Genomic DNA, 55422 nt, shown 5'->3' on the forward strand with positions numbered 1-55422 from the left:
GCCGAGGTTGCCGAGAAGAGAGCAAAGAGCATCAGCGCAGAAGTCCTGATCATGAGCATTTCCCTTCGTTCGCAATCCGGTCAAAATATATCTTAGGTTCACAGTTCTCAACAAACGTGTCTCAGTGCAGTTCAAAGTAGCGGACAGTAGCTGAGCAGAAACCGACTAATCCTGCTCTGACAGTTCGCTTTGGGTCTGCTTCGGGCTGAGGGTGTGTGAAATCTCTGGCTATCCGGCAAAACCGCCGAAAACACCCTCAATGTGCATACTCTGGCGCTTCTCGGAAAGATTTTACACAGGCACTTAAAACGAGCGCGACGAGAGAGCTCGTGGGCTGGAGTTTTCACACACTCTCGGCTCTTTGCAAACCTTAGAGCTAACGCAGCATGGGCCCTGCCCCGAATTACCACCCCACACCGGACTTTGACCGTACGATACTGTGCTGCACCGCAGCTTCCCATATCCGGGCCATTGACGAAGCCACGCAGAGGTATGGATCATCCGAAGAATGGCCTGTGGCGCTCTGGCCTTTCGAGGATGACGAGGGAGCGCCCGAAGAGGCTCTATCCGTCATTCGAGAGGTGCTTGCTGCACCGGTCTGACCGCATCAGAGCACCTACACAAATATAGGGCGGCGGGATGTTCCGCCACCCAAATTGGTGTTTTCGGCATATCATAGGCAAACCCTGGACCGGGCATATTGGTTCGGCTTGGTAAGACAAAAAGCAGCATGACACCTAAAGCTGATAAACCTTAGTGAAGCTGCAAAACCGTCCAACGCTGCGCCTGAAGTCCGCCTTCCGGACATTCATCGCGGATGCAGAACACTTAGCTTGACGACATGGAAATTCATCTCGGTTTGTTACCTCTTTGGCATCTGCGAAAGGCAACGGATTTGGTTGGTTGCTTCAAACCGGGCCAAGCTAAACTCTATTTGTTATATCTCCAGCCAGATTGGACGATGGTCGCTTGCCCTTTGGGTGCGGCTGACCCCGCTTCCTTCTAACTCACTCTCAAATTCGGAATGCGCGATACCCGCATCTTGAACATCATCATACAAACCGGGCGATACCGCAAAGTGATCCAACAATAGGGGGCGATCTTGTATCCCATCTACAAAATCGTCAAAGCGTGAGGTAAACAAGGCATTTACTGGCACCCTTTCCAATACCGGATGACGAAATATCAAGTCGGGGTAGAACGTACTTCCTAGCACGATATCTGCCACATTGTGGGTAAGATACTGTCGTTCGAAGAAGTCCGGGCCAGGACCATCGTTCCAATCGCCCGTTACAATGATACGCTCTGATGGCTCATTCTGAACCAATTGATCAAGGTACGTTCTGAGGCGGAAACCTTCAGCAGAAATACGGCGCCGTGCCTTCATCGCAGAGGCGATAAACTCGTGGCGGCGTGCAGGATTATTGAATAGGCTTTCGCCGTTATGAACATATTTTGACTTGGTATGTAGGTTGACAATCCGAATAGGATCACCAGCAACTGGATTGATGTCGACAACCATAGGTGCTCGCGTAAAATCATAGGGCTGTAAAAGCAGATCCCCGTCGACATCCGCCTGCCACACGTCTTCTAACTCATGCGTCAAGGCGTCGGTTGCATGATCAATATCAGCAACAGCTCCTCCTATTTTTTTGAGCACATAAAGCTTTTGCGAACCACCAGCTTTTCCAATCAGCGCCTCGTAAAGCGGGTCGCCGTTGACAGAAAGAAAATCAGAGATGAATAAGTTCATTTCCTGGATGGCGCTTGGTCCCTCTTGGATGCACAAGATATCCGGATCGATTGCCGTGACTATGTTGGCAACTCTTTGAGCTACGATCCGTGCATCTGGCGCATCCATTGAGTTGCCACCCCAGGCAGGATTGTGATTACCGGAAAACCAGCGGTTCATCCATTCGATATTCCAGTTCATAATTTTCACAGCGATCTCCTTAATAGAGTTTAAAAAAATACTTTTGAAACGTGCAGATGAGCCGTGCAGAAGTCTACAGTTTTTCTGAACCTCGGCCCAAAGCCGACCTTGTCCGAGGGCCGACGATGCTGCGATGTAGCCAGCCAAAGCCGCCATTCGCTGCGAACGCGGAGTTCATTGCCAACTTTTCTGAATCGGTAGGTTACCAAGATCGAGAAGGCCGACGGTTGCGCTATTACGTCTCCAATCGACTGATCTCGGGTGGCAAGGATATCTCCGGCTGGCGACTGCCCGGCCCGGCGCTGGAACACGCAGTCATTGATGTCATCGTCAGACATCTGCAAGACGCCGCCGCCGCGCACCAGGTGCTGGCGCAACCGGAGGCCGGGTCAACGGAGGCAGTTCAGACTTCAGCTGCGGATTTAGTAACTCGGCTTCGAGGCCAAGGCGCTCAGGTCGGCGCTGATATTCTGGCCAACGGCAGAATTGCACGCGGACAGATCGACCTCGAATTGAACCCTAAAAATCTGGCAAGCGCACTTGGCATCGCGGCCGATCATCTGAACCCGGATCTCACACACATCACCTCATCCTTCGATCTGCGACGACGCGGCGTTGAGGCCAAAGTCATCGCTGGAGACATGGCACCCCAACCCGATCCCCACCTCCGGTCCATGCTGATCCGCGCTCATGGCTGGGCGCGTGATCTAAAAGCCGGCGTTCAACTGATGGAAATTGCCCGCCGCGAAAACCTCCCCGGCGCCTTCATCCGTACCCGTGCTCAGCTCGCGTTTCTTTCACCGAAGATTCAGGTCGCGATTCTCGACGGCGCTCAGCCGACCGAATTCACACTCAAGCGTCTTGTCAGCGTGACCCACCCACTAGACTGGTCTGAACAGGAACGCCTGTTCGGCTTCTGACATCTCCAAGTCCTTCGTCCCTGTTACAGGGTTTGCCCTCCCTGATCCGCAGGCACAATTCCCTGTTCCCACGAGAAAATTCCCTGTTCCACCTTTTAGGGAATTTGCAACATAAACCTCTGGAAAACATGCAGTTCCGATAGGAGAAATGACGGAACTCAGACCTGTTTCACGAAAATTCCCTGTAAATTGCCGGGTATCAGGGAAATCCCGCCCAAAGCGACCCCGCCAAAATGCGCCACTGAGACTGCGGCCGGAATTGCGCTCTGAGTGTGCGATCTGCTCCGTCTCTGATTGAAAGCGCATGCGCCAACTCGCGGGAATTGCGGCACAATTCCGGGTCAGAAAACACAACTGAAGTGAGACAGGTATGAGTGGCGGGGAGACAGGGATTCGAACCCTGGGAACGCTCTCACGTTCAACGGTTTTCAAGACCGCCGCATTCGACCACTCTGCCACCTCCCCGCGTGGGGCAGGGTCTAAGGCGAGTTGTTGGCAGAGGCAAGCCATAAAGCGGGAAATCTTGCCGAAGCGAAAGCAGCAGTCTTTCCATGGCCCGGTGCCCGCGCTATGATCCGCTCAAGAAACCGCTGGAGACTGGCAAAAAGAACCAGCACGCATGCGGTGGGGCGCGGCCGATATGGCCTGTCAGGCAAGGGATGAGACAATGAAGCGAGCGACTGGCACACGCTTTGGGCCGCAGCGGCTGGCGTTTCTGGCCGTGAGTATGGTGGCCTTGGCGGGCTGCGAAGAAGGGTTCAATCTGCAGGAACCCTCGACCGAAGAAACGGCAAGTGAGGATGCGGACAACACCAACAGGTTTGAGCTGTTCCCCGAAGCCAGTGCCAGCAACCAGCGCGATGTCGAGGCACCCGAGGTGTTTCAGGTGACCGAGGCGGGTCTTTGGGACGGGCGTCCGTCGCTGGGCGGCGTCTGGGTGGCGCACCCTGATGTCTCACAACCCGAGCGGGTACTGATCAAAAATACCACCAACAACAAAACCGTCACCGGCGCGTTGTTCCGTCGCGAGCGGAACCTGCCGGGGCCCGCGCTGCAAGTGTCATCGTCGGCAGCATCGCAGCTGGGAATGCTGGCCGGTGCTCCGACCCGGATTGAGGTGGTTGCGCTGCGACGAGAAGAGATCGCGCCTGCTCCACCGCCGATTGCGGAAGAACCCGTTGAGGAAGAGACAGCCGAGACCAGCACTGAGATTGCAGCCGTAGACACGACCGAAGCAGATGCACCCGAGAAACCCGCAAAGCGGAAATGGTGGCAAAAGAAACCTGCTGACGAGACCAACGCCGCCGGTGCAGCTGTAGCTGCCGGGGCTGCCGCGGGCGCGGTTGTCGCCTCGACCGGGGATGATGTTGCTGAGACCGCCGTTCAGACGGCTGACGCAGCCACTGAGGCCGTCGAGCCTGAACAGCCTGCGAAACGCAAGTGGTGGCAAAAGAAGACACCTGAAGAGGTAGACGCCGCAGCAGCCGAAGTGGCGACCGCTCCGCTTGCCGAGACCGGGACCGAGGCCGCATTGGCCGGTGCCCAGACTGCAGCCTTGTCGGACCCAGAGATCACACCTCCGGCCGAGAAACCCGCCAAACGGAAATGGTGGCAGAAGAAAGACCCCAACGCCATCACCGAGACGCCGCTGGACCCGATCGCGGGTGCAGCCGCAGCCATTGAGGCAAGCGAGCCGACCACCGCAGCCGCAGCTGCCGCCGCCACCCCCGAGACAACTGGCGGGTTGGCAAAGCCGTTTGTTCAGGCCGGCACCTTCAGTGTCGAAGCAAACGCCAAAAGCGCCGCCGAGAAGATCCATCGCAACGGAATGTCCGCTGAGGTGGCAGAGTTGAAAGGCGACGAGAATACAGTTTGGCGCGTGCTCGTCGGCCCGGCTTCGACTCGGGCCGAGCGTCGCGCCTTGCTGAACGATGTCAAAGACCTCGGTTTTGCCGATGCCTTCACGGCCAAGAATTGAGATGAGGAAGCCCAAAATGCTGTCTGCATTCAGATCCACATGCCTGGCCATCGGCCTGACTGTGCTGGCCCTGCCCTCTTACGCCTTTGATACAACGGCGCGGGCGGCTTATGTGATGGACCAGGGAACCGGAACGGTGTTGCTATCGAAAGACGCCGATCAGCCGCTTCCTCCGGCCTCGATGTCAAAGCTCATGACTCTGTACGTGGCGTTCGAGGCGCTGCGTGACGGGCGATTGACCTTGCAGGAAACACTGCCCGTCTCGGAACACGCGATGAGCTATGGTGGCTCGACCATGTTCCTGAACACGCAGGACCGCGTGACGGTCGAGGATCTTCTGCGTGGCATTATTGTGCTGTCGGGCAATGATGCCTGTGTGGTGATCGCCGAAGCGCTCAGCCCCGATGGAACCGAAGCAGGCTTTGCTCGTTTCATGACCCAGCGCGCGCAGCAAATGGGCATGAACAACTCGAACTTCGCCAATTCCAACGGTTGGCCTGCTGCGGGGCACATGATGTCGGTGCATGATCTGGCCATTCTGGCCGATCGTCTGATCACCGATTTTCCGGAATACTACCCGCTGTTCGCCGAAGAGGTGTTCGAGTTCGATGGTCGCGCGCCATCAAACTCACGCAACCGCAATCCGCTGTTGAAGCTGGGGATTGGGGCGGATGGGCTCAAGACCGGCCACACGCAAGAGGCCGGGTATGGTCTGGTCGGATCGGCCAAACAGGGTGATCGTCGGGTCGTCTTTGTCCTCACGGGTCTCGACAGCACCCGCGCCCGTGCAGAGGAGGCTGAGGCCGTGGTTAACTGGTCGTTTCGAAATTTTGTCGAGAGGACAGTTGCCAAAGCGGAAGAACCGGTAGCCCAGGCAAAGCTTTGGATGGGGGCTGAAAAGACAGTTGGACTGGTGCCTGAAGAGGACCTGACACTGCTGTTTCCGGTCTTGGGCGGCAAGGAAATCAAAGCCGAGGTGGTCTATGACGGCCCGATCAATGCTCCGGTATCGAAGGGTCAGCAGCTTGCCGAACTGGTGATTCAGCCGGAAGGCCTGCCGGAAATTCGCCGCCCTCTCGTGGCTGACAGGGACGTCGCACAGGGCGGGTTTGTTGTGCGAATGATGACCGTTGGCGGCATCGTTCTGAAAGACGTCATCAATATCCCGCTGGAACAAATGTGACGCCGCGCGGAATGTTCCTGACTTTTGAAGGCATTGACGGATCGGGCAAATCCACGCAGGCGCGCCTGCTGGCCGAACATTTGCACAACGCAGGCCGAGATGTGGTTCTGACCCGCGAGCCCGGAGGCTCAGCCGGGGCCGAGGAAATCCGCAGTCTGGTCCTGCAGGGCGATCCGGATCGCTGGTCTGCCGAGACCGAGATTCTGTTGTTCACCGCCGCCCGTCGCGATCATCTGGAGCGTACGATTGAGCCGGCTCTGGCTGCGGGTAAGGTTGTTATCTGTGATCGGTTCGCCGACAGCACTCGCATGTATCAAGGCCTGTCGCGCGGAGATCTGCGCGGGTTGGTCGACCAGTTACATGCGCTGATGATCAAACGCGAACCGGACCTGACACTGCTGATCGATATGGACCCCGAAACGGGCCTGTCCCGCGCCAAAGGACGTCAGGGCACCGAGGAGCGATTCGAGGATTTCGGCGTCGACCTGCAACAAAAAATGCGCGCCGGGTTTCTGGCGCTCGCAGATGAGTTTCCGGACCGTTTCCGCGTCGTCGATGGCAACCGAGACATGGACAGCGTCGCGCAGGATGTGACAGATTTCGTCTCAACAGCCCTGCGATAGACGAGACATGAGCAACGATACTCCAAACCCGGATCAGGCCCCCGGCGCCCCGCACCCCCGCGAAACGGAGCGGCTGTTCGGGCAGGACAACGCCGAACAAGCCTTCCTGACCGCCTATAACTCGGACCGGCTGCATCACGGCTGGTTGCTGACCGGCCCCCGCGGGGTTGGCAAAGCAACTTTGGCATGGCGCATTGCCCGGTTTTTGCTCGCGACACCTCCGACAGATGACGGTGGGTTGTTCGGTGCCCCCCCTCCGCCCGACACATTAGACATCGACACGGATCACCCCGTCTCGCATCGCATTCTGGCAGGAGCCGAGCCCGGACTAGCCGCGATCACCCGATCCGTGAACGATCAGGGGCGTCTGCGCAATGAAATCGTGGTTGACGACATCCGCAAGCTAGGGCGCTTCTTTGGTCTGTCCTCGGCGGATGGCGGTCGGCGGGTTGTCATTGTCGACTCGGCAGATGAGATGAACACCAGCGCTGCCAACGCGCTGTTGAAAATGCTCGAGGAGCCTCCGGCGCGCACGACGCTATTGCTGATCTCACATCAACCCTCGCGCTTATTGCCCACCATCCGGTCTCGTTGCCGAACTCTGCGCCTATCGCCTTTGGGGGTCGAAGATATGCAGGCGGCACTTGCGCAAACCGGGGCGGAACTGCCTGCACAAGCGGACCATCTGGCCGCTCTGGCAGCAGGCTCGGTCGGCGATGCCGTGCGCCTGATCAATCTGGGTGGGTTGGAGCTTTACGCCGAGCTGATCGCCATTGTGGGCACCCTGCCCCGGCTCGACCGGCAACGTGCGCTGAAGTTGGCAGAAACAGCCGCACAGCGCGGTGCGGCTGAACGGTTCGACCTGCTTTTGTCCCTGATCGACATAGCCCTGTCCCGCCTCGCCCTGACCGGCGCAACAGGCGCGGCCCCGATGCCCGAAGCCGCTCCGAACGAGGCCGAAACGCTGGCGCGCCTCTCCGGTTCACCGCACAAGGCCCGCCAATGGGCCGAGGCTGCCGCCCTGATCACGTCACGCGCGCGGCATGGGCAGGCGGTGAACCTTGACCCTGCCTCGCTTGTCCTAGATACGGTGTTCAAGATACAGGAAACCGCCGGTCATTAGTGATGAGCCCCACCCCTGAAATTACCGACAGCCATTGCCATCTGGACTTCCCGGATTTCGAAGGCCAGTTGGACGAGATCGTAGCCCGTGCCGCCGAAGCAGGCGTGACGCGGATGGTGACGATTTGTACCCGCCTTCGCAACGAACCCAGCGTACGCGCCATCGCCGAAGCTCACGCTTCGGTCTTCTACGCCGCTGGCACGCACCCGATGAGCGCAGTGGACGAACCCATGGCTACGGTTGACGAACTGGTCACACTGGCGCATCATCCGAAATTTGTTGGCATCGGCGAAAGCGGTTTGGATTACCACTACACCGCCGACTCAGCTGAGATTCAAAAACAATCGCTGCGCGTTCATATCCAGGCGGCGCAGCAAACTGGCCTGCCATTGATCATCCATGCGCGTGCAGCCGATGACGACATGGCCCGCATTCTGACCGAAGAACATCGCAATGCACCCTATTCCTGCGTGATGCATTGCTTCTCGTCTTCGGCGGAGCTGGCCCGGGCCGCGCTGGATCTGGGCTTTTACCTGTCCATGTCGGGCATCGCAGCCTTCCCCAAAAGTCAGGAGTTGCGCGATATCTTCGCCGCTGCCCCTGTCGACCGCATTCTAGTGGAAACCGACGCGCCTTATCTGGCCCCACCGCCACATCGTGGCAAACGCAATGAGCCCGCCTATACCGCCCACACCGCTCGCAAGGGGGCCGAAGTATTCGGGATGGACTACGCCGAGTTCGCCGCCCAGACGCAGGAAAATTTCGACCGGCTGTTCACCAAGGCCGCGACATACAAGGCCGCCGCATGACTGAACTGCGCTGCACTATTCTGGGCTGCGGATCATCCGGCGGTGTTCCCCGGCTGGGCGGTCATTGGGGGGCTTGTGACCCCGACAATCCAAAGAACTCGCGCCGCCGATGCTCAATGCTGGTTGAACGGGACGGGCCGGATGGCACGACCTCTGTTCTGATCGACACCTCACCCGACATGCGCAGCCAGTTGCTGAGCAGCGGCACAGGCCGTCTGGATGGGGTAGTTTACACCCACTCCCATGCCGATCACACCAACGGTCTGGACGACTTGCGGATGATCTTCTTCAACATGAAGGCGCGCGTTCAGGTCTGGGCGGATGGCGATACGCAAAACGACCTTCTCAACCGCTTCGGCTATGCGTTCGTGCAGCCCGAGGACTCGCCCTATCCGCCTATTCTCGATCTGCGCACAATTGACGGACCGTTTGAAATCGACGGGCCCGGCGGTGCGATCCCGCTAGAGCCGTTTGTAGTGAATCACGGCAGAATTGACTCACTGGGCTTCAAGATGGGAAACCTCGCGTACCTTCCCGATGTTGCCGAGATTTATGACGAGGCCTGGCGGGCAATGGAAGGGCTCGATTGCCTGATCATTGACGCTCTGCGCCGCACGCCCCACCCAACCCATGCACATCTGGAAAAGACATTGGGCTGGATCAAGCAACTGGAACCGAAACGCGCCATTCTGACCAACATGCATATCGATATGGACTATGCCACGGTCGAGGCCGAAACCCCGGACCACATCACGCCCGCGTTTGACGGGATGGTGATCCGGCAAGCGCTCTGAGAGCCGGGCCGCTGCCTGCCCCCATCCCCTCCGCTATGGCCTCGCCATGTTTCAAAGCCTGATCGATGTTGTCCTACCAGTCTTTCTGGTGATCGGAGCCGGGTATCTGTCGACCCGATTGGGATATTTTCGCGAAGTTCATATCGACGGGCTGATGAAATTCACGCAGGGCTTTGCGATCCCATGCCTGCTATTTCTGGCAATTGCCAATCTGGACCTGAGCGCCAGTTTCGATCCTCGCCTGCTAGGCAGCTTCTATACTGCCGCAGGATTGTGTTTTCTGGCCGGTATGCTCGGTGCACGCCTGATCTTCGGTCGTGAGTGGGAAGATAGCGTCGCAATCGGCTTTTGCTGTTTGTTCTCAAACTCAGTTCTGCTGGGCCTGCCGATCACCGAGCGCGCTTATGGCCCCGAGAATCTGACCGGCAACTTCGCGATCATCGCCTTTCATTCCCCCTTTTGCTATTGCGTCGGCATCACGGTGATGGAGGTCTTCCGGAACCGCGGCCACGGTGGCGCAAGGATGATCAGATCGGTGCTGACCGCGATGTTCAAGAACGCATTGATCCTGGGCATTGGCCTGGGTTTCATCGTCAATCTGTCAGGTGTCGGCATCCCCACGGTGGTAGATGACGCGCTGAACCTGATCACAAGTGCTGCGCTGCCGGGGGCCCTGTTCGCTTTGGGCGGCGTCTTGGTAAAATACCGCCCCGAAGGTGACCTGCGCGCAATCATGTTTGTCTGCGGCGTTTCGCTGATCCTGCATCCCAGCCTCGTGTGGCTGTTCGGCGCATCGCTTTCTCTGCCGCAGGACCTGTTTCGTTCAGGCGTCCTGACCGCCGCGATGGCACCGGGCTTCAACGCTTATATCTTCGCTAACATGTATGGCCGGGCAAATCGGGTCGCCGCCTCGTCGGTTCTGATCGGAACCGGAGTTTCGATTTTGACGGTCTGGCTATGGCTGACCCTTCTGAGCTGACCGAAAGCATTGACTTTGCCCACCATCGAGACACCTATCGCAGGACCAAACTGGAGCCCGTATATGCCAAACGCAGTCATTGTTGCCCACGGTCAACCTTCTGACCCAGCCCCCGCCGAGGCGGCGCTGGCAACGTTGGCTGCGCAAGTCGACGCTCTGTGTGAACACGTTTCAGTTTGTTCGGCAACTCTGGCAGCTCCGGGCGCGTTGGAAGCCTGCCTTGATGGCCTGCCTACGAATACCGCTGTTTATCCACTCTTCATGGCGCGTGGCTGGTTTGTAACCAGCGCGCTCCCGAAACGGATCGGTGATCGACCGGTCAGAATTCTCGACCCTTTGGGCACTGATCCGGAACTGCCTCTGCTGGTAGCTGGGTCTCTAGGCGACGTGATGATCGACAAAGGCTGGAACCCTGAGGACATCGATCTTGTCATCGCGGCCCATGGATCTGGTCGCAGCCCCAATCCGGCCCGTGTTGCACAGGATTTTGCCTGCGCATTGGTCCAGCATATTCCGTTCAAATCCGTCCATACGGGGTTTGTAGAGCAATCGCCTTCCATTGCGGATGCGGCGACCGATCTTGAAGGGCAAGCAATCTGCCTACCATTCTTCGCCTGTACCGGCGGACACGTATTGGAAGATGTACCGCAAGAGCTGAAGCGCGCCACCTTTACCGGCCATGTCATGCCGGTGATCTCCGAATTGCCACAGGTCCAACGCCACATCGCCAGAGTTTTGAATCAGCTCTGAATCCAACCATGCAGCTTTGCGTTCAACCGGGTTACTGCGCGCCCGACAGTTCCGAATAGAAACGGTGACAAGATCTACCATCTCGCTTCGCGGCATAAAGCGCCAGATCGGCAGCATGCAGGATATCGACTGCTCTGGGCACCTCGAACTGAGTTGATAAAGCGGTTCCGATACTGCAGGAGATCCGACACTCTGTCCCGTCGAATTGCATCGGTTCGCATAAGCTCGAAATCAGTCGACCAGCGACCCTGCCAAGTTTATCGCGATCGGTCATACCTTTGAAAATCAACACAAACTCATCCCCGCCAACCCGGGCAACCGTGTCGTCACCGCGCGTTTCGGCAAGCATGATACGGGCAGCCTGCTGCAATACATAATCCCCGGCGGCGTGGCCCAAACGGTCATTGATAGATTTGAAGTAGTCCAGATCCAATTGCATCAGCGCAAAGGTCGCCTTCATCGAGATCAAATGGCCCAGCAGATGATCCATTGCTCGACGATTCTTCAATCCGGTCAGCGTATCGGTGTATGCTTGTTCTTCCGCCGCGAGCATGGCCCCCTGCAACCGCAAATTCAGCGACCTCGAAGCATCCATCGCCGCAGACTTCGCCTCGACCAGATACAAAAGCTCAATCGCAAGATCGGTGCCCGAGAAATCCGCGCTTGTCAGAGCATAGTCCCGAACCGCATCCAGAATGGATATGCCAAACGACAAGTTAACAACTGCCCCTCCGCCATTTGGCATCGGCGCGATCAGACCTTTCAACGCAGTTCGAGGCATGTCTTTGAACCTAAGATGCAACCTGGTTCCCGGCGTCGCTATCAAATCCGCGATGTTGGTAACCGATCTGGGCCGCAAGAGCTCAAAGATATCCAGAAAACTCTCGCCCGCCATTTGACGTTCAGGTCGCAACTTCTGAAGTGTTGGCCCAGCCTGAATGATCCGTCCCGCATCATCCACCAGCACGAACATCGGACAAAGGGTTTCCAGCAACGAGGTCAGAGCGCGCGTACACGTCATCCGCTCCGTGCTCCCAGATCGAAATGACGGCCCTGAGCAAACGCACTCTCTACCAAGGTGATCGAAATGACCTCGGCACCGCTTTGGTGTCCGTCATGGGTGAGAATTACCAATGCACCATAATCATCTGCCATGGCCCGCAGGACCCCTGTCATGACGCTTGAATAACCCGGAAGGCCGGAAAAGCAGTGCAAACGATATTCAGCTGGTGAGTGTTCCTGCAACTCCAGCGCGGGCAGAACAAGATCTGAGACGGCAAGCCGAACCCGATCCGACAGATCATCCAATGAATGCAGGAACTCGACATAGGTCACGCCGCCAAAGCGTAAAAGCCTGCGCAACCCTTCCATATTTGGGTGCGAAACGAGATAGGTGCCCAGATCCTCGAGAAATTCTGGCTTCGAACGCTCCAGATCTGCACACAACACATCCAGAACACGCGCCGAGACATCCGCCTCGTAAATTAACATCGCTTCGAATTCGTCGAAATCCAACCCTGCGGCCTGCATCGCGCGCAGCCAGCAGTGACGGCCATAGGTGGCGCAAACAAAGGATTGGATCGCCCTGTTGATCAGTCCATGCATGAAAAGCCCCGGATCAGAAATCCGGTCTAGATGACCCCAGAAAGCTTAACAAAAGCCCAAAATCCATGACTGGATTGAGACAATGCGTTGTAATCTCAGCTTGAAACCAAAGGGCATCAGAAGTCGGTCGGTGCGCCCCCTTCCGATTTTCGGCGGGCGACAAAATCAGCCAACTCGTCGCGGATCGCTTCGTCCAGCGCGGGGGGCTCGAAGGTGTTCACGATCTCCCTGAACATGTGATGCGCGCGTTCTGCAGTCCATACACCGCCAGCCGCTTCCCAGGCCTCGAAGTTCTTCCAGTCACTCAGGAAGGGCTGATAAAACGCGGTGGAGTAACGATCCTGCGTGTGTTGGATGCCAAAGAAATGCCCATCGTTCCCGACGGCACGTATTGCATCCAGCGCGATCTCATCCGGTCCGGTCGCGTTTATCTCTGGCTGCATATATCGCTGAATTTGCTGTAATATTTCGCAATCCATGATAAATTTCTCAGGGCTGGCAATCAATCCGCCCTCTAGCCATCCCGCTGCGTGATAGACCATGTTGGTCCCCGACTGCACTGCCGCCCAGAGCGAATTCGACGTCTCCCAGATCGCCTGACCGTCAGGCACATTGGCCGCGCATACTCCGGATGAACGCATAGGCAGCCCATAAAACCGCGCCATCTGTCCCGTCATCTGAGTCGAGCGCATATATTCCGGCGTCCCGAACGCAGGCGCGCCGGATTTCATGTCCACATTCGAGGTAAACGTCCCAATCACACAGGGAATGCCGGGCCGGACGTATTGGAACAACGCAATTGCGCAGAGCGCCTCAGCCAGAGATTGCGCCACCGCGCCCGCCATGGTCACAGGTGCCATGGCCCCGGCAAGCGTAAAAGGTGTCACCACGATCGCCTGCCCGCGCCGCGCCAACCTCAGACAGCCGTCGATCATTGGGTGGTCGTGTTTCAGCGGCGAGGTCGAATTGATGTTGGTGTACATCCGCGGCGCGGCTTCGAACTCCTCGTGGCTGAGACCGCCGGCGATACGCACCATCTCCATCACATCTTCAACGCGCTCTTTGCCCAGAGAATAGGCGTGCATGGCCTTATCGGTCAGCGTCAGTTTATCATAGAGCACATCCAGATGACGAATGCTGGCATGGATATCGACCGGCTCAACCGGGTAACCGCCCGCAAAATGAATGCAGTTAAAATATTGCGTCAGTTTTAGCAGGTCCTGACACATCCGCCTGGTACCCGGGACCTTCTTGCCGATCTCCATATCCCAATAATTCGGCGGAGATGACACGTTTCCGAACAGCAGTGTACGACCACCTACCTCGATCTTGTGATCAGGGTTGCGCGGGGTGATCGTGAATTTGCTCGGGGCCTTGCGCACCATTTCCATGACGAAATCGCGGCCCATCCGAACATTGTCGCCGTTGATGGTGCAACCAGCCTCCCGTAGGATATCAAGCGCTTCCTTGTTGTAGAACTCGATCCCGATCTCTTCGAGGATACGCATCGCACCTTCATGAATCGCCTCAACCCCGTCGGGTCCCAAAGGCTCGGTCGGTCGATCTATGTTTATCGGCGGGTTCCAAGGCATCTGATCGATAATGGCACTGCCGCGACGTGCGGCAGCGCCAGCGCGACCGCCACTGCGTCGTTTGCGAGTTCTGCTGTCGGCCATGGCTATCCTCCGGACGCTGCTTTCTTCAAGCAAGCCCCGAACACCGAGTAATGGCCGCTCTGTCTGCGACAATAGATGTCGGTTTCACCCTATATCATGGCGATTTTCAACTCAGTTGTTCAGCAATTAGCTAACCAGCCGGGGATATGCCCGATATCGGGCAGCACAACATCCGCGAACGGCTCCAGCATCTGCGCCGGGGCCATTCCCGTCAAAACACCAATCGTCACCATGCCCGCTGCACGCCCGGCCTCGAGGTCATGCAGGCTGTCACCCACCATGGCAATCCGCGACGGGTCGATGTCGATATGTTTGGCAAAGGCCAGCAACTGCCCCGGTCCCGGCTTGAACCCATGGCCACTGTCATATCCGGCGACGAAATCGAAGTGATCCCGCACACCAACCGATTCGAGATGCTGCAGCGCCGGCATCTCTCCATCATTTGTGGCAACGCCTAGCTTCAATCCAGCCTGCCTCAAACCTTCAAGAAACGGTGCCAGTGGCACAGATGGAATCTGCTGCGCCTCTGCCGAGGCTCGGTTTAAGGTGTCAATAAGTTCTGACCTAGGCGTCTCGGGCAGATGTGGCTGTAAAACCTCGGCGACTTCATCGACTGTTCCGGCGATTACGATGCTGTCAGCCTCATAGGTTTCTTCCGCATAATCAAATCCGATGGCTTTACCCATTTCGGATGCAAGCTGCGTGTCGCCTACTGACAAGCGCTCCAGTGCGACGCGCCCGAAAGCACCCCATGTGGCGGCAAAGTCAAAAAGTGTTCCGTCCTTGTCGAACAATAAGGCATCGATGGGCATTCAAAGAGGCTCCTGCAAATTAAGTCCAGTGCATTTCCGATGGTCCCAACAGCATCACACGGGCCTGACCCGGCTGATCATAAGGGACGGAATTGGCGTCACAAAAAGCGATCACCCACGAATCGTCAAGCATCAGGAAATCGAGAACCGAGGTCAGAAACTCCGTCTCACCCGCACGTGCGCGCAGGTCTTCAGCAGATGCCCCACTGGCCCCCAGAAAAACAGGCAAAAGCTCATCATTTCCAACCAGCCAGCTCAGAACTTTCAGGGCCAGGGTTTCGGCGGCATCGGCAGATATCGGCATTATCTGGTCCCGGATCGTCTCTTGGAAAGGGTTTATTAACCAGACTCATAAACACTTTGGCAATGCATGCAATCAAACGGTGAACGGCCATGTCCGAGCAAGGCACCATACTCGTCCTCGATGGCGTTTCGACCAATCGCATCATGCTCAAGGTGCAGTTGACAGCGGCTTGGTATCACGTCGTACAGGGCGAGAAAGTGGCGGGCCTGTCCGCTTTGCTGCGGCGTACGCGGCCTGATCTTGTTCTGACTGCTCAAACTCTGCCGGATGGATCAGCAGCAGATGTCAAAAGGTTGATGCAGTCGGACCCTGCTTTGGCGGACGTGCCGATCGTGGCCATCGCTCCACAAAATGACAAGGCAGCACGGCTTCGCGCGCTTTCAGACGGGTTGGACGATGTGCTTGGCTATCCTCTGAAAGATACGCTTTTGCTGGCCCGTGTCCGCAGCCTTTTGCGCGCGCGCGCTGATAGACAAGATCTCAGTGTCAAAGACGCATCGCAGTCGATCGGGTTTGCCGAACCCGCTGCCACGTTGATCGCACCTCACCCTGCGGCTCACATCGCGGTTCTGACACATACGCCCCGTACCGGAGCGCTGTGGAGTAAAGCACTGTGTGCTCAAACCCGACATCGGTTGAGCATCCATACCTTGCCGAACCTGCAGGGTGTCCTCGGCGAAGCGCCTCCGGATGCCATCGTCGTCGAACTTGGAGCGGACAGCTCTGCATCCAAGTTGCTTGCCGATTTACGCTCGCGCAGTGGCACGCGGCACACGGTATTGATCGCGGTACTGAAGGACAATGACGCAAACCTTGCCGCCGAAGCGCTTGACCGAGGTGCGGACGCCGTTTGCATTGGAGGCTTCAACGCCGACGAAATATCCCTGCGACTTGAGACGCAGATTGCCCGTAAAACCCGCGATGACAGGCTGCGCGACACATTGCGACAGGGTCTGACGGAGGCGTTGACTGACCCTCTGACGGGTCTGCACAATCGACGCTATGCCTTGCGCGCGCTCGACCAGATTGCGCATGATTCACTGCGCACCGGGCGTGGTTTTGCCGTCATGCTGGCCGACCTTGATCATTTCAAATCCATAAACGACCGTTTTGGTCATGCCGCAGGCGATTGTGTGCTGTGCGAGGCCGCGCGCAGGATTCGGACCGCAATGGGTCCTACTGGATTCGTCGCCCGCATTGGCGGAGAAGAGTTCATGATTGGCCTGCCCGAAACCTCGACCAAGCAAGCCTTGCAGCAGGCTGACAGCGTCTGCAAAAGCATTTGCAGCACACCCTTCCAATTGCCCGATCACCCCACGTTGATCCCGGTTACGATCAGCGTCGGCCTCAACTTGTGTGCCCCCAGAGATCTGAGCCTGCCCAGCGAAGCTGATCCGGTCAATCAACTTATCCGATCTGCTGACAAGGCGCTTTATGCGGCCAAAAAAGCAGGCCGGAATCAAGTACATATCCGGCAATCTGCGGCCTGACAGGTCAGTCCCGTTTTTTGTGTTTGCGTGCCCCGTGCTTGACCACTTCCTCCAGCCGATCGGCATAGGCTGTACGCTCTTCGTCATTCATGGCCGAGATCTGCGCCAGCCATTGTTGATGAAGCGCTTCTTGAAGATCCGCAGTTGCCTGCGCCTGTTGTTCCAGCAGCGCCTGAACCGCAGCGGGTTCAAACGGGACAACCCTCAGCGCTTGACTGAGCGTGCTGAAATCCTGCTGGCGCCGGTGCGAACCTTTGCCGCGCAGAGCTGACAACTCACCCCGCAGCGCTTTGCGCTCTGATTTCGGGAGTGCATGATAAAGCGACGGCCCGAAACCAGGAGGGGCAGCGACGCGGTCCTGGCCTTTGAATCTCAGGACTGTCCCAAGGGCGACCCCGGCCACCATCAGGTTCAGAGCCAGCGAAACAACCAGTAGAATCGGCATCCATCGACGTTTGGGTGCAGGCGCATCTGTCATTCCGCATCCTCCAGAAAGTTATCATCCAAGCTCAGGTCGGCGATCAGAAAAGTCGTCTCTGATGACACAAAATACTCTGCCGGGTCCGGCAGGAAAGATGGTGCAGAAAATCCAATCCAAACGCCCGCGGCGCTGGCAGCCACAAGTCCGCCCAACCCTTGCCAGCCGCCGATCGACCCCATGCGCCAACGCCATGTCGGTCGCGCCGCCTGTGCAACACGCGCCAATCGCAGCGCTTCGGCGTCAGTTTCGATCCGAACTGCCAGATCGTCAGGAAACTCGTCACGCGTGGCGCGCGCCTGCGCAAACAGACCTTCCAGTTCCTTGCCATGATCAGCCATGTTCATACCCCAGTTCATCCTTGCGCCCAGCCAGTATCGCCGTCAAAGCCCGTTTGCCCCGCGCGGTCAGACTTTCAACCGCTTCGACAGAAATCTCCATGATCCCTGCGATCTCGGGATTGGACAATTCCTCGATATGCCGCAAAACGACGGCCTGTCTTTGCCGGTCCGGCAACTGATCCAAGGCATTCTGCAACGCGTCCCGTCGCGCGACCTCCTGCATCTTGTCGACCACACTGGCAGAGCCGTCTTCGGGTTCGGGCGCATTCTCCAACGTATCAGGCCGCTTTCGGCGCCGCAGATCCACGCACAGATTCAACGTCACACGATAAAGCCAGGTCGATATCTGCGCCTGCCCGTATACCCAGTCCGGGGCCATCTTCCACAGGCGCATCATCGCCTCCTGTGTGACGTCTTCGGCCTCGGCCCGATTGCCCAGCATTCGCAATGCTACCGAATAGCAGCGCGGCCCCAACCTGTCTGTCAGCAGACGAGCGGCATTGGCATCGCCATCAGCGAACAGGTCCAACAACGCTTCGTTGCTGGGCTCGGGCATGGCGGATGAACCGCCATGCACCATGTCCGGATAAGAGGTCAGATCCTCCATCCCGCATCAGTTGTCGTTAGAATCCGACTTGTGATGTCGCTTGTGCTTGCGACCCATCCGATCCTTTGCATCCGCATATTCCTGTTCCGAGATCGATCCGTTACCATCGGCATCGATACGCTCGAACATCTTGGAGGCCCGGCGCGGTTTGGGCAATTCATCTTCACTCAGAAACCCGTCCGCGTTGGCATCATATTTTTCGAACATCCCCTTTACACGATCCGCAGCCTTGGCCTGAGCGGCGGCCTGCATTTCCTCGACGCTCAGTTGCCCGTCCCCATCGGTATCGGCCGAAGTGTAGTTCTTCAAGCGATGCTCGGTGATCTCGGTCAGCGTCACCTGACCGTCGCCATCAATGTCCAGCTCTTCAAACGTCGCCCGCGGCCCTTTGGCGAATGCCGAAGTTGCGGTGATGACCAGTGCGGCCCCAACGACGCCGGAGATGAAGGTTTTTCTGTTCATAACTTATTCCCCTGATATGCGCGGCCCCTTGCCGCTGCTGATATCAATTCAAACGCTGCATGTGCGGGTTTCCGTCGCCGCATGATCAACTTTTTTCCACCCGGTTTGAATGCGGGTAATTTCCTGCTAGGTTCGGCTTCGCCGCCGCAAAGCGACGCACCCCCCTTTCCTGCATGGCCTGGCCAAGCCTATATGACCTCAGGATAAACGCGCGAGATTCATATGACTGATCAGACTGTTGAGACGACGATCGAGGAAGAACGCCCGACCAAACCCGCATTGATCCGGGGATTTCGGGGCAAATGCCCAAATTGTGGCGAAGGCAAGTTGCTGCACAGCTATCTCAAAGTGAACGATAGCTGCTCGAATTGCGGGCAGGAGCTGTTTCATCATCGCGCCGATGACGGACCCGCCTATCTGACAATTCTGATCGTTGGGCATCTTCTGGCACCAGCATTGCATGTCTCTTACGTGCATTGGCGGCCCAGCCCCTGGACCATGGCAATCGGGTTTTCGATCGCTTGTGTCGCCTTGTCGCTGTATCTATTGCCGCGACTTAAAGGGGCAGTCGTCGCCTATCAATGGGCACGCCGCATGCATGGGTTCGGCAGATCCGCATGAGTGCGGACAAGACCGCCATTCGCAACGCCGCGACCGTCATCGTTCTGCGTGACAGGCTTGGCGATCCCTCGATCCTGATGGGGCAACGCGGAGCAAAAGCCGCGTTCATGCCAAACAAATTTGTCTTCCCCGGTGGAGCGGTCGACCCGGCGGATGCAGATGTACCCCTAGCGTCCGCCCTACCCGATCTGTGCAACGAGCGCCTGTCGCAGCAGTCCGAGGCCGGGCTGCAAGGTGCTCTGGCTGCCGCTGCGATCCGCGAATTGTGGGAAGAAACCGGGTTGATCCTTGGGCAACCGGGCGTCTGGCAAGGTGCCGTGCCCCCGGATTGGCAGAGCTTTGCTCAGATGGGTTTCCTCCCCTCCGCTTCAGCTCTGCAATTTGTGTTCCGCGCGGTGACACCACCCGGACGACCACGCCGGTTCGATGCCCGGTTCTTTCTGGTTGATGCCGATGCAATACAAGGTGATCTGGACGACTTCACCCACGCGTCGGACGAGCTGTCGCATCTGCAATGGGTGAAAGTCCGGCAAGCCCGTGAATACGATCTGCCATTCATCACCGAGGTCGTTCTGGCCGAAATCGCCGCCCGCGCGGCAGACCCGAACCCGCCTGAAACCGTGCCCTTCTTTCTCAACAACGAAGAGGCCAGCCTGTTCCTGCAGCTTCGGGGCTATCCGATGCCTTACGCGGATTAGCGCATCCGACTGACCACTACGGTCACTTCTGGTTTCTTTCCGATTTCGGCCTGCGCAGTCTGGCGTGCGATCCGACGCAAGCCTTCCTCAAGCTTGTCATCATCACGCAGGGTTTTGGCTCCAGCACGCATCAGAAACTGATTGAGGTCTTCTTCGAGCACCTCGACCAACCCCGAACGGGACGAGCCCACCTCGGGCAGCCCCATGGTGTCGCACCAGGGTTCGCCCAAAGGTTCGTCCTCTTCATCGAGAATGACCGTGATCGTGACATGGCCGTTCAGCGCCATACGGATACGGTCGCGCACAACACCATCCAATGCACCCACCTTCACGGAACCATCCAGATAGGTCCGACCCGTTTCGACATAATCTGCCACCTTGGGCGCATTGCCAGTCAGATCCAGCATGGTGCCGTTCACTGCCAGAACCCCAGTGCGCCCGCCCGCTTCGGCCAGCTTGGCGTGCTCGCGCAGGTGACGATGTTCGCCATGCATCGGAATAACCATCTGGGGATCGACCAACGCGTGAACACGTTCCAGATCAGGCCGGTTGGCATGACCCGAGACATGATAAAGCCCCGAGCTGTCATCGACCACATCGACGCCCTTCTCGCTCAACTGGTTGATGATACGGATCACCCCACGCTCGTTTCCGGGGATGGTTTTAGACGAGAACAGGAACAGATCGCCCTCTTTCGCCTCAAGCCCACGATATTTGCCGCGCGCTAGTTGGGCACTGGCTGCACGGCGTTCGCCTTGGCTGCCGGTGACGATCAGCATCAGGTTCTGGCGCGGCACGTCAACGGCCTCTTCAGCGCTGATAACCTTGGGGAAATCGGTCAGGATACCGGTTTCAGTCGCAGCCTCGATCATGCGCCGCATCGCGCGACCCAGCAAGACAACCGAGCGCCCAGCTTTCTGCCCGGCCTCGGCCAGTGTTTTTACGCGCGCCACATTCGATGCAAAGGTCGTCGCGATCACCATACCGCTTGCGCCCTGCACAAGACGCGTGATCTCGGGACCCACTTCGGATTCCGAACGTCCGGGATGAGACGAGAACACGTTGGTGCTGTCACAGACCAACGCCTTGACACCCGGCTTGGCAACCTCAGCCCACAGATCAGGGTCAAAGGGCTCGCCCACAACCGGGTCTGCATCCAGCTTGAAGTCTCCAGAATGCACAACACGGCCTTCAGGCGTATCGATCACCAGCCCTGCACTTTCGGGGATCGAGTGTGACACGGGCAGGAAACCTACCGTAAACGGACCCGCCTTGATCTGTTCGGGCCAGGCCGAAGCCGTCCGCACCGCCTCGGTCGGGTGGCCATGTTCATCCATCTTGCGCCGCGCAATATTGGCTGTGAAGGCACGAGCATAAATCGGTGCGCCCAATGCTTCATAACAGTGGGCCACGGCTCCGATGTGATCCTCATGCGCGTGGGTGACAAAGACGGCCTCAAGCTGGTCGGCACGCTCTTTCAACCAGCTGATATCGGCAAAGATCAGATCGACGCCGGGCGAGGTATCCATGTCCGGAAACGCCACGCCCAGATCGACGAGGATCAGTCGTTCTTTTCCCGGCGCGCCATAGCCGTAGACATAGGCATTCATGCCGATTTCGCCTGCACCGCCCAGCGGCAGATAGATCAGTCGTTCACTGCTCATGTTGAGCCATTTTCCTTGTTATAGCGATGGATCACGGTCAACCCGTGCATCGTCAAATCATCCTCGATAGCGTCAAAGCCCACATCTGCCTGATCGAACAGAGGCGCCAGCCCACCGGTGCCGACGACCTTCATCGCCATTCCGTATTCGGCCTTCACGCGCGAGATCAGCCCTTCGATCAGACCGGAATATCCCCAATACACGCCAGACTGGATACAGCCAACCGTGTTTGTTCCGATCACTTTTTCGGGTCTTGTAATGTCGATATGCGGCAGCGCCGCTGCACCCTGATGCAATGCCTCAAGGCTCAAGTTCACGCCGGGAGCAATGATACCACCGACATAGGCACCATCCGCCGCGACCACGTCGAAATTTGTTGCCGTACCAAAATCAACCACCACCACGTTTCCGCCATGGCGATCAAACGCAGCCGCCGCGTTGGCCAGACGGTCCGGGCCGGGCACGGTTCCTTCATCCACGCGCGGGTTCACGGGCAGTAGGCAATCGGGTTTGCCGACAACAAGTGGCCTACATCCGAAAAACCGGTCTGCAAAAACCCGCAAGTTGAACACCACACGCGGCACGGTCGAGGCAATGATCACATCCGAGATGTCAGCCTCGATCCCGTAGTGTTTCACCAAAGTCGAGTACCATGTGAAATACGCATCCGCTGTGCGCGCATGGTGGGTCGAAGTACGAAGGGTGCACAGAAATCTCTCGCCATCCCAGATCGAGAAAACGGTGTTCGTGTTGCCGCAATCAATAGCCAGAAGCATAGGCGCCCCCTTCAGAAATAGACATCCGCGGCAGGTATGCTGACGCGACCTTTGGCGGTGTTTAGGACAAGGTTGCCGGCCGCGTCCACCGTTTCAAAGGTTCCGACCGTTTCCGACGTTGCGGTACGGGCGGTTATGACCTCTCCCAACTTGGCGGCGCGGGACAACCAGGCGGTGCGAATGGGCTCAAACCCATAGGTGGTGAACTGCGCCTCATACCGCGCATAAGATGCGGCCAGTTCGGTCAGGAAATCCTCGGGCGTGACCTGAGCGCCGGTCTCGGACATCAATGAAACTGGGCGCACCGCACCCGGTTCGACCTTATCCGCCGTGGGTGCTTCGGACAGGTTGACACCGATGCCGATAGACAGATGCGCGACACCCCTGCCTTGCCCGGTGCTTTCCAGCAATATACCTGCGAGTTTGCCGCCATTCAGCAAAACATCGTTCGGCCACTTCAGAGACAACCCCTGCGCACGCCCGGTCACCGCCACACAGGCATCAAACAACGCCAACGCAGCCACGAAGCTGCGCAGCGCCGCTTGTTCAGGGTTTCCATCTGGTCGCATCAGAAGCGTCGCCGCCAGATTTCCTTTCGGATTGGCCCAAACTCTGCCACGTCGTCCGCGTGCTGCGGTCTGGTGATGTGCCATGATCCAGACGGGGCCTGTCGCAGTCGGTGCCAGTCGCGCCGCCTCATTCAGCGTGCTGTCGACCTCTTGCAGAACGTGCAGGCCATATCCCTGCGGCCAGTCGCTCATGTCAAAAAGGCCCGGTCAAGCGACCGAGCCTCAGGTGATTGGGGTGCGACAAGATCAGTTGACAAGCGTCGCCGCCGCAGCTGCTGCTGCACCTTCCACGCCGAATTGGTAGAACACGCCGATCAGCATCAGGGCCGCAGATCCCATCAGCGCCGCCCAAAGAACAGGTGTCGAACGGGTTTCAATCGGGTCTTCATTCTCGGCGCCGAAATACATGTAGAACACGATCCGCAGATAATAGAATGCACCGATGACCGAAGCGATAGCCGACACGATCACCAGCCCGAACAGGTCAGCGTCAATACCCGCCTGCCAAACGCCGAACTTGGCAAAGAAACCCAGCATCGGCGGTACACCCGCAAGGCTGAACATCAGGATCAGGACAGCCAGCGCCTTGCCCGGATCCCGTTTCGAGAACTGCCGTAGTGCGTCGATATCTGTTACCGGTTTGCCGTCACGCTCCATCATCAGGATGAAGGCGAAGGTGCCGATATTCATCGTCACATAGATGGCCAGATACATCAGCATCGCCTTGATACCCATCTCGGTACCGGCGGCCAGACCAATCAGCGCATAGCCCATATGGGCAATTGAGGAAAACGCCATCAGCCGTTTGATGTCGCGCTGCCCAATGGCCGCGACCGCACCCAGCAACATCGACAGGACCGAGAGCAGCACGATCACTTGCTGCCAATCCTTGATCACGCCTCCGAACGCGTCATGCATCAAGCGCGCGAACAGGGCCATAGCTGCCACTTTCGGCGCCGTAGCAAAGAACGCCGTGATCGGGGTCGGAGAGCCCTCGTACACGTCCGGCGTCCACATATGGAACGGCACAGCCGAGACCTTGAAGGCCAGACCAGAGATCATGAAGACCAGACCAAACAGCAGGCCAACCGATATTTCCCCGTGTTGTACGGTCTGAATGATGCCAGAGAACAAAGTGGTTCCCGTAAAGCCGTAAACCAGCGACGCACCGTAAAGCAGAAGACCCGAACTCAGCGCGCCCAGCACGAAGTATTTCAGACCGGCCTCGGTGGATTTGGCGCTATCGCGCCGCAGGGCGGCCACAACGTAAAGTGACAGCGATTGCAGTTCGAGCCCCATATAAAGCGACATCAGATCGCCCGCGCTGACCATCATCATCATGCCCACAGCTGCAAGCGCGACGAGCAGCGGATATTCAAAGCGCAGCAGATCACGGCGCGCCATGTATTCCTGGCTCATCAGCAATACGGCTGCAGCAGACAGCAGGATTGCCACTTTCGCGAACCGGGCAAAGCCGTCATCCACGAACATGCCATTAAAGGCCACGTTGATCCCGTCGCCATTCATCGCAATCCAGATCGCCAGGACCGCCATCAGCCCCGAAGTGGCCCAGACCAGAACCGGCGCCAGCGCGTCCTTGGTGGTGTAGACAGCCCCAATCAGCGCCGCCATCGCATAGATTGCCAGAACGATTTCCGGCAGGATGATTGTCAGATCAGCCTGGATCATGTCTCCAAAGCTCCCTTAATGCGAGGCGGCCGTCTGGGTCGCGGCCTCAGCCGCGGCCAGAGCCGTGTCATAGTTCGAGATTAGCGCAGCGGTGGATTGCCCGATCACGTCGGTCACCAGCGAGGGATAAACCCCAAGCAGAATGGTCATCACGATCAGCGGCGCGAAGATCAGCCGCTCGCGCGAGCTCATGTCGGTGATGGCTTTCAGGCTTTCCTTGATCAGGTCACCGAATACCACGCGGCGATACAGCCACAGCGCATAACCTGCCGAGAAGATCACACCGGTCGCGGCCACCGCCGTAACCCAAGTGTTAACCTGGAAGGCACCCATCAGGGTCAGGAATTCTCCGATGAATCCGGACGTACCCGGCAGGCCCACATTGGCCATGGTGAACAGCATGAAGACCAACGCATAAGCCGGCATCCGGATGACCAAGCCACCATAGGCCTCGATATCACGGGTGTGCATCCGGTCGTAGATCACGCCGACGCAGAGGAAGAGCGCCGCCGAGATGAACCCGTGGCTGAGCATCTGGAAAATTGCCCCATCAATGCCCTGCTGGTTTGCCGCGAATATCCCCATGGTCACAAAGCCCATATGCGCGACCGAGGAGTAAGCGATCAGCTTCTTCATATCCTCCTGCACCAGCGCCACCAGCGAGGTGTAAACCACCGCAATCGCCGACATCCACAGCACTACATCGGTCATCACCGCCGAGCCCACAGGGAACATCGGAAGACTGAACCGCAGGAAGCCGTAGCCGCCCATCTTCAACAGGATCGCCGCCAGAACGACCGAGCCCGCCGTCGGCGCCTGCACGTGTGCATCCGGCAGCCAGGTGTGGACCGGCCACATCGGCATCTTCACCGCAAACGACGCGAAGAAGGCTAGGAACATAAGCGTCTGCATACCGCCGACGATATACACGCCCAGCACGCTGAACCCTTCCGACGAGAACTGATGGCTCATCAGCGCCTCGATATCCGTGGTGCCCGCGTCGGCGTACATTGCCACCATCGCCACCAGCATCAGAACCGAGCCGAGGAAGGTATACAGGAAGAACTTGAAGCTCGCGTAAATCCGGTTCGCCCCGCCCCATATACCGATGATCAGGAACATCGGGATCAGACCGGCCTCGAAGAACAGGTAGAATAGCACCAGATCCAGCGCCATGAACACGCCCAGCATCAGCGTTTCCAGCAGCAGGAAGGCGATCATGTATTCCTTGACGCGGTCCGTCACGTTCCAGCTGGCAAGAATGGTCAGCGGCATGATGAAGGTGGTCAGCAGTACGAACAGAACGCTGATGCCGTCGACACCCATCTTGTATTTCAGACCAAGCAGCCACTCACCCTCTTCCACCATCTGGAAGCCGGTATTGGACGGGTCAAACCCTGTGTAGATGCCGATCGAGACAAGGAAGGTTACAGTTGTTGCAACCAGCGCGACCCATTTCGCATTGCGCTGCGCGGCTACGTCCTCACCATGCAGGAACAGGGCCAGAATGCCTGCGGCGATGGCGGGGATGAAGGTGACAATAGATAGGATATTGTCCATTAGTGTGCGCCTCCGCCGATCGACATCCAGGTGACAAGAGCGGCGATGCCCAAAACCATCCAGAAGGCGTAAGTAAAGATGTAACCCGTTTGAGCTTTGCCTGCGAGCCGAGTGAAGAACGGCACCACGCCCATCGAAACCCCGTTCAGGAAGCCATCAATCGTGTTGCCGTCACCGCGCTTCCACAGGAACCGACCGAGTGCAACGGTAGGTTTAACAAAGATCGCATCGTATATCTCGTCAAAGTACCACTTGTTCTTGAGGAACAGGTACAGCGGTCGCTGGTTCGCCGCCAGACGTGCGGGCAGCGAGGTGTTCACGATGTAGAACCAATAGGCCACGATGAACCCAAGCAGCATCGCGACGAAGGGCGATACTTTGACCCATTTCGGAGCCTCGTGCGCATCGTTGAGCACGTTGTTGTCGGGTGCCATGTACAGCGCACCATCACCCGGTTCACCACCGAAGCTGGCGTGCTTTTTGTCGGCCTTGTAGTCGCCCTCGCCTTTGTCGGCTTTGGGTTCACCGTGGCCGTCATCTGTCTTGGCCTCGCCATGGCCTGCGTCCGCGGCGACCTCACCATGACCGCCGGTCTCCTCCGCCAGCGGAATGCCATAGAACTTGGCCACTTTATCGGTATAGCCGAAGAACTGGTTGTACCACAGCATCCCCGAGAACACCGCGCCCAGTGACAGCACACCCAGCGGGATCAGCATGCTCATCGGGCTTTCATGCGCGTGCTCATGCGTATGCTTGTCGCCACGCGGCTCGCCGTAGAAGGTCAAGAAGATCAGACGCCAGCTATAGAACGAGGTGAACATCGCCGCGATCACCAGCATCCAGAAGGCATAGCCCGTGCCGCCCACAAAAGCGCTTTCGATGATTGCGTCCTTGGACAGGAACCCGGCAAAGCCGAACGTGGTCAACGGGATACCCACACCGGTGATGGCCAACGTCCCGATCATCATCGCCCAGAAGGTATAGGGGATTTTCTTCCGCAGGCCGCCGTATTCGGTCATCTCCTGCTCATGATGCATCGCATGGATCACCGAACCGGCACCAAGGAACAACAGCGCCTTGAAGAACGCGTGCGTCAGCAGATGGAACATCGCCGCCGAATACATGCCGACACCAGCCGCCACGAACATGTAGCCCAGCTGAGAACAGGTCGAATAGGCAATCACGCGTTTGATATCGGTCTGCACCAGACCCACAGTAGCCGCGAAGAACGCAGTCGAGGCCCCAAGGAAGGCGATGAACCCGGTCGCACCCGGTGCGAACTCCATCAGCGGCGACATGCGGCAGACGAGGAACACACCTGCGGTCACCATGGTTGCGGCGTGGATCAACGCCGACACCGGGGTCGGACCTTCCATCGCGTCCGGTAGCCAGGTGTGCAGGATCAGCTGAGCCGATTTGCCCATGGCGCCGATGAACAGCAGAACACAGATCACTTCGATTGCGGTCCACTCACCCCAGAGGAAGTGTAGCTTTTCTTCCGCCAATGCCGGAGCCGACGCGAAAATATCCGAGAAATTGATGCTGTCAGTCAGGAAGAACAGCGCGAAGATCCCCAACGCGAAGCCGAAGTCACCCACGCGGTTTACGATGAACGCTTTCATCGCCGCGGCATTGGCGCTTGGCTTGCGATAGTAGAACCCGATCAGCAGGTAGGATGCGACACCCACGCCTTCCCAGCCAAAGAACATCTGAACCAGATTGTCCGCAGTCACCAGCATCAGCATGGCGAAAGTAAAGAAGGACAGATACGCAAAGAAACGCGGCTTATAGCTTTCGCCCTCACGCCATTGCGGGTCGTGATCCATGTATCCGAAGGAGTAAAGGTGCACGAGCGCCGAAACGGTCGTCACCACGATCAGCATGATCGTCGTCAGACGGTCCAGACGAATGGCCCAGCTTGTCGACAGCGATCCGCTCTCGATCCAGCGCATGATTTCAATCTGCTGGGTGTGGCCGTCAAAAGTGAAGAACACGATCCATGACAGCAGACAGGCCAGAAACAGCAGGCCCGTCGCAGTCCACATGGCCGCCTTCTCGCCAATAAAGCGCCAGCCAAATCCGCAGAGCAGCGCGCCCACAAGCGGGGCAAAGAGGATGGTGGTTTCCATAGTTCTCTTAGCCCTTCATCATATTGACGTCTTCAACCGCGATGGTGCCGCGGTTGCGGAAGAAGCAGACCAGAATGGCCAGACCAATCGCCGCCTCAGCCGCCGCAACGGTCAGCACGAACAGCGTAAACACCTGCCCGACCAGATCGCCGAGGAAACTGGAGAATGCCACGAGGTTGATATTCACCGCCAGCAGCATCAGTTCGATGCTCATCAGCAGGATGATGACGTTCTTGCGGTTCAGGAAGAGACCGAAGATGCCGATGACAAACAGCGTCGCCGCGACCGTAAGATAGTGTTCAAGTCCGATCATCGTCTTATAGCCCCTGCCCCGGTTTCACGTCCTTCAACTCCATCGCTTTGGCCGGGTCGCGCATCATCTGGCCGATGATGTCCTGACGCTTGATGTCCTGACGGTGGCGCAAAGTCAGCACGATGGCGCCAATCATGGCCACCAGCAGGATCAGGCCTGCCAGCTGGAACAGAAGGAAGTATTGATCGTAAAGGATAACGCCGAGCGCCTCGGTGTTATGACGGTCCGTCGGGACCGGCTGGGCCAGATTGGCCGCGGCTCCTTGCGCGCTGTCCCAGGCCCCGAAGGCCATGACAAACTGCATCAGGATCACCAGACCGATCAGCAGGGCAAGCGGCATATAGCGCGCCATCTCGGCCTTGAGCTCGGCAAAGTCCACGTCCAGCATCATAACAACAAACAGGAACAGGACCGCGACCGCGCCGACATAGACGATGATCAGCAACATCGCCACAAACTCGGCCCCCAGCAGAACGAACAGCCCCGCCGAAGACAGAAACGACAGGATCAGCCATAGCACCGAGTGCACCGGTTGGCGGCTGATCACCGTAAACAGCCCGCCGGTGATGGCGCTGATGGCAAACAGGTAGAAGGCAAAGACGGTCATTGATCCTCATCCTCGTTATCGCCCATGACCTCTTGCGCCAGATCCAGCGCGCGGGTCATGGCCGGGATGCCGGCAAAGACCGACATCTGACCGATCGTTTCCACGATCTCTTGTTTCTTCGCACCTGCTTCCAGCGCATGGCGCACCGTCTGGCGCACGGCGCTATCGGCCTGCGCGCCCTGACAGGTCAACCCAGCCAGCGTCAGTAGCAGGCGCGTTTTGGCATCCAGACCATCTTTGTTGACGGTATTGCCAAACATCATCTCCATGACCTCTTTGGGCATGGTCGGCCACAGCGCCTCGAACCCCTTGGGCGAGAAATTCTCCATCGCCGGGTTCATCGCCTTGGCCATGTCCTGAGCCTGCTTCATCATCAGCTCGAACGGATTTGTCGGGCTGTCACTCATCTGTACGGCGCGTCCATTTCCAGATTGCGGGCGATCTCTGCTTCCCAGCGTTCGCCGTTATCCAGAAGTTTTTGCTTGTCGTAGAACAGCTCTTCGCGGGTCTCAGTCGCGAATTCGAAGTTCGGGCCTTCGACAATCGCATCGACCGGACAGGCCTCTTGGCAGAAACCGCAATAGATGCACTTGGTCATGTCGATGTCATAGCGCGTAGTGCGGCGACTGCCGTCTTCGCGCGGTTCGGCGTCGATGGTGATCGCTTGGGCCGGGCAGATCGCTTCGCACAGTTTACAAGCGATGCAGCGTTCTTCGCCATTGGGATACCGGCGCAGGGCATGTTCGCCACGAAAGCGCGGAGACAGGGGCCCCTTTTCGTGTGGGTAGTTCACGGTGGCTTTGGGGGCGAAGAAATACTTAAGCCCCAGTTTCATACCGACCCAGAAGTCCTGCAGTAGGAAGTATTTGGCGGCGCGGGTGTAGTCGATTTGGGTCATAATCAGCCTCCTACGCTCCAACGGGCGAACGCGCCCCAGAACCAGTCGAATTTCGCCGCGAAGGCCACGAAGACAACCCATGCCAGTGAGAACGGCAGGAACACTTTCCAACCCAGCCGCATCAGTTGGTCATAGCGGTAGCGGGGCGTGATCGCCTTGACCATCGCGAAGAGGAAGAAGAAGAATGCCATCTTGGCGACCATCCACAACACACCATCCGGCAGACCGGGGATCGGGGACAGCCAGCCGCCGAAGAACAGCAGCGTGGTCAGCGCACACATCAGGAAGATCGCGATGTACTCACCTGCCATGAACAGCAGGAAGGGTGTGGCCGAGTATTCGACCTGATAACCGGCGACCAGTTCCGACTCTGCCTCCGGCAGGTCGAACGGTGGGCGGTTGGTCTCGGCCAGTGCCGAGATGAAGAACAGGAAGACCATCGGGAAATGCGGCAGCCAGTACCAGCTGAAGAAGCCAAAACGACCGTCCTGAGCCTCGACGATATGCCCAAAATTCATCGAACCCGTCGAGATGATCACGCCGATGATGATCAAGCCAATGGAAACCTCATAGGAAATCATCTGCGCGGCCGAGCGCAACGAACCCAGAAACGGATACTTTGAGTTCGACGCCCAACCGCCCATAATCACTCCATAAACTTCCAGTGAGGATACGGCGAAGACATACAAAATGGCGACGTTGATATCCGACAGGACCCAGCCATCGTTGAACGGGATCACAGCCCAGGCAATCATTGCCAGAACAAAGGACGTCAAAGGGGCGAGGATGAATACAGTGCGGTCGGCCCCGGCGGGAATGACGACCTCTTTCACCACATATTTCAGCGCATCCGCCACAGATTGCAGCAAGCCATAGACGCCCACAACGTTAGGACCACGGCGCATCTGGACAGCGGCCCAGATCTTGCGGTCTCCGTAAACAAGGAACAACAGCGAGATCATCACAAACGCAACGACAGCAAGCACTTGCGCCAGAATGATGATGGCTATTCCGCCTGGGGTGTTAAAGAAATCAGCCATTGGTCCTCACACCGTGGGTATTCCGTTTTCCGCGAGCGATGCAAAGGCCAGATGCCTGCGCAATCTGCGGCTGGGTCGGCGCGTTGGTGTAAACAGCATCTGCCACCATTGCGCCACCCTTAATCTTGGGTTTCACACACAAATCAGGCGCGGCGAACTGCCACCCAGCCGCCGCATTTGTCTGTGATATGAAACGGGTTGGGTTCATTCTGCCGCAATCTTCTCGGATTTGCGGGCCTGCGCCTGCGCCGAAAGCTCGGCCATCAGTTGCGAGGCGCGTGCGATCGGATTGGTCAGGTAGAAATCCTTGATCGCATAGCGGAAAGTAGCCTTGCCCAGCGGGCCAGCCTCCAGCGCCTGAACTTCGTTCTCGATCACTTCGTCAATCTGGGCAAGGTGCGGAACCGCCTCGATCAGAGCCGTGCGCAGTTGTGCCAGTGAGTCATAGGGCAGCGTCGCGCCCAATTCAGCAGACAAGGCCCGCAGGATCGCCCAGTTTTCCTTGGCCTCACCCGGCGCGAAGCCCGCACGCATGGCCAGTTGCGGACGACCTTCGGTGTTTGCGAACAAGCCGTTTTCTTCCGTGTACGCCGCGCCCGGCAGGATCACGTCGGCGCGGTGGGCACCCCGATCACCGTGGCTGCCCTGATAGATCACGAAGGCACCCTTGCTGATTTCAACCTCGTCCGCACCAAGGTTGTAGATCACATCAGCTGCACTCACGGCGTCCATACCGCCTTCGTTTGTCGCATCCACATCCATCGCACCGACACGCGAAGCGGCAGTGTGCAGGATGATCAGACCACTATCTGTATTCGTTGCGATGGTTTGCGCGGCGGCCAGAACCGCAGCGCCATCGGCCTCTTGCAGCGCGCCCTGACCAACGATGACCAACGACGACTTGCCTTTGATCTCATCATCGCCCCCCATGTCGACGACTTTTTGCAGCGCAGCGCGATCGTCACCCATATGATGATACGCATAGGTCAGATCGACAGCAGGCCCGACCAGAGCCACTTCGGACCCATGCGCCCATGCCTTACGGATACGCGCGTTCAGAACCGGAGCCTCATCCCGCGGGTTGGTGCCGATCAGCAAAATACGCTCAGCGCTATCGATGTCTTCAATGGCAGCAGTCCCGACATAGGCCCCGCGATTGCCAGCAGGCAGCTTGGCACCATCAGTCCGGCATTCTACAACACCACCCTGCCCTTCAATCATCTGCTTCAGCGCAAAAGCAGCCTCAACCGGAGCCAGGTCACCCACGATACCGGCGAGTTTCTCGGCGCCTTTCAGCGCCTCCGCGGCTTTGGTCAGCGCCTCAGGCCAAGTCGCGGGCCGCAACTTGCCGTTCTCGCGGACGTAGGGCCGATCCAGTCGCTGACGACGCAGCCCATCCCAGACAAAGCGGGTCTTGTCGCTGATCCATTCCTCGTTCACACCGTCATGGTTACGCGGCAAAAAGCGCATAACCTCACGCCCCTTGGTATCCACGCGGATGTTCGAACCCAAAGCGTCCATCACGTCGATGGACTCGGTCTTGGTCAATTCCCATGGACGGGCGGTGAAGGCATAGGGCTTGGACGTCAGCGCCCCAACCGGACAAAGGTCGATAATGTTACCTTGCAGGTTCGAATCGAGCGTCTGGTTCAGATACGACGTAATCTCAGCATCCTCACCACGACCGGTCTGACCCATCTGGGTGATCCCGGCCACCTCGGTGGTAAACCGCACGCAGCGCGTGCAGGAGATACAACGGGTCATCGCAGTGCCAACTAGCGGCCCCAGATCCAAATCATCCACCGCGCGCTTGGCTTCCTTGAAGCGTGTGCCCGACAGACCATAGGCCATCGCCTGATCCTGAAGATCGCATTCACCACCCTGATCGCAGATCGGGCAATCCAGCGGGTGGTTGATGAGCAGAAACTCCATCACCCCTTCACGGGCCTTCTTGACCATGGGAGAGTTCGTCTTGACCACAGGCGGCTGCCCTTCCGGTCCCGGGCGCAGGTCACGCACCTGCATCGCGCAAGAGGCCGCCGGTTTCGGCGGGCCACCAACGACCTCCACCAGACACATCCGGCAGTTCCCGGCAATCGACAAACGCTCATGATAGCAGAAGCGCGGCACCTCGACCCCGGCCTGTTCACAAGCCTGGATCAGGGTCATCGCCCCATCGACTTCAATTTCTTGCCCGTCGATATTGATCTTGCGGAGGTCAGACATGGTCTAGTTCGCCCTCAAATACACGCCAATGGCGCTGTTTCTTTCGATTTCTTTCTTGCCCAACGTGCAGAAAGAATTGGGATTTTCATAGGATACGCCGTTCTGCGCCAGATACGCTTCGCCCTTGGCGCGCATCCGGTCCTTTTCGGCATCCGAATCCACGTAGGCGCGGATTTCACCGTCCGAATATCCCAGTTTGTTTGCTTTGGACCTCAAGCCCCACATCACCCCGATCGCCTTCATCCGGCGCCCGCTGATCGACGAGCAATATTCGGAAATCTCGTTTGCGATTGCGATGTAGTAGAGTTCGTTGTCGATCTCTTTGACTTCGCGCAAAGGCGGCTTCGCCTCGGCGGCAATAGGGACAACCAGTGCTGTGGCCAGCGCAAGCTTCTTCAGAACAGACATGGATTTTCCTTTCGTCTTGGGTTTCCCAAGACGCACCCCGTCTGATGCGCTAGTCAATAACGCCACGCGACCCGCGTCGTGATATCCGATAACACGAATCATGGACGCTGACACGTTCCTGCAAAAGTCAGCTTGTCCTTCTCGATCCGCAGCTTCTGCGGCTCTGTATCCGGGCCTACCGCCCAGTCGATGCGCGACGACCCGAAATTCTGCACGCAGTATTTGGTGCCCTCAAATCGCCCAGCCTCGCGCGCGCCGTCCACAGAAGCAGAGACGCCATTCACCGTGACCGTGAAATCGGTCGGAGACACGCGTTTGTTGACCGGCTTGGCCTTGGCGTTAAAGAACTGTCCGTCAAAGGCCACTCGATTGGCCCGAGAAGGAGCCTCACCGCAAGCCGACACAACCGTCGCTGCAGCCAAAAAAAAGATCAGGGATCGTTTCACGCGCATCTTTTCCCCCATCAATACGTCATCACAAACGTGACAGCGTGCAAGTATTCGACAGCCTGCCCCATTATGATCACTCCGCCGCCATCGCGCCCATACGGCCCGACTTCTGGGCTTTGATGCGATCTTCGATCTCTTCCCGGAAGTTGCGGATCAGGCCCTGGATCGGCCACGCCGCCGCGTCACCCAGCGCACAGATCGTATGCCCTTCGACCTGTTTGGTTACGTCGAACAGCATGTCGATCTCTTCGAGTTCGGCCTCGCCGCGCACCAATCGGTCCACCACACGCATCATCCAGCCGGTGCCTTCGCGGCACGGTGTACACTGACCGCAGCTTTCGTGCTTGTAGAACTTGGACAGTCGCCAGATCGCTTTGATGATATCGGTGGATTTGTCCATCACGATGACCGCAGCCGTGCCAAGACCCGAGCCCAGCTCACCGCGCAAATAGTCGAAATCCATGATCGCGTCGCGCATGTTTTCTCCACGCACACACGGCACGGACGAACCGCCCGGGATCACGGCCAGCAGATTATCCCAACCGCCGCGAATACCGCCACAATGGGTTTCGATCAGTTCTTCGAAGGAAATCGACATCGCCTCTTCGACGACGCACGGGTTGTTCACATGACCTGAGATCGCAAACAGCTTGGTGCCTGCGTTGTTCTGACGGCCAAAACCCGCAAACCAGTCCGCGCCACGGCGCAAGATGGTAGGAACAACGGCAATGGATTCCACATTGTTCACGGTGGTCGGGCAGCCATAAAGACCTGCCCCTGCCGGGAACGGCGGCTTCATCCTCGGCATCCCCTTCTTGCCCTCAAGGCTTTCGATCAGGGCGGTTTCTTCGCCGCAGATATAGGCCCCAGCCCCGTGATGCAGAAACAGGTCGAAATCCCATCCAGAGCCAGCCGCATTCTTGCCCAGCAAACCAGCGTCATAAGCTTCGTCAATTGCGGCCTGCAGCGCTTCGCGCTCGCGGATGTATTCACCGCGCAGGTAGATGTAGCAAGTGTGCGCATTCATCGCGAAGGACGCAATCAGGCACCCTTCGATCAGCGTATGCGGATCATGGCGCATGATCTCGCGGTCTTTGCAGGTGCCGGGCTCGGATTCATCCGCATTCACAACCAGATAGGCCGGACGTCCGTCACTTTCCTTGGGCATGAACGACCATTTCAGACCAGTCGGGAAGCCCGCACCGCCGCGGCCACGCAGACCTGAATCCTTCATCGTCTGGATGATCCAGTCCCGCCCGTTGCCGATCAGGCCAGCGGTGCCGTCCCAATGCCCGCGGGCCTGCGCGCCTTTCAGCGTGCGCTCATGCATCCCGTAGATGTTGGTAAAGATCCGGTCCTGATCCTTCAGCATCGCGTGTTACCTTCAGCTGTCCTGACGCATGCGCCAGAGTTGAAAAATGTTGACGCCCGCATAAATGAACCCTGCCAGAGCGGCAAAATCAAAAAGCAGCGCATAGCGGCCCGGCAATCCCAGTTGCGGACCGACAAAGGACATGGCAAGCCAAAGGATCATCGTCACCGCGATGACGATGCCGATATGGCGGCCCTTGCGGGCTATGGCCTGTTCCTTGTCCTTATCCATCTCATCCCGATGCCCTAAAGGGGCACCTGTTCTAGTCGTCGTATGTGCCATCTTCCTTGGCACGTTTGGCAAATTCTGTCTCTTCACCCGCTGCCAGCTTGGCCGCTTGTTCGATCCAACCGTCGCGTTCGATCCGGCCTTTGAATTTCAGCCGAGCATCAACCCAGGCCACCTGCTCGGGCGTCCATTTAGCGATCTGATCGTAGTGGAAAAAGCCCAAGCCGTTCAGCGTTTCTTCCAGTTTCGGCCCAACGCCTTTCAGCATCTTCAGATCATCCGGCTTACCATCGCGCGCATCGGTCAGGGTCTCGGGCTGATCTTCCTTAGCCGCCTTCGCCTCGGCGGCCTGTTTCACCGCAGGTTTCGCCGGGGCCGGAGCCTTAGGCGGTTTCGGTGCAGCTTTGGTTGCCGCCGCCTTGCCGTCTTTGCCCAGCCAAGGTGTCAGGATTGGTACCTCGGTGCCGTCGATGCGCTTGACCGTATCGCCCAGATCGGAAGCGAGTTGAACACTAGCGTTATACTGCGTTCTGCCACTGTCATAATTCGTCAGACTGGTCAGCCCTTTCAGGGGCTCAGCCGCATAGCGCCCGTTTTGCGGACCCGGGGTCGGTACTTTGCCAGCGACCAGATCATCGATGACCTTACCAAAACTCTCGGCAGTCAGGTCCTCGTAGTAATCCTTGCCGATCTGAGCCATAGGCGCATTGGTGCAGGATCCAAGGCATTCCACCTCTTCCCAACTCAGCTTGCCATCAGCAGAAAGTTGATGCGGCTTGGCGGCAATCTTTTCTTTGCAGACCGCAATCAGATCCTCGGCCCCACAGATCATGCAGGAGGTCGTCCCACAGACCTGAATATGCGCCACAGACCCAACCGGTTGTAGCTGGAACATGAAGTAGAACGAGGCCACCTCAAGCACGCGAATGTAAGCCATGCCCAGCATATCAGCCACAGATTCAATCGCCGGACGGCTCAGCCAGCCCTCCTGCTCCTGCGCGCGCCACAGCAGCGGGATCACCGCGCTGGCCTGACGGCCTTCGGGGTATTTGGTGAGCTGCGCTTCGGCCCATTGCTGGTTTGCAGCGGTGAAGGCGAAACTATCGGGTTGTTCGGGATGAAGACGGCGGAGCATTAGCGGTCAATCTCTCCAAATACGACGTCCATGGTGCCGATGATGGCGGCGACGTCGGCCAGTTGGTGCCCTCCGGCGACGTGGTCCATGGCTTGCAGGTGCAGGAAGCCCGGCGCGCGCAATTTGGCGCGGTAGGGTTTGTTGGTTCCGTCGGCGACCAGATAAACGCCGAACTCGCCCTTGGGGGCTTCGACGGCGGCGTAGACCTCGCCTGCGGGGACGTGGAAGCCTTCGGTGTAGAGCTTGAAGTGATGGATCAGGCTTTCCATCGAGGTCTTCATGTCCGAGCGTTTCGGCGGGGTGATCTTGCCGCGCGCCAGAACGTCTCCGGGACATTCGCGGATTTTGGTGATGGCCTGACGGATGATCAGCAGCGACTGGCGCATCTCTTCCATGCGTACGAGGTAGCGATCATAGCAGTCGCCGTTTTTACCAACGGGGATCTGGAATTCGAACTCGTCATAGCATTCATAGGGCTGCGCGCGGCGCAAGTCCCATGCCAGGCCTGACCCACGCACCATGACGCCCGAGAAGCCGTATTTCTGAATGTCATCCTCGGTCACGACCCCGATATCGGCGTTACGCTGTTTGAAGATGCGGTTTTCGGTCAGCAGACCGTCGATGTCGTCCAGAACGGCGGGGAATTCGTGGCTCCACGCCTCGATATCGTCCAGCAGTTCCGGCGGCAGGTCCTGATGAACGCCACCGGGGCGGAAATAGGCGGCGTGCAGGCGGGCACCGCAGGCACGCTCGTAGAACACCATCAGCTTCTCGCGCTCTTCAAAACCCCACAGAGGCGGGGTCAGCGCGCCCACGTCCATCGCCTGCGTGGTCACGTTCAGCAGGTGGTTCAGGATGCGCCCGATCTCAGAGTACAGAACCCGGATCAGCGAACCCCGGCGTGGCACCTCTACCCCGGTCAGTTTTTCGATGGCCAGACACCAGGCGTGTTCCTGGTTCATCGGCGCCACGTAATCCAGACGGTCGAAATACGGCAGGTTCTGCAGATAGGTCCGGCTTTCCATCAGTTTTTCGGTGCCACGGTGCAACAGGCCGATATGCGGATCGCAGCGTTCCACGATCTCGCCGTCCAACTCAAGCACAAGACGCAAAACCCCGTGTGCCGCAGGGTGTTGCGGGCCGAAGTTGATGTTGAAGTTGCGGATCTTCTGTTCTCCGCTCAGCGCGTCCGTGCTGCCGTCATCATATCTTGAGCCGTCCATCAACGCCCTCGTTTCTTTTTCGCTTCGGCCCGAACCCGGACCTTTTCCGCTTCAGCCGCCTTGGCAGCGGCACCGGCCAGCAGAACACCCAGCGCCCCAAGCGCGATCAGTTCCCCAAGCCCCATCAACGGCGCTCCATCTCTTGTAATTTCATGGCCATGATCCAGATCAGGATCAGCGTTCCGATCGGTATGACGCAGGCGACGACCCAGTATTTCTCGATCCCGAAATGCGGTAGCAGTTTCAGCATCGGGATAATCGTGGCAACCGTTACGGCAATCCAGATCAGGAACTCCATGACTTACGACTCCTACTTCTCATCCCCCGGAAGAATGTAGTTCGCACCTTCCCACGGGGACATGAAATCGAATTGACGGTATTCCTGCACCAGCGAGACAGGCTCATAGACCACGCGCTTTTGCGCCTCGTCATAGCGAACCTCGGTATAACCCGTAGTTGGGAAATCCTTGCGCAGCGGATAGCCGCGGAAACCATAATCCGTCAGGATACGCCGCAGGTCCGGATGGCCCGAGAACAGGATGCCGAACATATCGAACACCTCACGCTCGAACCAGTTGGCCGAGGGGTGAACATCGACAATCGAGGGCACCATGTCATCCTCGCGGATCGAGACCCGCAGGCGGATACGCTGGTTCTGGTACATCGACAGGAAGTGATAGACCACGTCGAACCGTTTGGCGCGCTCGGGATAATCAACGCCAGTGATATCGACCAGCGACGAGAACTTGCAGTTCTGGTCGGATTTCAGAAATTCGACAAATTCCACCAGATTCGACGGGGCAACATCCACGTTCAACTCGCCATGGGTCACGTCCCACGACAGAACGCAATCTGCCCGCTTCAGTTCCAACTGCGCGCCGAGTTCCTTGAGTGCTTCGCTCATCTGCCCTCTCCTCAGCGTACGATGGTGCCGGTGCGGCGGATTTTGCGTTGCAGCTGCATCAGACCATACAGCAACGCCTCAGCTGTTGGAGGGCAACCGGGTACGTATATGTCGACTGGCACAACGCGGTCGCACCCACGCACAACAGAATAGGAATAGTGGTAGTAGCCACCGCCATTGGCGCAGGACCCCATCGAGATCACATAGCGCGGCTCGGGCATTTGATCGTAGACCTTGCGCAGCGCAGGGGCCATCTTGTTGGTCAGGGTGCCGGCCACGATCATCACATCCGACTGACGTGGAGACGCTCGGGGGGCAATGCCAAACCGTTCTGCATCGTAGCGCGGCATCGAAGTGTGCATCATCTCAACCGCGCAGCACGCCAGACCAAAGGTCATCCAGTGCAACGAGCCAGTGCGGGCCCAGTTAATGATGTCCTCGGTCGATGTCAGCAGAAAGCCTTTGTCCTGCAACTCGGCATTCAGGGCCTGGGTGGCGACTTCCTTGTCGACGCCGGCGGTGTTTGCACCCGTCATCACTCCCATTCCAGCGCCCCCTTCTTCCACTCATAGGCAAAGCCGATGGTCAGCACCGCCAGGAACACCATCATGGACCAGAACCCAACATCGCTGATGTCCTTGAAGCCAACGGCCCAGGGAAACAGGAAGGCGATTTCCAGATCGAAGATGATGAAAAGAATCGAGACCAAATAGAATCGGACATCGAATTTCATCCGCGCATCGTCGAAGGCGTTGAAGCCACATTCATATGCGCTGACCTTTTCGGGGTCTGGATTGCGGACAGCCAGGACCACAGCAGCCAGAATCAGCACGATTCCAAGGCCCACGGCAACGGCAAGAAACACCAGAATCGGGAGGTACTCCCGCAGCAGGTCTTCCACGTATAGCTCCTTTCCTGCGCATGTCCCGGAAGGGTGCGCCGTCAATTGGCGATTTGACTGGACATTCTCTATCCCTGTGGGGTCAGAGGGTCAACCGAACAGAAACGCGCAGGCAGGCAATATTACCATTCCCCAACCGGCTATGGCTACGAAGGCTCTTCGATCCGCCTGACCGGTTAAACTTGTCTATTCCATACAGGTTTTCGCTTGTCGAAGAAGGCTGCGATTCCCTCTTTTGCTTCGTCGGTTTCCCAGCGCGCGACAAGCTGTTGAATGGTGTGATCAATCACAGCATCGTCAATGCGCGGCCCAAGCGACTGGATCATCTGCTTAGCCGAAGCGACTGCGCCCGGCGCGCAGGACAAATAAGGTTGGATTTCCGCTTCAACCGCCTCTGTCAACGAGTCGGCGGGCACGGCGCGGGCCAGCAGGCCCAGTTCCACTGCTTCTGCGGCGTCGAACAGGCGAGCGGACATAAAGACACGCCGCGCCCGCGCTTCTCCCATGCGGGCAATGACATAGGGGCCGATCGTGGCCGGGATCAGACCCAAACGCGTCTCGGTCAAACCCATCTTCAGGCCGTCCACTCCAATTGCCACATCACAGACCGAGGCCATCCCCACACCGCCACCAAACGCATTACCCTGCAACGCGCCGATCAGGGGTTTGGGCAGCGTGTTCAGGGCGTTCAGCATCTCGGCCAGCTTGCGCGCCTCAACAAAGCGCGTCTCGGGATCGGCCGCCATTTGTGCCTGCATCCAGCCAAGATCACCGCCGGCGCAAAAGCTCTTGCCCGATGCGGCCAGAACGACCACCCGCACCGAGTCATCACTGGCCAATTGCCCGGCGGCCTGTGTCAGCTCTGCAATCATCTGCGCCGACAGCGCGTTATGCTTCTCCGGACGATCCAGCGTCAGAGTGGCCACGCCGCGTTCGTCTGTTTTCAGAGTTATAGTCTCGAACATATCTTATTCCGTCCGCATTGCCCGCGCCATGTCCGCCGCCTGTTCCAGAACAGACGCATCCAGACCCGTCTCATATCCCAGCCGTTCCAGATGCGCAGCCACCGCTTCGGTCGCGACATTGCCTGCCGCTCCGGGCGCGTAGGGGCACCCCCCCAACCCGCCCACGGCGGCGTCAAATACCCGCACGCCCAGCGCCAGCGAGGCGTCGATATTATCAATCGCACGCCCGTTGGTGTCGTGGAAATGACCCGCAAGCCGAGTCACCGGCACCCGTTCACGAACTGCCAGCAACATATGCGCGATCTTGTCCGGGGTTCCCTGTCCAATCGTATCGCCCAGCGAAATCTCATAGCAGCCGTGGGCAAACAAGGCGTCTGCCACCTCGGCCACCTTCTCGGGAGGGGTTGGGCCGTCATACGGGCAATCGGTCACGCAAGAAACATACCCTCGAACCGGCAGATCGATGTGGCGCGCAGCCTCAAGGATCGGGACGAAGCGTTCGATGGACTCAGCAATGGTCGCATTGATGTTGGCTTTCGAGAACCCTTCGGACGCTGATGCAAACACCGCAATCTCATCTGCCTTGGCTGCCAAAGCATCCTCATATCCACGCATATTCGGCGTCAGCGCTGCATAGCGTACGCCCTCGGCCCGCGTGATCCCGGCCAGAACCGCACCGCTGCCTGCCATCTGTGGCACCCATTTCGGTGAGACAAAGCTTGCGACTTCAATCCGGTTAAACCCGGCGCGGCTGAGGCAATCGACCAAAGCCACCTTCTCGGCCACCGGGATCTCGCGCTTCTCGTTCTGAAGCCCATCCCTCGGCCCGACCTCGAATATCTCGACCCGTTCCTTCATCAGCGCGTCCCTCCCCGGCTTATTCTTGTTTCAAAGTAGGATATGACCCGACTGTGCCACGCAATGCACGGGCCGAACAGATCAATCCTCGGCCAAGCGAACCAGCGCCGCACCGGCCTCGACCTGAGCACCCGCCTCGGCCAGCACCTCGGCCACCACCCCATCTCGAGCAGCCAACAGAGAATGTTCCATCTTCATGGCTTCCAGAATCGCCAGACGATCGCCTTCCTTCACCGCCTGCCCTGCAGAGGCAAACACCGCCTTGACCAGACCGGGCATCGGCGCCTCGATTACATTTGTATCGCCCGCGGCACTTGCATCGCGGTCCAGAGGGTCAACAATCTCGAACACCTGCCCGTAGTCTTCAAACACGGTGATCTGGGACCCGGCAACGGCGACCTTGGGCATGGGTACCCCATCAAGGACCCAGCCGTTTCGGCACTGCGCGATCAGCTGTGCGCCCTCGACCTGCCAAATCTGCCGGTCCTGACTTTCGACCTGCACATCCAGATCAACGACCTCTCCATTCCGCAACAACTGCACCGCTCGATGCAGTGGCCCCCACAGGGTAAAGCCCGTCTCTGGATCCGTCTCGACCAGACCAAGCGCCGTCATCGCGGCAGCTACTGTCGAAACGTTATTCGTGCCGGCTTCTTTCACCAGTTCATCAAGGTCTCTACCGATGAGACCCGTATCCACGTCACCAGATGCAAACCCACTGTGACGCGTCAGAGCACCAAGAAATGCAAGGTTGGTCACTGTCCCGGCAACCTCGGTCCGGCGCAGGACGCGATGCAGGCTTTCTAAAGCAACCGCGCGGGTCGGGCCATGCACCACGACCTTGGCAATCATCGGATCGTACCAAGGGCTGATCGTATCCCCGGCCCGCACGCCACTATCGGCGCGGCAGCCTTCCGGGAAGCGCAGATGGGTCAGAGTACCCGTCGCTGGCAGAAAGCCCTTAGGCACGTCCTCGGCATAAAGCCGTGCTTCAAAGGCATGACCATTGATCGATAGATCATTCTGCTGTTTCGGCAGGCTCTCCCCCGCCGCCACGCGCAACTGCCACTCGACCAGATCAATGCCGGTGATCGCCTCAGTCACCGGATGTTCCACCTGCAGGCGCGTGTTCATCTCCATGAACCAGAACCGATCAGGCCGCAGCCCGTCCGAGGCATCGACTATGAACTCAACCGTGCCCGCGCCCTTATAGCCAATCGCCTCAGCCGCACGCACGCCCGCCTGCCCCATCGCCTCGCGCATCTCAACGGTCATGCCGGGGGCCGGGGCCTCTTCGATCACCTTCTGATGCCGCCGTTGCAACGAACAATCGCGTTCAAACAAATGCACTGCATGACTGCCGTCGCCGAACACCTGCACTTCGATATGGCGGGGCTTGGCGACAAATTTCTCGACCAACACAGCATCATTACCGAACGCCGTCTTCGCCTCACCGCGCGCGCTGTCCAAAGCAGCCGAGAAATCCTCGGGCTTCTCGACCAGCCGCATCCCCTTGCCGCCGCCACCTGCAACGGCCTTGATCAGGACGGGATAACCAATGGTATCCGCCGCCCCGGCCAGATGTTCGGGGTCCTGATTGTCGCCATGATAACCGGGCACCACAGGTACCCCCGCTTCCTCCATCAGTACCTTGGCCGCATCCTTCAAGCCCATCTTGCGGATCGCTCCTGCCGATGGCCCGATGAAGGTCAGACCGGCTGCTTCAACAGCGTCCACAAAGTCAGGATTCTCGGACAGAAAGCCATAGCCCGGATGGATCGCCTGTGCCCCCGTATCGAGCGCCACCTGAATGAGCACATCGCCCTTCAGATAACTCTCAGCCGGGGCCGCACCGCCAATATGTACAGCCTCATCCGCCATCTGCACATGCTTGGCCGAAGCGTCCGCATCGGAATAAACAGCCACGCAGGATACGCCCATCTTCTGAGCAGTTTCCATCACACGACAAGCAATCTCGCCCCGGTTGGCAATCAGGATTTTGTTGAACATAGCTTACCCCTCAGCCGCCAGATCTTCGACAAGGCGGAATCGTTCGCACAGCAATTCCATCTCTGGATCGAACCCGCCATTGCGCTCAAAATACCGGCGGTGATCTTCGCGCCATCCCTCAAGCGTTTCGTTTTCACCCTCCGCCAATGCAAAATCTTCGGTCACATCGCAGTATCGACAGGTCGACACCTCGACCGTTTCGATCACCAAAGCCGGACGATCATCCCATTCCAACGCAATATCCCGTCGCCCAACGACCGGAGTGTCAACGCTGCCCTCTGGGTAGTCGCGCAAAGCACCACAGGTTGCCGTTTTCCGACCTGAACGCACCAACGACAACAACTCTGCACTCAGCGTTGCGCTGTCCCCAAACTTGAAGGTCTGCGCGCCTGGATAGCGGACCATGACATCATTCAATGAAACGCTCATCTTACATCCTGAACACGCCGAAACGTGTCTCCTCGATCGGGGCGTTCAGCGCGGCGTTGAGTGACAGGGCCAGCACGTCGCGCGATTTACGGGGGTCGATGATGCCATCGTCCCAGAGACGGGCCGAGGCATAGAGCGGATGCGACTGCTCCTCGAACATCTCCAGCGTTGGGCGTTTGAACTCGGCCTCTTCTTCGGTTGACCAAGTGCCGCCCTGCCGCTCGATCCCGTCGCGTTTGACGGTGGCCAGAACGCCCGCCGCCTGCTCGCCGCCCATCACCGATATCCGAGAATTCGGCCAGGTCCACAGAAACCGCGGCTGGTACGCGCGACCTGCCATTCCGTAGTTTCCAGCCCCGAATGAGCCACCAACAAGCATCGTTATCTTGGGAACCGAAGTCGTCGCCACCGCCGTCACCATCTTGGCGCCATGCCGCGCGATGCCTTCGTTTTCGTATTTGCGACCGACCATGAAGCCGGTGATGTTTTGCAGGAATACCAGCGGTATGCGACGCTGCGAGCACAGCTCAACAAAATGCGCGCCCTTCTGCGCGGCCTCGGAAAACAGCACGCCGTTGTTGGCGATGATTCCGACTGGACAGCCTTTGACATGGGCAAAGCCCGTGACAAGCGTCTCGCCAAAGCGCGGCTTGAATTCATCGAACCGAGAGCCATCAACCAGACGCGCAATCACTTCACGGATGTCATAGGGCGTGCGCAGATCGGCGGGGACGACGCCAAGGATTTCCTCGGGGTCATAGGCCGGGTCCTCGGGGCTGGCCCAATCCACCGTCTGTGGCTTGCGCAGGTTCAGCGACCCGACCGCACGGCGGGCCAAGGCCAGCGCGTGGGCGTCATCCTCGGCCAGATAATCCGCCACCCCGGACAGGCGGGTGTGGACGTCACCTCCGCCCAGATCCTCGGCGCTGACAACTTCTCCGGTTGCGGCCTTGACCAGAGGCGGGCCGGCCAGAAAGATCGTGCCTTGCTCTTTCACGATGATCGTCACATCCGACATCGCGGGTACATAGGCCCCGCCCGCCGTACAGGATCCCATCACCACGGCGATCTGAGGGATGCCCTTCGCGCTCATCCGCGCTTGATTGTAGAAGATGCGGCCAAAATGGTCGCGGTCGGGAAAAACCTCGTCCTGATTGGGCAGGTTCGCGCCGCCGCTATCGACCAGATAGATGCAAGGCAGATGGTTTTCCTCGGCAATCTCCTGCGCGCGGAGGTGTTTTTTGACGGTCATCGGGTAATACGTGCCGCCCTTCACGGTGGCGTCGTTACACACCACCATGACCTCACGCCCCTGTACCCGACCAATCCCGGCAATCACACCGGCAGAGGGCGCAGCATCGCCATACATCCCATGCGCCGCCGTCGCGCCGATTTCGAGGAACGGAGACCCCGGATCGAGCAGGTTCGCCACCCTACGCCGAGGCAGCATCTTGCCCCGAGATTCATGCCGCGCGCGGGATTTCTCACCGCCGCCCATGCGCGCTGCTTCGGCAGCGGCGGAGATTTGCGCCAACGCGTCGAGATGGGCGGTGCGGTTATTCTGGAACTCCGCAGAGGTTGTTATTGCCTTACTAGTGAGCTTCACTGGCTCTCCTCCCTCTGTTCTACCCAATCGGCCAAAGACACTGCTCCTAAATATCGTCCGAAGGACACTAGCGCAGCGCATTCCGTGTCAAAGCTTGGTGTTTCACAGCGACTGGCAACGCTTGTTTCATTCAAAAGTTCCAATCGCTTTTCATACAAGTGTTTTTGAGGAGACAGAGCATCCAGATTTTCTGGAAGCCCTTCCACAACTGCCTTGGACCGGTCTGAGAAATTTGTCGCCAAGTTGCTAAAGCAAGAATGACTGTCCATGGAGAACCGGCAATAGCCGAGGATCACCGCTATACACTCTTGCGTTTTTCCAGCCCGATCCAGTTTACCACCAGCGCTCGCCAGGCAACGTTCTGTCCAAGCATAGGGATTCTTTTCGTCGGCCAAGCTCTTGACTGGCGTTGCAATGCAGGCAACGACGAACAGAGCTGCGAAGTACAGGCTGTTCATCGTAGCGCCCCCTCATTAGCAGCCCGCGCCTTCAAGTCCTTGCGGATCACCTTCCCCGTCACTGTCATCGGCAGCTCATCCAAAAACGCGACCTCACGCGGATAGGAATACTGCGCCAGACGGTCCTTGACCCAATCCTGCAACTCCTGCTCCGCAGCTTCAACGCCCGGCTTCAACACCACATACGCCTTCACGATCTCGGTTCGCAGCGGGTCAGGTTTGCCGACCACGCCCACTGTCGCCACTGCCGGGTGGGTCAGCAGACAATCCTCGATCTCGGCGGGGCCGATGCGATAACCCGACGAAGTAATCACGTCGTCATCGCGGCCCACGAAGCGCAGATAGTTGCCCTCCCACTTGCCGCGGTCTCCGGTGATCAGCCAGTCGTCGCGGAACTTTTCTGCGGTGGCCTCAGGCCGGTTCCAGTATTCCAGAAGCATCGAGGCCGAGCCGCGCCGGATGGCAACATCGCCTTCCTCAGTCGTCGGATTGCCGTCAGAGTCGATCACCGCCACATCATGCCCCGGCACCGGCTTGCCGATACAGCCGGGCTGCACCGGGAAGTCCTCGGCGCAAGAAGACACGACCATATTGCACTCGGTCTGGCCATAAAACTCGTTGATCGTCAGGCCAAACGCCCGCTGCCCCCAAGCCAGCATCTCGGCCCCCAAAGGCTCTCCGCCCGAGGCGACGGAGCGCAAGCCGGGGACGCTCTGATCCACAGCCTTCAGCATGCGCAGCGCGGTTGGGGGAAAGAACACATTGCGCACCCCGCCTCGTGCGATGACCTCGGCGCAGGCTTCGGGGGTGAATTTGTCCAAGCGTGCAGCTACCACAGGAACTCCTAGCGCAAGCCCTGGCATCAGCACGTCGAACAGCCCTCCGATCCAGGCCCAGTCAGCGGGTGTCCACAGACAATCACCGTCTCGCAGATGGTTGTGACTGATCGAGACGCCCGGCAGGTGGCCCGTTAGCACCCGGTGCCCGTGCAATGCGCCTTTGGGGCTGCCGGTGGTACCGGACGTATAGATCAGCACCGCCGGATCCTCGGGCCCCGTATCAGCGAAGAGAACTGCCTCGCCCTGTTGCCCAATCTGATCGGCCAGCAGCGGCTGTGCCAGATCGCCCAGCAACGTGGCACCTTCGGCGTCCGTCAGGACAAGCCGCACGCCTGCATCGCCGACACGAGAAGCCAAAGCATCGCGCTTGAACAGTTTGAACAGCGGCACCGAAATCGCGCCGATCTTCCAGATCGCAAGATGCGCTGCGGCGCACCAGGGTGATTGGCTAAGCAGCACCCCCACCCGCTCGCCCGGTTGAACACGGTCTAGTAACACCCGGGCAATGCCATCGACCATTTCATGCAGATCGGCGACACGGATCGCGCGACTTTCGAATGCAGTCAGATCAAGGATGGCGACCCGGTCAGCGGGCTGTGACAAGCATTGGCGCGCCATGTTCAGCCGGTCGGGTAGCTCCCAGCTTTGATCAGAGCGCAGGCCCGGTATGATCTCAGCGGGACACATGCATATTTCTCTTTGCTTTACAGTGAGTTAGCGCCCCATCAGCCGACGCATGAATCACAGAGACTTGATACAGATCAGAGTTCTGCGTCCGCGGAATCATCACAACACGGGCATCAACAGAACCAAAGGCATGAATATGACAAAGAAACTCGCCGCTTTGACCCTTTCTACCGCACTTGTTGCGCTGGCTGCCCCGGCCTTCGCCCAATCCCAGGGCGACTGGACCGTTGGTGTCGGTGTCGGCTATCTGGACCCCAAGTCCAACAACGGCTCTCTGGCCGGATTTGACGCCGATGTCGACTCGGACACCCGCCCGATCTTCACTGTCGAGTATTTCATTCAGGACAACCTCGGGATCGAGCTGCTGGCCTCGACCCCCTACAAGCATGACGTCACCCTCGGCGGCAGCGTCGATGCGGGCAGCGTCAAACACCTGCCGCCCACCCTGTCGCTGAACTATCACTTCCCGACCAACAGCGCGTGGAAGCCTTATGTCGGCGCCGGTTTGAACTACACCATCTTCTTCGAAGAAGATTCGCCCCTGGGCGATCTGGACCTGGACAATTCCTTCGGCGTCTCGCTGCAGGCCGGTCTGGATTACATGGTCACCGAAAAAGGTGCCATTCGCCTGAACGTGCGCTGGTTCGACATCGACTCGGACGTCAAACTGGACGGAGCCGACATCGGCACCGCAGAAATTGATCCCTGGCTGATCGGCGTTTCCTACGTCCATCGCTTCTGATCCAATCGTGAAAGCCCCGCGGTTCACTGAATCGCGGGGTTTTCCGTCACAGCATCTCGTTCATCATTTCGCGACCGATCAGCATCCGGCGGATTTCGCTGGTACCTGCGCCGATCTCCATCAGTTTTGCGTCGCGGAAAATCCGGCTGACCGGCGCATCCGACAGGAACCCGGCCCCGCCCAGCGCCTGCACGGCCTGATGCGCCTGCACCATCGCCTGCTCCGAGGCATAAAGACAGCACGCCGCCGCATCCTGACGGGTCACATCCCCTCGGTCGCAAGCCTTAGCGACCTCATAGACATAGGCGCGCGCCGAGTTCATTGCGGTATACATATCCGCAATCTTACCCTGCATCAGCTGGAATGATCCAATAGGCTTACCAAACTGTTTGCGTTCGGCCAGATAAGGCATGACCTCATCCAGGCAAGCGGCCATTATGCCCGTACCGATTCCGGCCAGAACGACGCGCTCGTAGTCAAGCCCGGACATCAGAACCGCGACGCCTTTGCCCTCTTCGCCCAGCACGTTTTCAAACGGCACTTCTACATCTTCAAAGATCAGCTCTGCCGTATTCGACCCTCGCATCCCCAGTTTGTCAAAATGGGGCGAGGTCGAGAATCCCTTCATCTCTTTCTCGATCAGAAAGGCGGTAATCCCCTTGGATCCTGCCTCCGGATCGGTCTTGGCATAAACAACCAGCGTGTCCGCATCCGGCCCGTTGGTGATCCAGTATTTGTTGCCGTTCAGTCGGTAGTGATCGTTGCGCTTCTCAGCACGCAGCTTCATCGACACCACATCCGACCCGGCTGAGGACTCAGACATAGCAAGCGCCCCTACATGATCGCCCGAGATCAGACGTGGCAGATATTTCTGTTTCTGCTCGTCATTCCCATTCAGCTTAATCTGATTCACGCAGAGGTTCGAATGCGCCCCGTAAGACAGAGACACCGAGGCCGAGGCCCGCGCCACTTCTTCCACCGCGATGGTATGCGCCAGATAGGACATCCCCGCCCCGCCATACTCTTCGGGCACAGTGACGCCCAGCAGCCCAAGCTCTCCCATCTCTTTCCAGAGCTCATTCGGAAAGGCGTTCGAGGCGTCAATCTCAGCCGCCATCGGCTTCACGCGTTCCTGCGCCCAGCGGTGGACCATCTCACGCAGGGCATTCACATCCTCACCCAGATCGAATTGCATAGTGGCCATAAACATGCGGGGCTCCTCTAGCAGCGTTAATGAACAAGTGTTCAATAAACAGATAGCAGCGATTCCACGTCCGGTCAACGACGCCGCGCGGATCAACGCAAAACGCCGCCCAGCAAGGGCGGCGTTTTCATAAAAAACCGAGCGTGCGCTGAAAGCGCGCTCCGCTGGATTACGATTGATAAACCGCGCCCACCTCGGCCCGAATGATCCGCGCGATCAGGCGACAATCCTCCAGCGAGAACGTCAACGGAACACGCATATCCATGATCCCGGCCAGAATCCTGTCGCTCTTGGGCATCGGCGCACTGTCCGCATACCGCCAGCTGTCATAGCGCGAGGTAAAGCCCGAAGGTTCTGCCCCGCCAAACCACTTCAATTCGACCCCGCGTGCGGCGCAGCGGCGGGTGACTTCGGCAATGCGCTCCGGAGTCCAATCCAACAACAGAAACTGGATAGACGAGCCGACATAAGTTTCCCCGGCAGGACGCTCGACAACCGTAAGACCCGGTGTTTCGCGCAACCCACGCTCGATCTCATCATACCGTTCGTTCCAGCGTGCAACCTGGCGATCCAGCACCCGCAATTGAGGACGCAGGATTGCAGCACGCAGATTGTCCATACGGCCCGAAACGTTGGGTGTGGTGTATTTGATCTGCTCAAACACCTCCGGACCAGGCACGGCCAGATGGCGCTCATAGAGCATATATGACCCGGACAACATGGTAGCTTTTGCAGCCAGCTCCGGGTCATCCGTAACCAACAATCCGCCCTCGCCCGAGTTCACATGCTTATAGGTCTGGCACGAATAACAGCCGATTGCCCCTTGTCGCCCGGAGAGCTGACCCTGCCAGGCCGCCCCCATCGTATGCGCGCAATCCTCGATCACAATCACCCCGGCCGCGTTACACATCTGCATCAACCGATCCATATCGCACAGATGCCCACGCATATGGCTGAGCATCAGCACCCTGGCCTGATCCAGCTTGGCCTCAAGATCATCGAGATCAATGGTCAGTGCCTCAGTCACGCCGACAAAAATTGGTTTCGCCCCGACCGACGCAATAGCCCCCGGCACAGGGGCCAGCGTAAACGCGTTTGTCAAAACCGGATCACCCGGCCCGATCCCCACGGCCCGCAACGCGGTGGCCAAAGCGTAACCGCCCGATGAGACGGCCAAACAATATTTCGCCCCCATCTGAGCGGCAAATTCCTGTTCCAGCAATGCCGTCTCGCTTAATTCATCAGGCGCGACGTTATAGCGATGCAAGCGCCCATGGCGCATCACGGCCAATGCGGCCTCGATCGCTTCATCGGGGATAGGTTCCTGTTGGGTGAAACTGCCAGTGAAAATCTCGGTCATGGATTGGTTCTGAGGCCGAAATGATCAAGGGTCAAGAGATCACGCCGCCGCTCCGATCAAATCGGAAACCAGTTTCGGCAAATCATCAAAATGATGCAGCAGCGCCTCGGGCTCCAGCGTGGCCATATCCTCCCCGGAAGGGCCAAAAGTGACCAGCACCGAGGGCACACCTGCAGCGCGTGCGGTATTTCGGTCCGTATCTGAATCGCCGATCAGAACGCAATGGTCCGGATGCCCCCCTGCGCGCCGTGCCGCTTCGCGCAGCGGCTCGGGATCGGGTTTGCGCACGGGCAGTGTGTCTGCCCCCACCAGCGAGGCGAATTTGTCCCGCACGCCCATTCGAGTCAGCAAGAGATCTGCGAGACCCTCGGGCTTGTTGGTGCAGATACCTACGCCATACCCCGCTTGCGACAGACGCTCGACAGCATCCAAAGCACCAGGATAGAACCGGGTGTGCGTGTCAATCGCTTCAGCATAAGCTTCAAGCAAGACCGGATAGTAAGCCAGAACTGTATCGTCGGCATAGGCTCCGACGCGCCTGAGCCCATGCGTCAGCATCATCCGCCCGCCCCGCAGGGCGACCCCGGCATCCTGCTCGTGAACCAGCACATCCCCATGCCCCATCTGCCGGAAACAGTGGTTGGCCGCTGCCAGCAGATCACCGGAGGTATCCGCCAAAGTCCCGTCCAGATCGAAGATCACCGTACGCATGTTGCCTCCTGCCTCAGCGGTTTTTCGCCGCCCCATGTTGCAAACGGCAATCTTGTTTGATGGCTGAACCGCTTGCGCCTTTGACCTCAGCGGATAAAACGGGGCGCAACAAAACACAAAGAGAAAACGATTTCATGACCACCGCCCTTGTCATTCTTGCCGCCGGGAAAGGCACAAGAATGAACTCTGACATTCCCAAAGTCCTGCACCCGATTGCACAGGTACCGATGCTGATCCACGCCATGCGCGCCGGAGCCGTCCTGTCGCCCGAACACACCGTGATCGTCACGGGCCACGGGGCCGAGGCTGTCTCGAAGGTTGCGAAGGCCGAAGACGAGACTGCACAGATCGCTGTGCAGGAAGAACAGCTTGGAACCGCACATGCAGTGGCGCAGGCGCGCAATGCGTTGGACGGGTTCGAGGGTGATGCGGTCGTGTTGTTCGGTGATACGCCTTTTCTGCAACCCGAGACGCTGGAGCGGATGATCGCTGCGAGGGCTGAGAATGATCTGGTCATTCTCGGCTTTGAGGCTGCCGATCCCGCACGGTATGGTCGTTTGGTGATGCAGGGCGATACGCTAGAGCGGATCGTCGAGTTCAAGGACGCGACAGATGAAGAGCGCACCATAACCTTTTGTAACTCGGGTCTTATGGCGTGTGATGCGCCAACGCTGTTTTCGTTGATCGATGCGGTGGGCAATGATAATGCTTCAAGCGAATACTACCTGACCGACGTGGTAGAAATCGCGGGCGACCGCGGCTTGCGCGTGACCGCAATCGCCTGCGATGAGGCACAAACGCTGGGCGTGAACTCTCGTGCCGACCTGGCGGCGGCGGATGCAATCTTTCAGGTGCAGGCGCGGGCCGATCTGTTGGATCTTGGCGTCACGCTGATGGCCCCCGAGACCGTATATCTTGCCGCAGATACCGTCATCGGGCGCGATGCCGTGATTGAACCACATGTTGTCTTCGGCCCAGGTGTCACCGTCGAAAGCGGTGCCACGATCCGCGCGTTTTCGCATCTGGAGGGCTGCCACGTCAGCCGAGGTGCCACTGTTGGCCCATATGCGCGCTTGCGCCCGGGAACCGAGTTGGCCGAAAACACCCGCATCGGCAATTTCGTCGAGATCAAGAATGCCGAGATCGCCGAGGGCGCGAAGGTCAATCACCTCAGCTATATCGGCGATGCCACGGTCGGGGCGGCAACAAATATCGGGGCCGGTACGATCACCTGCAACTATGACGGCGTGATGAAACACAAAACCACGATTGGCGAGAATGTGTTCATCGGCTCAAACACGATGCTGATCGCTCCGGTGTCGCTGGGCGACGGAGCGATGACCGCAACGGGAACCGTGGTGACCAAGGATGTCGAACCGGACGCACTGGCCGTTGCGCGCGCCAAGCAGGAAAACAAGCCCGGCTATGCCCGTAAATTGTTTGATATGTTGAGGGCGAAGAAAGCGCGCCGCGACAAAGGAGCCTGATTTATGTGTGGAATTGTTGGTGTTCTGGGCAGTCACGAAGCAGCCCCCATTCTGGTCGAGGCGCTGAAACGGCTGGAATATCGCGGCTATGACAGCGCCGGGATTGCAACGGTCAATGATGGAACGCTTGGACGGCGCAGAGCTGTAGGTAAACTCGTCAATCTAAGCGACCTTTTGGTTCACGATCCCCTGCCCGGTAAATCCGGCATCGGTCATACCCGCTGGGCTACGCATGGTGCGCCTTCGATCAGCAACGCGCATCCGCATCAGGCCGGACCTGTCGCTGTTGTGCATAATGGCATTGTCGAGAATTATCGCGAACTGCGCGCAGAATTGGCCGAACACAGCATCGGCTTTCAAACGGAAACCGACACGGAAACCGTCGCCTTGATGACCGAGCACTACATGTCACAAGGTTTGAACCCGGTTGACGCTGCTTATAAAACGATTGATCGGCTTGAGGGCGCATTTGCGCTCGCCTTCCTGTTCAACGGACAGGACGATCTGATTGTCGCTGCCCGAAAGGGATCGCCTTTGGCCATCGGGCATGGAGATGGTGAGATGTATGTGGGCTCGGACGCGATTGCCCTGGCGCCGCTGACTGATCGCATCACCTATCTGGAAGAAGGCGACCGGGCGGTGCTAACCCGCACATCGCTTGAAATCCGCAACGAAGCTGGTGAGATCGCCAATCGCGAGATGCGCCAGATCAAGGTGGATCAGTCGCGCGCTGACAAAGCCGGGCACAAGCACTATATGGCCAAGGAAATCGCCGAACAGCCGGTTGTGGTAGCCGAGGCGATCCGGTCGTATCTGCCGACTGGCGGCGACCAGGTGGTTCTGCCCGAAGAACTGGACTTCACCAAGCTCGACCGCCTGACCATGGTGGCCTGTGGCACCGCTTTCTATGCCTGCCTGACCGCCAAGTACTGGTTCGAACAACTGGCCAAAATGCCCGTCGAGGTCGATATCGCCAGCGAGTTTCGGTATCGCGAACCTCCGATCACCGACCGCACATTGGCGCTGTTTGTCAGCCAGTCGGGTGAGACCGCAGATACGCTCGCCGCGTTGCGCTATTGCGAAGGCAAGGCAGACAAGATCGTTTCTGTCGTCAACGTTCCTGAAAGCTCGATTGCGCGGGAAAGCGATATTACTCTACCGATTCACGCCGGTGTCGAGATCGGCGTTGCCTCGACCAAGGCCTTTACCTGTCAGCTGAGCATTTTGCTGATGCTGGCGCTCAAAGCCGCGGCGGATCGTGGTACTCTGAGCGACGAAGAACTGGCAGACCACGCAGCGGCGCTGCGCGGGCTGCCTTCGGTTCTGAATACCGCACTGGACGAAAATAGCGCCATCCGCAAATCAGCCCAACGCCTGTCCGAGGCGCGTGATGTGCTGTTTCTGGGGCGTGGCCTGATGTATCCGCTCGCCATGGAAGGCGCGCTAAAATTGAAGGAAATCAGCTATATACATGCTGAAGGTTATGCGTCAGGTGAACTCAAGCATGGACCCATCGCCCTGATCGACAAGCACATGCCAGTGGTGGTCATGGCCCCACGCGACACGGTGTTCGACAAAACCGTGTCCAACATGCAAGAGGTCATGGCACGCAAAGGCAAAGTCATTCTTGTGTCCGACGATGACGGCATCGCCGAAGCCGGAGATGAAGCCTGGAGCACGATCCGCATGCCGCATGTGCACCCGAGCCTTACGCCGATCCTCTATTCGGTTCCCGCACAATTGCTCGCCTATCATACTGCCGTCGCCAAGGGGACGGATGTGGATCAGC

At 58.4% G+C, this 55422-nt stretch carries 59 protein-coding genes and 1 tRNA gene (1 of these 60 only partly in view); 16 read left to right on the forward strand and 44 right to left on the reverse strand.

Annotated elements, in window-relative coordinates; genetic code table 11:
• The first annotated feature begins 386 nt into the window (after positions 1–386).
• Positions 387–602 carry a hypothetical protein gene (locus ACR0NF_RS10625; protein ID WP_480667478.1) on the forward strand — a complete coding sequence of 72 codons (216 nt, stop codon included), beginning with the start codon at positions 387–389 and terminating at the stop codon, positions 600–602.
• Positions 603–937: 335 nt separating this feature from the next.
• Here ACR0NF_RS10625 and ACR0NF_RS10630 read toward each other — a convergent pair whose 3' ends face one another.
• Positions 938–1933, reverse strand: a complete 996-nt coding sequence (locus ACR0NF_RS10630; RefSeq protein ID WP_480667610.1) for an endonuclease/exonuclease/phosphatase family protein — start codon at positions 1931–1933, stop codon at positions 938–940.
• A 56-nt stretch (positions 1934–1989) separates the two neighbouring features.
• On the opposite strand from ACR0NF_RS10630, the gene ACR0NF_RS10635 reads away from it, so the two are divergent.
• Complete coding sequence (locus ACR0NF_RS10635; RefSeq protein ID WP_480778218.1) at positions 1990–2853, forward strand: hypothetical protein; 864 nt, start codon at positions 1990–1992, stop codon at positions 2851–2853.
• A gap of 375 nt (positions 2854–3228) precedes the next feature.
• On the opposite strand, the gene ACR0NF_RS10640 is transcribed toward ACR0NF_RS10635, so the two are convergent.
• A tRNA-Ser gene (locus ACR0NF_RS10640) sits at positions 3229–3318 on the reverse strand.
• 202 nt (positions 3319–3520) lie between these two features.
• On the opposite strand from ACR0NF_RS10640, the gene ACR0NF_RS10645 reads away from it, so the two are divergent.
• The 8 genes from ACR0NF_RS10645 (at position 3521) to ACR0NF_RS10680 (ending at position 11092) form a co-directional block, all read left to right on the forward strand.
• Complete coding sequence (locus ACR0NF_RS10645) at positions 3521–4831, forward strand: SPOR domain-containing protein (RefSeq protein ID WP_480470276.1); 1311 nt, start codon at positions 3521–3523, stop codon at positions 4829–4831.
• A gap of 16 nt (positions 4832–4847) precedes the next feature.
• Complete coding sequence (locus tag ACR0NF_RS10650; RefSeq protein ID WP_480471910.1) at positions 4848–6014, forward strand: D-alanyl-D-alanine carboxypeptidase family protein; 1167 nt, start codon at positions 4848–4850, stop codon at positions 6012–6014.
• Between the two features lie 11 nt (positions 6015–6025).
• Positions 6026–6637 (forward strand): dTMP kinase, encoded by a 612-nt coding sequence (tmk, locus tag ACR0NF_RS10655; protein ID WP_480470277.1) that lies wholly within the window; start codon positions 6026–6028, stop codon positions 6635–6637.
• A gap of 7 nt (positions 6638–6644) precedes the next feature.
• Entirely contained in the window at positions 6645–7760 is a 1116-nt protein-coding gene (locus ACR0NF_RS10660) for a DNA polymerase III subunit delta' (protein WP_480470278.1), read from the forward strand.
• A gap of 2 nt (positions 7761–7762) precedes the next feature.
• Positions 7763–8569 (forward strand): TatD family hydrolase, encoded by an 807-nt coding sequence (locus ACR0NF_RS10665; RefSeq protein WP_480778219.1) that lies wholly within the window; start codon positions 7763–7765, stop codon positions 8567–8569.
• Positions 8566–9363, forward strand: a complete 798-nt coding sequence (locus ACR0NF_RS10670) for an MBL fold metallo-hydrolase (protein ID WP_480470280.1) — start codon at positions 8566–8568, stop codon at positions 9361–9363. Before ACR0NF_RS10665 ends, ACR0NF_RS10670 begins: the two co-directional genes overlap by 4 nt.
• A gap of 46 nt (positions 9364–9409) precedes the next feature.
• A complete protein-coding gene (locus ACR0NF_RS10675) occupies positions 9410–10342 on the forward strand; it encodes an AEC family transporter (RefSeq protein WP_480470281.1) in 933 nt (310 codons plus the stop codon).
• 63 nt (positions 10343–10405) lie between these two features.
• Positions 10406–11092: a CbiX/SirB N-terminal domain-containing protein gene (locus ACR0NF_RS10680; RefSeq protein WP_480778220.1), complete on the forward strand. Its 687-nt coding sequence runs from the start codon at positions 10406–10408 to the stop codon at positions 11090–11092.
• A gap of 31 nt (positions 11093–11123) precedes the next feature.
• Here ACR0NF_RS10680 and ACR0NF_RS10685 read toward each other — a convergent pair whose 3' ends face one another.
• The 5 genes from ACR0NF_RS10685 to ACR0NF_RS10705 form a co-directional block, all read right to left on the reverse strand.
• A complete protein-coding gene (locus tag ACR0NF_RS10685; protein ID WP_480778221.1) occupies positions 11124–12113 on the reverse strand; it encodes a diguanylate cyclase domain-containing protein in 990 nt (329 codons plus the stop codon).
• Positions 12110–12697, reverse strand: a complete 588-nt coding sequence (locus tag ACR0NF_RS10690) for a heme NO-binding domain-containing protein (RefSeq protein WP_480667484.1) — start codon at positions 12695–12697, stop codon at positions 12110–12112. Before ACR0NF_RS10690 ends, ACR0NF_RS10685 begins: the two co-directional genes overlap by 4 nt.
• A gap of 116 nt (positions 12698–12813) precedes the next feature.
• Positions 12814–14373, reverse strand: a complete 1560-nt coding sequence (locus tag ACR0NF_RS10695) for a trimethylamine methyltransferase family protein (protein ID WP_480667485.1) — start codon at positions 14371–14373, stop codon at positions 12814–12816.
• A gap of 119 nt (positions 14374–14492) precedes the next feature.
• Positions 14493–15185, reverse strand: coding sequence for an HAD family hydrolase (locus tag ACR0NF_RS10700; RefSeq protein WP_480778222.1), 693 nt, complete (start codon positions 15183–15185; stop codon positions 14493–14495).
• A 19-nt stretch (positions 15186–15204) separates the two neighbouring features.
• On the reverse strand, positions 15205–15489 hold the full coding sequence (locus ACR0NF_RS10705; RefSeq protein WP_480658199.1) for a DUF3572 domain-containing protein: 285 nt from the start codon (positions 15487–15489) through the stop codon (positions 15205–15207).
• Between the two features lie 89 nt (positions 15490–15578).
• On the opposite strand from ACR0NF_RS10705, the gene ACR0NF_RS10710 reads away from it, so the two are divergent.
• On the forward strand, positions 15579–16979 hold the full coding sequence (locus tag ACR0NF_RS10710) for a diguanylate cyclase (protein ID WP_480778223.1): 1401 nt from the start codon (positions 15579–15581) through the stop codon (positions 16977–16979).
• 4 nt (positions 16980–16983) lie between these two features.
• On the opposite strand, the gene ACR0NF_RS10715 is transcribed toward ACR0NF_RS10710, so the two are convergent.
• Genes ACR0NF_RS10715 through ACR0NF_RS10730 form a run of 4 tightly spaced genes read right to left on the reverse strand, consistent with a single transcriptional unit; the run spans position 16984 to position 18867 of the window.
• Complete coding sequence (locus tag ACR0NF_RS10715) at positions 16984–17457, reverse strand: periplasmic heavy metal sensor (RefSeq protein ID WP_480470289.1); 474 nt, start codon at positions 17455–17457, stop codon at positions 16984–16986.
• Positions 17454–17798, reverse strand: coding sequence for a hypothetical protein (locus ACR0NF_RS10720; protein WP_480470290.1), 345 nt, complete (start codon positions 17796–17798; stop codon positions 17454–17456). The genes ACR0NF_RS10715 and ACR0NF_RS10720 overlap by 4 nt, the downstream gene beginning before the upstream one ends.
• Positions 17791–18405, reverse strand: coding sequence for an RNA polymerase sigma factor (locus tag ACR0NF_RS10725; protein ID WP_480778224.1), 615 nt, complete (start codon positions 18403–18405; stop codon positions 17791–17793). Before ACR0NF_RS10725 ends, ACR0NF_RS10720 begins: the two co-directional genes overlap by 8 nt.
• Positions 18406–18411: 6 nt before the next feature.
• Entirely contained in the window at positions 18412–18867 is a 456-nt protein-coding gene (locus ACR0NF_RS10730) for an EF-hand domain-containing protein (protein ID WP_480778225.1), read from the reverse strand.
• A gap of 222 nt (positions 18868–19089) precedes the next feature.
• Between ACR0NF_RS10730 and ACR0NF_RS10735 the strand changes: the two genes are divergently transcribed.
• The gene (locus ACR0NF_RS10735; protein WP_480778226.1) at positions 19090–19488 is read left to right on the forward strand and encodes a DUF983 domain-containing protein; all 399 of its coding nucleotides are present in this window, start codon (positions 19090–19092) and stop codon (positions 19486–19488) included.
• A complete protein-coding gene (locus tag ACR0NF_RS10740) occupies positions 19485–20186 on the forward strand; it encodes an NUDIX hydrolase (protein ID WP_480778326.1) in 702 nt (233 codons plus the stop codon). The genes ACR0NF_RS10735 and ACR0NF_RS10740 overlap by 4 nt, the downstream gene beginning before the upstream one ends.
• Here the strand turns inward: ACR0NF_RS10740 and ACR0NF_RS10745 are convergent.
• The 30 genes from ACR0NF_RS10745 to ACR0NF_RS10890 all read right to left on the reverse strand — a co-directional run bounded on the left by ACR0NF_RS10745 (position 20183) and on the right by ACR0NF_RS10890 (position 48129).
• The gene (locus ACR0NF_RS10745) at positions 20183–21850 is read right to left on the reverse strand and encodes a ribonuclease J (RefSeq protein WP_480778227.1); all 1668 of its coding nucleotides are present in this window, start codon (positions 21848–21850) and stop codon (positions 20183–20185) included. The two genes, ACR0NF_RS10740 and ACR0NF_RS10745, sit on opposite strands and share 4 nt — an antisense overlap.
• Positions 21847–22626: a type III pantothenate kinase gene (locus ACR0NF_RS10750; RefSeq protein WP_480470296.1), complete on the reverse strand. Its 780-nt coding sequence runs from the start codon at positions 22624–22626 to the stop codon at positions 21847–21849. The genes ACR0NF_RS10745 and ACR0NF_RS10750 overlap by 4 nt, the downstream gene beginning before the upstream one ends.
• A gap of 11 nt (positions 22627–22637) precedes the next feature.
• The gene (locus ACR0NF_RS10755; protein ID WP_480470297.1) at positions 22638–23387 is read right to left on the reverse strand and encodes a biotin--[acetyl-CoA-carboxylase] ligase; all 750 of its coding nucleotides are present in this window, start codon (positions 23385–23387) and stop codon (positions 22638–22640) included.
• A 54-nt stretch (positions 23388–23441) separates the two neighbouring features.
• On the reverse strand, positions 23442–24884 hold the full coding sequence (gene nuoN, locus ACR0NF_RS10760) for an NADH-quinone oxidoreductase subunit NuoN (RefSeq protein ID WP_480778228.1): 1443 nt from the start codon (positions 24882–24884) through the stop codon (positions 23442–23444).
• Between the two features lie 15 nt (positions 24885–24899).
• Positions 24900–26444 carry an NADH-quinone oxidoreductase subunit M gene (locus ACR0NF_RS10765; protein ID WP_480778229.1) on the reverse strand — a complete coding sequence of 515 codons (1545 nt, stop codon included), beginning with the start codon at positions 26442–26444 and terminating at the stop codon, positions 24900–24902.
• Positions 26444–28573, reverse strand: a complete 2130-nt coding sequence (gene nuoL / locus ACR0NF_RS10770) for an NADH-quinone oxidoreductase subunit L (RefSeq protein WP_480667494.1) — start codon at positions 28571–28573, stop codon at positions 26444–26446. Before nuoL ends, ACR0NF_RS10765 begins: the two co-directional genes overlap by 1 nt.
• A 7-nt stretch (positions 28574–28580) precedes the next feature.
• Positions 28581–28886 carry an NADH-quinone oxidoreductase subunit NuoK gene (gene nuoK, locus ACR0NF_RS10775; protein WP_005984024.1) on the reverse strand — a complete coding sequence of 102 codons (306 nt, stop codon included), beginning with the start codon at positions 28884–28886 and terminating at the stop codon, positions 28581–28583.
• Between the two features lie 4 nt (positions 28887–28890).
• Positions 28891–29493, reverse strand: a complete 603-nt coding sequence (locus ACR0NF_RS10780; protein WP_008755476.1) for an NADH-quinone oxidoreductase subunit J — start codon at positions 29491–29493, stop codon at positions 28891–28893.
• Positions 29490–29900 (reverse strand): carboxymuconolactone decarboxylase family protein, encoded by a 411-nt coding sequence (locus tag ACR0NF_RS10785; RefSeq protein ID WP_010442761.1) that lies wholly within the window; start codon positions 29898–29900, stop codon positions 29490–29492. Before ACR0NF_RS10785 ends, ACR0NF_RS10780 begins: the two co-directional genes overlap by 4 nt.
• Positions 29897–30391, reverse strand: a complete 495-nt coding sequence (gene nuoI, locus ACR0NF_RS10790; RefSeq protein WP_170397042.1) for an NADH-quinone oxidoreductase subunit NuoI — start codon at positions 30389–30391, stop codon at positions 29897–29899. Before nuoI ends, ACR0NF_RS10785 begins: the two co-directional genes overlap by 4 nt.
• 2 nt (positions 30392–30393) lie before the next feature.
• A complete protein-coding gene (gene nuoH, locus ACR0NF_RS10795) occupies positions 30394–31431 on the reverse strand; it encodes an NADH-quinone oxidoreductase subunit NuoH (RefSeq protein WP_058274400.1) in 1038 nt (345 codons plus the stop codon).
• Between the two features lie 204 nt (positions 31432–31635).
• Entirely contained in the window at positions 31636–33657 is a 2022-nt protein-coding gene (gene nuoG / locus ACR0NF_RS10800; protein WP_480778230.1) for an NADH-quinone oxidoreductase subunit NuoG, read from the reverse strand.
• Positions 33658–33660: 3 nt separating this feature from the next.
• Complete coding sequence (locus tag ACR0NF_RS10805) at positions 33661–34065, reverse strand: DUF5333 domain-containing protein (RefSeq protein WP_480470303.1); 405 nt, start codon at positions 34063–34065, stop codon at positions 33661–33663.
• Positions 34066–34163: 98 nt separating this feature from the next.
• Positions 34164–34517: a hypothetical protein gene (locus ACR0NF_RS10810; protein WP_480470304.1), complete on the reverse strand. Its 354-nt coding sequence runs from the start codon at positions 34515–34517 to the stop codon at positions 34164–34166.
• 70 nt (positions 34518–34587) lie between these two features.
• Positions 34588–35886, reverse strand: coding sequence for an NADH-quinone oxidoreductase subunit NuoF (gene nuoF / locus ACR0NF_RS10815; protein WP_480778231.1), 1299 nt, complete (start codon positions 35884–35886; stop codon positions 34588–34590).
• A 12-nt stretch (positions 35887–35898) separates the two neighbouring features.
• Entirely contained in the window at positions 35899–36117 is a 219-nt protein-coding gene (locus ACR0NF_RS10820) for a DUF5337 domain-containing protein (RefSeq protein WP_480471911.1), read from the reverse strand.
• A 31-nt stretch (positions 36118–36148) separates the two neighbouring features.
• Positions 36149–37249, reverse strand: a complete 1101-nt coding sequence (gene nuoE, locus ACR0NF_RS10825) for an NADH-quinone oxidoreductase subunit NuoE (RefSeq protein ID WP_480667495.1) — start codon at positions 37247–37249, stop codon at positions 36149–36151.
• Positions 37249–38472 (reverse strand): NADH-quinone oxidoreductase subunit D, encoded by a 1224-nt coding sequence (locus ACR0NF_RS10830; protein ID WP_480470307.1) that lies wholly within the window; start codon positions 38470–38472, stop codon positions 37249–37251. The genes nuoE and ACR0NF_RS10830 overlap by 1 nt, the downstream gene beginning before the upstream one ends.
• Positions 38472–38597 carry a hypothetical protein gene (locus tag ACR0NF_RS10835; RefSeq protein WP_010442774.1) on the reverse strand — a complete coding sequence of 42 codons (126 nt, stop codon included), beginning with the start codon at positions 38595–38597 and terminating at the stop codon, positions 38472–38474. The genes ACR0NF_RS10830 and ACR0NF_RS10835 overlap by 1 nt, the downstream gene beginning before the upstream one ends.
• On the reverse strand, positions 38597–38770 hold the full coding sequence (locus tag ACR0NF_RS10840) for a hypothetical protein (RefSeq protein ID WP_170397057.1): 174 nt from the start codon (positions 38768–38770) through the stop codon (positions 38597–38599). The genes ACR0NF_RS10835 and ACR0NF_RS10840 overlap by 1 nt, the downstream gene beginning before the upstream one ends.
• A gap of 12 nt (positions 38771–38782) precedes the next feature.
• Positions 38783–39376 carry an NADH-quinone oxidoreductase subunit C gene (locus ACR0NF_RS10845; protein WP_480778232.1) on the reverse strand — a complete coding sequence of 198 codons (594 nt, stop codon included), beginning with the start codon at positions 39374–39376 and terminating at the stop codon, positions 38783–38785.
• 11 nt (positions 39377–39387) lie between these two features.
• Positions 39388–39921, reverse strand: coding sequence for a NuoB/complex I 20 kDa subunit family protein (locus tag ACR0NF_RS10850; protein WP_010442777.1), 534 nt, complete (start codon positions 39919–39921; stop codon positions 39388–39390).
• Positions 39912–40277 carry an NADH-quinone oxidoreductase subunit A gene (locus tag ACR0NF_RS10855; protein WP_170325678.1) on the reverse strand — a complete coding sequence of 122 codons (366 nt, stop codon included), beginning with the start codon at positions 40275–40277 and terminating at the stop codon, positions 39912–39914. Before ACR0NF_RS10855 ends, ACR0NF_RS10850 begins: the two co-directional genes overlap by 10 nt.
• A 176-nt stretch (positions 40278–40453) precedes the next feature.
• On the reverse strand, positions 40454–41242 hold the full coding sequence (locus ACR0NF_RS10860; protein ID WP_480778233.1) for a crotonase/enoyl-CoA hydratase family protein: 789 nt from the start codon (positions 41240–41242) through the stop codon (positions 40454–40456).
• A 3-nt stretch (positions 41243–41245) separates the two neighbouring features.
• Positions 41246–42100, reverse strand: a complete 855-nt coding sequence (locus tag ACR0NF_RS10865; RefSeq protein ID WP_480470310.1) for a hydroxymethylglutaryl-CoA lyase — start codon at positions 42098–42100, stop codon at positions 41246–41248.
• Between the two features lie 81 nt (positions 42101–42181).
• The gene (locus ACR0NF_RS10870; RefSeq protein WP_480778234.1) at positions 42182–44110 is read right to left on the reverse strand and encodes an acetyl/propionyl/methylcrotonyl-CoA carboxylase subunit alpha; all 1929 of its coding nucleotides are present in this window, start codon (positions 44108–44110) and stop codon (positions 42182–42184) included.
• Between the two features lie 3 nt (positions 44111–44113).
• Positions 44114–44539, reverse strand: a complete 426-nt coding sequence (locus ACR0NF_RS10875) for an ASCH domain-containing protein (RefSeq protein ID WP_480667497.1) — start codon at positions 44537–44539, stop codon at positions 44114–44116.
• Between the two features lies 1 nt (position 44540).
• Positions 44541–46145, reverse strand: coding sequence for a carboxyl transferase domain-containing protein (locus tag ACR0NF_RS10880; protein ID WP_480778235.1), 1605 nt, complete (start codon positions 46143–46145; stop codon positions 44541–44543).
• Positions 46142–46603 (reverse strand): hypothetical protein, encoded by a 462-nt coding sequence (locus ACR0NF_RS10885; protein ID WP_480778236.1) that lies wholly within the window; start codon positions 46601–46603, stop codon positions 46142–46144. The genes ACR0NF_RS10880 and ACR0NF_RS10885 overlap by 4 nt, the downstream gene beginning before the upstream one ends.
• Complete coding sequence (locus tag ACR0NF_RS10890) at positions 46600–48129, reverse strand: AMP-binding protein (RefSeq protein ID WP_480778237.1); 1530 nt, start codon at positions 48127–48129, stop codon at positions 46600–46602. Before ACR0NF_RS10890 ends, ACR0NF_RS10885 begins: the two co-directional genes overlap by 4 nt.
• Positions 48130–48265: 136 nt before the next feature.
• On the opposite strand from ACR0NF_RS10890, the gene ACR0NF_RS10895 reads away from it, so the two are divergent.
• Positions 48266–48871, forward strand: a complete 606-nt coding sequence (locus ACR0NF_RS10895) for an OmpW/AlkL family protein (protein WP_480470316.1) — start codon at positions 48266–48268, stop codon at positions 48869–48871.
• Positions 48872–48917: 46 nt separating this feature from the next.
• Here the strand turns inward: ACR0NF_RS10895 and ACR0NF_RS10900 are convergent, their stop codons facing one another.
• The 3 genes from ACR0NF_RS10900 to ACR0NF_RS10910 all read right to left on the reverse strand — a co-directional run bounded on the left by ACR0NF_RS10900 (position 48918) and on the right by ACR0NF_RS10910 (position 52146).
• On the reverse strand, positions 48918–50081 hold the full coding sequence (locus ACR0NF_RS10900) for an isovaleryl-CoA dehydrogenase (protein WP_480470317.1): 1164 nt from the start codon (positions 50079–50081) through the stop codon (positions 48918–48920).
• A gap of 163 nt (positions 50082–50244) precedes the next feature.
• Entirely contained in the window at positions 50245–51435 is a 1191-nt protein-coding gene (locus tag ACR0NF_RS10905) for a DegT/DnrJ/EryC1/StrS family aminotransferase (protein WP_480470318.1), read from the reverse strand.
• Between the two features lie 39 nt (positions 51436–51474).
• A complete protein-coding gene (locus ACR0NF_RS10910) occupies positions 51475–52146 on the reverse strand; it encodes an HAD-IA family hydrolase (RefSeq protein ID WP_480470319.1) in 672 nt (223 codons plus the stop codon).
• Between the two features lie 134 nt (positions 52147–52280).
• Between ACR0NF_RS10910 and glmU the strand changes: the two genes are divergently transcribed.
• The gene (gene glmU / locus ACR0NF_RS10915; RefSeq protein ID WP_480470320.1) at positions 52281–53633 is read left to right on the forward strand and encodes a bifunctional UDP-N-acetylglucosamine diphosphorylase/glucosamine-1-phosphate N-acetyltransferase GlmU; all 1353 of its coding nucleotides are present in this window, start codon (positions 52281–52283) and stop codon (positions 53631–53633) included.
• Between the two features lie 3 nt (positions 53634–53636).
• On the forward strand, positions 53637–55422 hold the 5' portion of the coding sequence (glmS, locus tag ACR0NF_RS10920; protein WP_480667504.1) for a glutamine--fructose-6-phosphate transaminase (isomerizing). Its footprint extends 35 nt past the window's final position; 1786 of the gene's 1821 nt are visible here — the first part of the coding sequence; the start codon lies at positions 53637–53639; its stop codon lies beyond the right edge, outside the window.

This window comes from Ruegeria sp. CF4 (assembly GCF_056537345.1).

Coding starts and splice junctions, on each gene's coding strand:
- ACR0NF_RS10850 (WP_010442777.1), bottom strand. CDS start 39,921: ATGGGAGTGATGACGGGTGCAAACACCGCCGGCGTCGACAAGGAAGTC.
- ACR0NF_RS10710 (WP_480778223.1), top strand. CDS start 15,579: ATGTCCGAGCAAGGCACCATACTCGTCCTCGATGGCGTTTCGACCAAT.
- ACR0NF_RS10705 (WP_480658199.1), bottom strand. CDS start 15,489: ATGCCGATATCTGCCGATGCCGCCGAAACCCTGGCCCTGAAAGTTCTG.
- ACR0NF_RS10690 (WP_480667484.1), bottom strand. CDS start 12,697: ATGCATGGACTGATCAACAGGGCGATCCAATCCTTTGTTTGCGCCACC.
- ACR0NF_RS10630 (WP_480667610.1), bottom strand. CDS start 1,933: ATGAACTGGAATATCGAATGGATGAACCGCTGGTTTTCCGGTAATCAC.
- ACR0NF_RS10750 (WP_480470296.1), bottom strand. CDS start 22,626: ATGCTTCTGGCTATTGATTGCGGCAACACGAACACCGTTTTCTCGATC.
- nuoN (WP_480778228.1), bottom strand. CDS start 24,884: ATGATCCAGGCTGATCTGACAATCATCCTGCCGGAAATCGTTCTGGCA.
- ACR0NF_RS10685 (WP_480778221.1), bottom strand. CDS start 12,113: ATGACGTGTACGCGCGCTCTGACCTCGTTGCTGGAAACCCTTTGTCCG.
- ACR0NF_RS10625 (WP_480667478.1), top strand. CDS start 387: ATGGGCCCTGCCCCGAATTACCACCCCACACCGGACTTTGACCGTACG.
- ACR0NF_RS10745 (WP_480778227.1), bottom strand. CDS start 21,850: ATGAGCAGTGAACGACTGATCTATCTGCCGCTGGGCGGTGCAGGCGAA.
- ACR0NF_RS10890 (WP_480778237.1), bottom strand. CDS start 48,129: ATGTGTCCCGCTGAGATCATACCGGGCCTGCGCTCTGATCAAAGCTGG.
- nuoK (WP_005984024.1), bottom strand. CDS start 28,886: ATGATCGGACTTGAACACTATCTTACGGTCGCGGCGACGCTGTTTGTC.
- ACR0NF_RS10660 (WP_480470278.1), top strand. CDS start 6,645: ATGAGCAACGATACTCCAAACCCGGATCAGGCCCCCGGCGCCCCGCAC.
- ACR0NF_RS10845 (WP_480778232.1), bottom strand. CDS start 39,376: ATGAGCGAAGCACTCAAGGAACTCGGCGCGCAGTTGGAACTGAAGCGG.
- ACR0NF_RS10780 (WP_008755476.1), bottom strand. CDS start 29,493: ATGACCGTCTTTGCCTTCTACCTGTTTGCCATCAGCGCCATCACCGGC.
- nuoL (WP_480667494.1), bottom strand. CDS start 28,573: ATGGAAACCACCATCCTCTTTGCCCCGCTTGTGGGCGCGCTGCTCTGC.
- tmk (WP_480470277.1), top strand. CDS start 6,026: ATGTTCCTGACTTTTGAAGGCATTGACGGATCGGGCAAATCCACGCAG.
- ACR0NF_RS10680 (WP_480778220.1), top strand. CDS start 10,406: ATGCCAAACGCAGTCATTGTTGCCCACGGTCAACCTTCTGACCCAGCC.
- ACR0NF_RS10725 (WP_480778224.1), bottom strand. CDS start 18,405: ATGGAGGATCTGACCTCTTATCCGGACATGGTGCATGGCGGTTCATCC.
- ACR0NF_RS10860 (WP_480778233.1), bottom strand. CDS start 41,242: ATGTTCGAGACTATAACTCTGAAAACAGACGAACGCGGCGTGGCCACT.
- nuoF (WP_480778231.1), bottom strand. CDS start 35,886: ATGCTGAAGGATCAGGACCGGATCTTTACCAACATCTACGGGATGCAT.
- ACR0NF_RS10735 (WP_480778226.1), top strand. CDS start 19,090: ATGACTGATCAGACTGTTGAGACGACGATCGAGGAAGAACGCCCGACC.
- ACR0NF_RS10885 (WP_480778236.1), bottom strand. CDS start 46,603: ATGAACAGCCTGTACTTCGCAGCTCTGTTCGTCGTTGCCTGCATTGCA.
- ACR0NF_RS10635 (WP_480778218.1), top strand. CDS start 1,990: ATGAGCCGTGCAGAAGTCTACAGTTTTTCTGAACCTCGGCCCAAAGCC.
- ACR0NF_RS10900 (WP_480470317.1), bottom strand. CDS start 50,081: ATGTTTATGGCCACTATGCAATTCGATCTGGGTGAGGATGTGAATGCC.
- ACR0NF_RS10765 (WP_480778229.1), bottom strand. CDS start 26,444: ATGGACAATATCCTATCTATTGTCACCTTCATCCCCGCCATCGCCGCA.
- ACR0NF_RS10665 (WP_480778219.1), top strand. CDS start 7,763: ATGAGCCCCACCCCTGAAATTACCGACAGCCATTGCCATCTGGACTTC.
- ACR0NF_RS10895 (WP_480470316.1), top strand. CDS start 48,266: ATGACAAAGAAACTCGCCGCTTTGACCCTTTCTACCGCACTTGTTGCG.
- ACR0NF_RS10675 (WP_480470281.1), top strand. CDS start 9,410: ATGTTTCAAAGCCTGATCGATGTTGTCCTACCAGTCTTTCTGGTGATC.
- nuoG (WP_480778230.1), bottom strand. CDS start 33,657: ATGTCTGACCTCCGCAAGATCAATATCGACGGGCAAGAAATTGAAGTC.
- nuoE (WP_480667495.1), bottom strand. CDS start 37,249: ATGCTCCGCCGTCTTCATCCCGAACAACCCGATAGTTTCGCCTTCACC.
- ACR0NF_RS10695 (WP_480667485.1), bottom strand. CDS start 14,373: ATGGCCGACAGCAGAACTCGCAAACGACGCAGTGGCGGTCGCGCTGGC.
- nuoH (WP_058274400.1), bottom strand. CDS start 31,431: ATGGCTGATTTCTTTAACACCCCAGGCGGAATAGCCATCATCATTCTG.
- ACR0NF_RS10835 (WP_010442774.1), bottom strand. CDS start 38,597: ATGGGGCTTGGGGAACTGATCGCGCTTGGGGCGCTGGGTGTTCTGCTG.
- ACR0NF_RS10670 (WP_480470280.1), top strand. CDS start 8,566: ATGACTGAACTGCGCTGCACTATTCTGGGCTGCGGATCATCCGGCGGT.
- nuoI (WP_170397042.1), bottom strand. CDS start 30,391: ATGACCCAAATCGACTACACCCGCGCCGCCAAATACTTCCTACTGCAG.
- ACR0NF_RS10905 (WP_480470318.1), bottom strand. CDS start 51,435: ATGACCGAGATTTTCACTGGCAGTTTCACCCAACAGGAACCTATCCCC.
- ACR0NF_RS10715 (WP_480470289.1), bottom strand. CDS start 17,457: ATGACAGATGCGCCTGCACCCAAACGTCGATGGATGCCGATTCTACTG.
- ACR0NF_RS10910 (WP_480470319.1), bottom strand. CDS start 52,146: ATGCGTACGGTGATCTTCGATCTGGACGGGACTTTGGCGGATACCTCC.
- ACR0NF_RS10820 (WP_480471911.1), bottom strand. CDS start 36,117: ATGGATAAGGACAAGGAACAGGCCATAGCCCGCAAGGGCCGCCATATC.
- ACR0NF_RS10785 (WP_010442761.1), bottom strand. CDS start 29,900: ATGAGTGACAGCCCGACAAATCCGTTCGAGCTGATGATGAAGCAGGCT.
- ACR0NF_RS10755 (WP_480470297.1), bottom strand. CDS start 23,387: ATGAGCGACTGGCCGCAGGGATATGGCCTGCACGTTCTGCAAGAGGTC.
- ACR0NF_RS10720 (WP_480470290.1), bottom strand. CDS start 17,798: ATGGCTGATCATGGCAAGGAACTGGAAGGTCTGTTTGCGCAGGCGCGC.
- ACR0NF_RS10870 (WP_480778234.1), bottom strand. CDS start 44,110: ATGTTCAACAAAATCCTGATTGCCAACCGGGGCGAGATTGCTTGTCGT.
- ACR0NF_RS10865 (WP_480470310.1), bottom strand. CDS start 42,100: ATGAAGGAACGGGTCGAGATATTCGAGGTCGGGCCGAGGGATGGGCTT.
- glmU (WP_480470320.1), top strand. CDS start 52,281: ATGACCACCGCCCTTGTCATTCTTGCCGCCGGGAAAGGCACAAGAATG.
- ACR0NF_RS10730 (WP_480778225.1), bottom strand. CDS start 18,867: ATGAACAGAAAAACCTTCATCTCCGGCGTCGTTGGGGCCGCACTGGTC.
- ACR0NF_RS10810 (WP_480470304.1), bottom strand. CDS start 34,517: ATGCGCGTGAAACGATCCCTGATCTTTTTTTTGGCTGCAGCGACGGTT.
- ACR0NF_RS10700 (WP_480778222.1), bottom strand. CDS start 15,185: ATGCCCATCGATGCCTTATTGTTCGACAAGGACGGAACACTTTTTGAC.
- ACR0NF_RS10650 (WP_480471910.1), top strand. CDS start 4,848: ATGCTGTCTGCATTCAGATCCACATGCCTGGCCATCGGCCTGACTGTG.
- ACR0NF_RS10645 (WP_480470276.1), top strand. CDS start 3,521: ATGAAGCGAGCGACTGGCACACGCTTTGGGCCGCAGCGGCTGGCGTTT.
- ACR0NF_RS10830 (WP_480470307.1), bottom strand. CDS start 38,472: ATGGACGGCTCAAGATATGATGACGGCAGCACGGACGCGCTGAGCGGA.
- ACR0NF_RS10805 (WP_480470303.1), bottom strand. CDS start 34,065: ATGTCTGTTCTGAAGAAGCTTGCGCTGGCCACAGCACTGGTTGTCCCT.
- ACR0NF_RS10875 (WP_480667497.1), bottom strand. CDS start 44,539: ATGAGCGTTTCATTGAATGATGTCATGGTCCGCTATCCAGGCGCGCAG.
- ACR0NF_RS10740 (WP_480778326.1), top strand. CDS start 19,485: ATGAGTGCGGACAAGACCGCCATTCGCAACGCCGCGACCGTCATCGTT.
- ACR0NF_RS10840 (WP_170397057.1), bottom strand. CDS start 38,770: ATGGAGTTCCTGATCTGGATTGCCGTAACGGTTGCCACGATTATCCCG.